Here is a 55,429-nt window from a genome sequence, read left to right as displayed (position 1 = left end):
GGCGATGTTCGGCTGGCGCGATCACAAAATGCCGGCGCTCTACATCGCCAAAGCGAACCGGGACAAGCTTGCGATCAGCGGGATGGAGAAGATCGAGGCCTATGATCAAATGGAGAACATCGCCGATCTGGCGATGCCGACCAACCAGAACAGAATAGTAACTTTTGAGAGTAACCGGCGAAAAAAACCCTGAGATTTCAACGCCAAGTGTGGGGTGGTGCGCTCGGAGGGACTCGAACCCCCACGATGTTACTCACTGCCACCTCAAGGCAGCGCGTCTACCAATTCCGCCACGAGCGCTTGGGATACCGGCTGGAAGGATTGCAGCCCGCCGGATCAACGGCTGCGATGTAACAAATCAGGGATGCAGGGACAAGGCAGTTTTGCGCTCCGATCACTACCTGACATCAGGGGATTTCGGCAGCATTTGCTTGACTTCGACCGCGATGCGGTTGCGATCGACCAGCACCACGCCGGAAGCAATGGGCAAGTTATTGGCGAGGATCTTGACCTCGTCCGCCTCGGTGGCGTCCAGTTCGATAATGGCGCCGCGGGAAAGCCGCATCACCTGGTGGATGGGCATGGTGGTGGTGCCGAGCACCACCATGAGGTCGACGCTGACTTTATCGAGGGTGGCCACTTCTGAACCGCCAAACGGGGACTAAATGGGTGTGGTTCCCACCTGACCACGTTATGGTTAGCCAATGGTTAATGACCGCCAAAGCCTTGATTTGACGACCTTCGCGCAAGCCCAAGGCGGCGGAGGGGCCGAATGGCGGATTTCGGCGGAACCGGTACCCTATCCAGAGGCCGTGGCGGCAATGGAGGCCCGCGCGGCCGAGATCGCCGAGCGGAAGGCGACCGAACTGGTCTGGCTCCTGGAGCACCCCCCGCTCTACACTTCCGGCACCAGCGGCCGGCAGGACGACCTGCTCGAGCCGCGCTTTCCGCTGTTCACCACCGGCCGCGGCGGACAGCTCACCTATCACGGTCCCGGCCAGCGGGTGGCCTATGTGATGCTCGACCTCAAGCGGCGGCGGCCGGACGTGCGCGCCTATGTGGCGGGCCTTGAAGAATGGATCATCCGCACGTTAGACGCCTTCAACGTCCGCGGCGAGCGCCGCGAGGATCGTGTCGGCGTCTGGGTCAGGCGGCCCGACAAGGGTGTCGGCCACGAAGACAAGATCGCCGCGATCGGCGTGCGATTGCGGCGCTGGGTGTCGTTCCACGGCATCGCCCTCAATGTCGAGCCGGAGCTTTCGCATTTTTCGGCGATCATTCCCTGCGGCGTCGCCGATCCGCGTTACGGCGTCACCTCGTTGGTAGATCTCGGCCTGCCCGTGACGATGGAGGACGTCGATGTCGTGCTCCGGCGGGCGTTCCAGGAAGTGTTCGGAACGACGATGGCAGCCTTACCTGCGACAACGGCCTAAACTGTCGATCGGATGCCTGCGGCGATCGCCGCTCTCGCTTAAGGTCTTCTGTCACGGCAAGTGAGGCCACATATCAGAGGCAGGCGGTGAACAGCGGAGGTCGCGATGATGTCGCACAGGCTTCCCTTCGAGAACCGATGGACCAACAGAACGCAGGCTTGGGAATGGAATTGCGTACTTGACCGTCTGGGCGTGGCGAACGTGCGCGCCATGTTCGCAGATCACGAAGCTCATCACGCCGGCCGGCGTACCGTCATATTCGATATCCCGGCTGGATTTGTCGGGGATTGGCTTGCCTTCCACGATCGGCGCGCGGCGCGCCAACAACTTGTTTGGCGCGCTTCCGTGATTGCTCTCACGCTGATCGCGGCCACTGCTGCGGTGCTGGGCGCCCTGAGGGCGTGATACATGCACCCTGAAGTTCACGCCGCCTTCCGCGGCGCGACCTCGAGCTTTCCTGCGATGTAGCGACGCTCCTGGGTGAGGCCGCCGAAGCCGTAGGCATCGCTCTTCACTTCGTCAACATGGGCGTAGCTCTCCTCGTGCAGCGGCCCGAGCAGTTCGCCCATGCGCTGGAATAGCGCGGCGAGATAGGCCGCCCTTTCGTCCTTGGTGTTGGTGCCCTCGCTGACGTGAACGTCGAGCCAGAAGCTGGCGAGGCCCTGCTCGGCGAGCGATTGGCCGCCGGCGAACCAGTCGGCGGCATCGACCGACTTCACGATGACAGCGGTGACCTTCGGATCCTTGCGCAGGATTCGCGCGGTGAGATCGCTGACGGCGGACGCAATCTCGGCGTTCAGCGACGGCGCCGTGCGGACGCTGGAATAGGTGACGGTGATGAGCGGCATGGTCGTTCTCCTTGATGGGCGCGCTGGCATTGCGCTCCCTTCATCTAGACCCGCTGTCGTCATTTTGCTATCTTATCGTTCTTCATAACAATGATAATGGTTTCTGATGGCGCCATGAGCACGCTGGATATCGATACGGTGCAGGCGTTCCTGCTGGTCGCCGAACTGCAAGGTTTTACCCGCGCCGCCGAAGCGCTTGGCACGACGCAGGCCGCCGTCAGCATGAAGCTGCAGCGGCTGGAGAGCGTGGTGGGCCGGCGGCTGGTCGAGCGCTCGCCCCGGGCAGTCGCGCTGACCGCCGAGGGCGCGGCATTCCTGCCCTACGCCCGCGCGTTGATCGAGGCGCATGACCGTGCGCTGTCGGGCGACAAGCCCGCGCGTCCGCAACTGTCGCTCGGGATCTCCGATCACGCCGCAGGGCCCGAACTGGTGCCGCTGCTCGAACGGCTGCATGCCGTGTCATCGCAACTGGCGCTTTCCGTAACCATCGGCTTTTCGCGCCAGATGCTCGACGCCTACGATGCCGGCGAATTCGATGCCGTGGTGGTCCGTCAGGAAGGCAGCCGCCGCGGCGGCGAGAAGCTGACTGAAGACGGTTTTGGCTGGTTCGCCGCCAAAGGCCTGGCCTGGCGGCGCGGCGAGACGCTGCCGCTGGCGATGCTGGCGCCGCCCTGCGGCGTACGCGCGCTCGCGGTCCGTGCCCTCGACAAGGCCGGCATCGCATGGAGCGAGAGCTTTGTCGGCGGCGGTGTCACCGCCGTGGCCGCCGCGGCATTAGCCGGCGTCGCGGTAGCGCCACTGGCCCGGCGGATTGCGCCGGCCGGTCTGGTCGATATCGGGCCGGCCAAAGGGCTGCCGCGGCTCGCTTCCTCGAAGGTGATGCTGCACTCGAAGGTCAGCGATCCAACCAAGCTCGCGGCGCTACGGACATTGGCGGCGACGTTCAGAAGCGTGGCCGCAGTGCGGTAACCCACCATTTCGTTGAAAAAGCCGGACGGCCCTGGAACCAATCGGCAAGGCAAGCGTTTGCGCCAGTTAAATGGGCAGGTCGGATGTCGAAAAAAGATCAGCAGCAGCAAAGGGATCTATCCGAAAGCGAACGCAATTTCCGGCTCCTGGTTGAAGGCGTTTCCGACTACGCGCTTTACATGCTGGATCCAGCTGGAATCATTACGAGTTGGAACATCGGCGGCCAGCGGATCAAGGGTTACGCGCCCGCCGAAATCATCGGACAGCATTTCTCCCGGTTTTACACCGCCGTTGATCGTGCGAACGGCAAGCCGTTGCGCGCCTTGCGCATTGCCCGGGAACACGGCCGCTACGAGGAAGAAGGCTGGCGCGTTCGCAAGGACGGCACGTTCTTCTGGGCCAGCGTCGTCATCGACCCGATTTACGAGGACGGCAAGCTCGTCGGCTTCGCCAAGATCACCCGCGACATTACCGAGCGCCGCGAAGCCCAGCTCAAGCTCGAACAGATGCACCAGCAACTCGCGGAATCGCAAAAGTTCGATGCGCTCGGCCAACTGACCGGCGGCGTAGCTCATGACTTCAACAATCTCCTCATGATCGTCAGCGGCAGTCTTCACACATTGAAGAAAGCGGTGGGCAATGATCCCAAGTGCCTGCGGGCGCTATCGGCGATCGAAGGGGCGACCAAACGCGGCGCTTCCCTCACCAGCCAGTTGCTGACGTTCGCGCGGCGGCAGAGCGTCAATCCGCGAGCGATCAATGTCGCCGAGCGGATCGATGCGATGCGCGAGGTGCTCGATAGCGGCGTCGGCAGCGCGGTGACCTTGCAGTTCGAGGTCGACCCGGGCGTCTGGCCGGTGATGGTCGACGTCACCGAGTTCGAGACGGCGCTGGTCAACCTCGTCATCAACGCGCGCGACGCCATGACCGGCGGCGGCATCATCACGATATCGGCGCACAACGATGCGTCCGGCGAGGCGGATATCGGATATGTCGCGATCTCAGTGGAAGATAACGGCACCGGCATCGCGCCCGATGTGCTCGGCAAGATCTTCGATCCCTTCTTCACCACCAAGCCGATCGGCAAGGGCACGGGTCTCGGACTATCGCAGGTTCACGGCTTCGCCCATCAGGCCGGCGGAACAGTCAAGGTGGCGAGCGAGCTCGGCAAAGGCACGAAGATCACGATCCTGCTGCCTCGAAAGGAGGCTGCCGACGCGGCCGAGGACGTCGACGCGGGCGAAACCGGCGGAAGCGGCACCGTGCTGCTGGTGGAGGACAATCCTGATGTCGCAGCCGTCAGCACCGGCCTGCTCGAACAACTCGGCTACACCGTGCGCAGGGTAGCGAGCGCTGAAGCCGCGTTGCGCGAAATCGAGCTCGACGGAATAGATCTTGTCTTCTCCGACATCGTGATGCCCGGCAAAATGGACGGCCTCGGTCTGGCGCGCCATTTGAAGGCCGTCAGACCCGGACTGCCGATCCTCCTGACCAGCGGCTACAGCGATTCCGCGCGGAACGTGCGCGGCGACTTTCCGATTCTGCGCAAGCCCTACGAAATCCACGAACTCAGCCGAGCGATCGCGAAATTGCCGCGGTGACCGCGAGCTAGCGGGGCACTCACCCTCCTCACAAAATCGCCTCGAAGGCGCTGCGCAGCGTTTCGTGCCGGAACACAAAACCGTTGCTGAGCGCCTTGTTCGGCAAGACGCGCTGGCCGCCCAGCAGCAATTCATTGGCGAAATCGCCGCCGACACAGCGCAACAGCCCGCCGGGGATGCGGAACACCGCAGGCCGGCGCAGGCGGCGGCCAAGCTCTTCGGTAAATTTCAAATTGGTGACCGGGATCGGGGCCGTCGCATTGACCGGTCCTGAGATTTCCGGACGCGCGATGACATGGGCGATCAGGCGGACCAGGTCGTCGCGCTCGATCCACGACATCCACTGCCGGCCCGAGCCCAGCGGCCCGCCGAGGCCGAACTCGAACGGCGTCAGCATCCGCGTGATGAAGCCGCCGTCGGTGCCGATCACGAGGCCGATCCGCAAGTGGACCACCCGCACGCCGTGCTCTTCCGCCGGACGCGCTGCCTTCTCCCAGGCGTCGCAGAGTTCATGGCTGAAGCAGGCATGCGATTTGGCTGATTCCGTCAGCACCTGGTCCTGCCAGAGCCCGTACCAGCCGATCGCGGAGCCCGAGACCAGCACCGCCGGCTTGCGCTCAAGCCGCGCGATCAGGCGGACGACGTCGCCGGTCATGTTGATACGGGAATCCAGGATTTTGCGACGTTTGGCTTCGGTCCACAGCCCGTTGCCGATCGGCTCGCCCGCGAGATTAACAATCGCATCGATACGGGTATCGGCCGGAAGCTGATCGAGGCTCGTGATCAGCGTGATCGGCGGCGGCAGCCTGTCGGCTTTCGCAGGATTGCGCACCAGCGCAATCACCTGATGCCCCGCGCCGCTCAGGCCTGCCACCAGGCGGCTGCCGATGAAGCCGGTAGCGCCGGTGACCAGCACCGTCTGCCGGTCGGGCAGTTTCTCGACCAGGCTTGCCGCCGGCGCACTCGTCATTCGCGAAAGACGCTTTGACGCCGTGAAATCGCGCAGCCCGCACAGGGCAGCGCCGACGGCCGCAGCCGCCGCGATCAAGCTGAGCCATCCTGTGTAAGCCAATTTGACGCCGGTCGGCTGCCCCGCCCAGCCGACCAGGACCGGCAGCAGCAGCACCAGAATGGCGCCGTAATTGATCGCGAGCAGCGTATGATTGATGCGTTCGCTGGCCGGCAATTTCCGGCTCATGTCCTCCTCGACGAAATCCATCAGCGTGATGACGATTTCCGCAACCAGCACCACGATGATGAGCATGGCGAAGACGCCTTGCACTTCCAGCCAGCCCAGCACCAGGAACAAGAGCGCGTAGAGCATGTTGCGCAACGCATGAAGCTGCAGCTCATAGCGCTGCGATGGTCGCCATGCGAGCCGCTCCGTCAGCTCATGGTGGTAGAACGTGTCGAACACGCCCATCACTACCTGAATGGCGATCAGGATCCAAAGCAGCGACGTCACGATGCGGCCTCCATGAACACGGCGGACTGACGAATGAGCCTGCCAAGGCGGGGGTGAACGACCTCGAGCGTGAAGCGGAACGTGCCGCCGCCGAGGTCGGAATGGGTCACGGTGAGATCGCCGGGCGTGAGCCAGGGCGGCAGCGGCAACCGCAACGGCCCGATCTGCACGGAATAGCCGACGCTGCGAAACACCAGCGCTTCGTGCTCAACGGAAATGCGCAGCGCCATGCTGACGCCGTAGCCGACATATTCTTCGAGCCCGGTCGGCCCGGCGAACCGTTTCGCGGAATGGATGACCTGCGGAAAGCCGTTGCTGCGCGTGCAGATGCGGGTCCAGATCTGGCCGCCGCTCGCTGCATCTTCGGTCACCATTACGGCCATCGCGACGCCAGTCTCAGAGCACAGCGGAAACGGCCCGCCGATCACGCGCGCGAGCTGCGCCAGCCACCAGCCGGCGCGGCTAAAACTCGCCTCCTCCACCGTGCCGACATAGACGACCGTCTCGCCATCGGCAAAACGCTTGGAAAAACGCCGCCAGATCGCCAGCGGCAGACGGCCCCACTCCTCGTCGGGCAACAGATCGTGGAAGCGGTGGTCGTCGAGCAGGATGGCGTTCGAGGCAGGCGTTGCGGAAGACCTTTGTACTCTTGTGGATGCCATCACACGCTCCTGCCCTGCCCTCTGCCCTATTTGGACTTGCCCGCCGGCAGGAAGCTGACGATCTTCTCGCCAAGCTTGATCAGCGCGACCAACCTCGGCCGCGGCACGTTGAGCATCTGCGTGTACCAACGGTCGACCAGTTCGGTGAAAGCCAGCATTTCCTTCAGCCGTTTGGCGGCGACCGGGCTGATGGTTGGATCGTCAGCCGCGTCGGAAACGCAGGCGCGCAGCGCATCGATGGCCGGATCGATCTCGCGCTCCTTGCGGCGGGCGGCGATCCGCGCCGCCACTTCCCAGATGTCGGTCTCCGCCTCGAAATGATCGCGCCGGTCACCGAGGATTGGCACCCGCCGGATCAAATTCCAGGCCAGCAATTCCTTGATGGAGTTCGAGACATTTGATCGCGCCATGCCGAGCGTCTCGGCGATGTCCTCGGCGGTCATCGGCGCCTCGGCGAGATACAGCAGGCCATGGATCTGGCTGACCGAGCGGTTGACGCCCCACTCGTCCCCCATGTCGCCCCAGTGCAGGATGAACCGCTCGACGACGGCAGGGAGTTTCTTTTTGTCGGGTATTTCTGTCATGACAGAAATATCTGACGAAACTGAGTGGATGTCAACCGCCGCAAGGCGGCCATTGCATTTCGCCGCTGCGCCCGCTGCAGTCATCCTCCCGACGTGGCGCCGTCCCGTGGTTCCCGCAATGGAACCGTTCTCGCACCTGGGTTCCGTTGTTTCCCGATCGATCTGTTAACCCCTCAGTACCGGTCGCGGCTTAGATTCGCTCGCGCGCCACTGGCAATCTGCGCGGTCATCAAGGCACGGAATGCCCCATCGAAATCCTCCAGACCCCGGCGGACCGCTGCGGCGGGTAACATCGACGTCCCTGGTCAATCACCTTCGCGCTCGTCATGACCGCCTGCGTGCTCGGCGTCATGGCCTGGAAGGCGCTCGACGCCAAGAAAGCGGCGTTGGCGAACGGCAGCGCCGAGATCCAGAACCTCGCCCATTCGCTTTCCGAGCATGCCTCGCACACCATCCAGGCGGTCGATATCGCGATGGCCGGAATGGTGGACTTGCTGAAATACAGGGATCCCGATCCGGACCGGTTCAACAGGTACTTGGCCGAAACGGCGAAAACGCTGCCCCAATTGCGTGGCATCGGCGTCGCGGATGCCAATGGCAACTGGACCTATTCGTCACTGGCGGAGACACCGCGCCATACCATCGCGGATCGCAGCTATTTCGCCTACCATCGTGACAAACCGGACAACGCGCTTCGGATCAGCGAACTGATGCAGTCCCGTGTGGACGAGCGATCCTCCATGATCGTTCTTTCGAAACGCATTACCAAGCTCGACGGCAGTTTTGGCGGGGTCGTCGCCGCGGCGATCGACAAGGATTACTTCAATAATTTTTACCGGACATTCCAGCTCGGCCCCGACGGCGGCATCAGCCTGATACGGAATGATGGTGCGCTCCTGATGCGCTGGCCGCAGTCGGACAAGAGCACGGATCTCTCCAAGACCGACCTGTTCAGGAAGCATCTCAAGCAAAGCTCGGTCGGATACTACAAGATCATCTCGCCGTTCGACGGCCTCGTGAAGCACCTCGGCTATGAGGTGACGCCGCACTACCCGATGGTGGTCACCGTAGCTATGTCGGAAGACTGGCTGCTTTCCGAATGGTGGAAGGGCTTGCGGACCGACGCCATCGTCGCCGGCGTCCTGCTGTGCATGATCCTGATGTTGGCGGCACTGCTTGCCCTGCAGTTCCACTTCCGTAGCATGACCGAGCGCACGCTGCGCGAACGCGAGGCGCACTATCGGTTGCTGGCCGACAACATCGCCGACATTATCATCATGATCGATGCCCGCAGCATGCTCCGTTATGTTTCCCGTTCCGTCGAGCCGGTGCTCGGGCTGCAGGCGAAGGACCTGATCGGAAAATCATGCTTCGACCTGGTTCACCCCGAGGATCGGGAAAGCGTCATGCAGGCAACCACGCGACTTAACGGTGTCGGTGGCGTCAGCACGGTCGTGTTCCGGCACTATCGCGGCGACGGAACGCTGGCGTGGGTCGAGAGCAAATTCAAGCTGGCGTCGGAGACCAGCGATCCCACGCGAGCGGAATTCCTCTGCGTCATTCGCGATGTCACCGAACGCAAGCGGATGGAGGATGAGCTGACCCAGCTCAACCGTCGCCTCACCCAGCTCGCCGCGACCGATGGACTCACCAGTCTGACCAACCGCCGCACCTTCGATGGTTTCCTGCGGCGCGAATACGAAGTCTGCCAAGAGATTTCGGTGCTGCTGTTCGATATCGACAATTTGAAGGGCTACAACGACACCTACGGACATCAGGCCGGCGACCGCTGCTTGCAGGCCGTGGCCAAGGTGATCGGCGACGCTACTGCCAATACCTCGGGTCTGTCCGCGCGCTATGGCGGCGAAGAATTCGCCGTGGTGTTGCCCAACAGTTCCGAGGACGACGCATTGAAGGTTGCCGAGGCCATCCGATTAACCGTTCGGGCGCTCGGCATTCCGAACACAGCCTCGAGCCGCGGCTACATCACCATCAGCGCAGGCGTTGCCGCCAGAACCCATTCGACGCTGGATGAAGCTGCTTTGGTCGGAGAGAGCTGACACCGCGCTCTACGAGGCCAAGCGCCTCGGCCGCAATCGCAGCATCGTGTATTCCTCGCTCGACCTGCAATACGTCGATAGCGCCTCCATCCAGCACGATGGCGAATTCGCGCCGGGCGAACGGACGCACTAGGGCGCGTGGCTGCTATTTGGTTGTGCAAGAGCGGCTCGCTCGATATCCGCTTTGCTACACGCGATGGGCCGATACCGGACTTATTCCACGATTTTCCAATAGGAGTCCTTGCGGATCACCTTTCCGTTGCGAAACGTGTAGAAGTCACAACCTCGGACCTCCTTCCTTGTGCCCTCGCGGGTGGTACCTGTGAGGGTCCATTTTGAGATGCCGGTCTCGGCAGTCGGATCCACAAAATGCTCATCGTTGCCGTAGTGGACGTCAGGCAGGCCTTCGAAGCGTGTTGCCAGCGCTTCTCGTACGTTCCGTTTGCCCTCGAAACGAGCCCCCCAAGGCTTGCTTCCCCGCGGCATCTCCAGGACGCAGTCGTCCGAAAAGAACGTCATGATGCGATCAAGATCGTGCGCGTTGAAGGCATCACATAGATCCGTCAGCGTCGATCGAATGTCCATCGCCCGTCTCCGCCCAGTCGGATAGTTGATATTTGCTCTGCGCGTTCGGTCTCCGAATAGGCCATCGGCGACTGGGTCGGTGGTCGGAGGCTTGCGAGAGCGGACCTGGTTCAAACAGGCATTGACGTTATATCGTCGGCAGCACCGAGAACCGCTCTCCTGCCCGCCGCAGCTTCAGCATCTCGGGATTGCCGGCGTTGTCCTGTATCGCCTCAACGCGCGCCGATGACGGTCCTCGCCGGCAAGCCGAGATCATCGCGGTCACCGGCTCCGCGGGACCCGCGAACACCGCCTCGACACGGCCGTCTCTGCGGTTGCGCACCCAGCCTTCAAGATCGCGCGCCCGTGCCGTGTCGTCGACCCAGGCGCGATAGCCGACGCCCTGCACCCGGCCGCTTATCGTGACATGACGAATGGCATCGCTCATTTATTCTTCAACCCGAGAAATGCGCCAGCGCGCGCCCTTACTTCGGCATCGCGCATGGCCCGGCTGGTCAACTCGGCAGACGCAAGGCCGTTCAAATTTTTCGGCGAGGTTCCCTCACGCAACGCCTTCAGCGTCTGGTAGACGGCCTGCGTGGCGGCGGCGAATGGCGCGTGGCCCTGCAGCGCGATCCGCACGCGCTGACCGGCGAGATAATCCAGCGCCGTCATGTCGTCGGGCGCACCACCGAGCACGATCGGCAGGCTCGTTGCGACGGAAATGGCTTCCAGCTCGCCCCGGCTCTTGACGCCCGTGAAGAACAGCGCATCGACGCCGGTGGCCTCATACGCCCTCGCACGTTCAATGGCGTCATCAAGGCCGGTGACGGACACGGCGCCGGTGCGTCCCATGATGACCAGCGAGGGATCGCTGCGGCCATCAAGCGCAGCCTTCATCTTGCCGACGCCCTCCTCCAGCGGGATCAATTGCGTTCCGGCCTGCCCGAACGCCGGAGGCAGCAGCGTGTCCTCAATCGTCAATCCGGCTGCGCCAGCCGCCTCGAGTTCCTGAACGGTGCGGCGGACGTTGAGCGCGTTGCCATAGCCGTGATCGGCATCGACGAGCACCGGCAGTGTCGAGGCGCGCGACATCCGCCGCATCTGCTCGGCGAGTTCGGTCAACGTGATCAGGGCAATGTCGGGATCGCCGAGAACGGCCAGCGAGGCCACCGAGCCGCCGAACATGCCGAGTTCGAAGCCGAGGTCTTCGGCAATGCGGATCGAAGTCGCGTCATAAACCGATCCTGGCCGGATGCAGGTGGAGCCGGCGAGGATGGAACGTAGTTTCTCTCGGCGCTGACGGAATGCCATAGTGTCCTCAGTGCTATCCGCCGTCATTGCGAGCGAAGCGACTTGGTCCGCCGTAGCTCGAAGAGCGAAGGCGGAAGCAATCCATCGTGCCGCGAAGGAAGTCTGGATTGCTTCGTCGCTGACGCTCCCTTGCGCAAACGCTTCGCGTTTGTCGCAGGCAATGACGGGGCTGCGTCTACGCAAACTCCAATATCAGCGCGTCCACCGCCAGTGTCGCGCCGGCCGCGGCATGGATCTTCTTCACGGTGCCGTCGCGTTCGGCGCGCAGCACGTTCTGCATCTTCATCGCCTCGACCACCGCCAATGTCTCGCCGGACTTGACCTCCTGCCCTTCGGCGACCGCAATCGACACCACGAGGCCGGGCATCGGGCACAGCAGCTTCTTGCCGGTGTCAGCCGCTGATGTCACCGGCATCAGCCGCGCAGCGGCGGCCTCGCTTTCGGTGAAGACGTTGACCGCAACTTCAACGCCCTGATGCGCGAGGCGGAAACCGTTCGGGATTGCGCGTACCTGCATCGCGACCAAGTGGCCGTCGATGGTGCCATGCCAGACCGGCTCGCCGGGCGTCCAGGCCGAGACCAGGTTGTGCGGGTTGCCGGGCAGGCCATCGGCGCCGATGAAGCGCACCGCGATGCCCTCGGCCTCGCGCGCTACGTCCAGCGCGATTTCTTCGCGACCGAGCCACACCGCACGGCGGCGTTCGCGCTGCACCAGACGGCCAGTCAACTGGCCGGAAATCTGGCGCTTGCGCTCGCCGAGCACGTGATCGATCGCGGCGCCCACGGCCGCCAGTCGCCGCGCAATCTCGCCTTCCGGCGGACGCGCCGCAAATCCCTTCGAGAATTCTTCCGCGATGAAGCCGGTCGAAAGCTTGCCCTCGCGCCAGCGCGGATGGTTCATCAGCGCCGACAGAAACGGAATGTTGTGCCTGATGCCATCGACGTAGAACGCGTCAAGCGCCGTGGCCTGCGCCTCGATGGCGGCGGCCCGTGATGGCGCATGCGTCACGAGCTTGGCAATCATCGGATCGTAATGGATCGAGATCTCGCCGCCCTCCTGCACGCCGGTGTCGTTGCGGATGGTAACGCCGTCCTGGCTCGCTTCTGCCGGCGGCCGGTATTTCACCAGCCGCCCGATGGAGGGCAGAAAGTTGCGGAACGGGTCCTCGGCATAGACGCGGGACTCCACGGCCCAGCCGGTTAGCGTGACGTCCTTCTGCGCGATCGAAAGCTTCTCGCCGGCCGCAACCCGGATCATATGCTCGACCAGATCGATGCCGGTCACCAGTTCGGTGACGGGATGCTCGACCTGCAGGCGGGTGTTCATCTCGAGGAAGTAAAAGCTCTTGTCCTGGCCGGCGACGAATTCGACGGTGCCGGCGGAATCGTAGTTCACAGCTTTTGCCAAGGCCACCGCCTGCTCGCCCATCTTGCGCCGGGTGGTCTCGTCGAGCAGCGGCGACGGCGCTTCCTCGATGACCTTCTGGTTACGGCGCTGGATCGAACATTCGCGCTCGCCGAGATGGATCACGTTGCCATGCTTGTCGCCGAGCACCTGTATCTCGATATGGCGGGGATCGACAATGAACTTTTCGATGAAGACGCGATCGTCGCCGAACGAGGATTTCGCTTCGGCCTTGGCGAGGTTGAAGCCCTCGGCGACTTCCTTCTTCGAATGCGCGATCCGCATGCCCTTGCCGCCGCCGCCGGCAGAGGCCTTGATCATCACGGGATAGCCGATCTCGTCGGCGATCTTCACCGCGTGCTTTTCGTCCTCGATCACGCCGAGATGGCCCGGCACGGTCGATACCTTGGCCTTCGCGGCGGCCTTCTTGGATTCGATCTTGTCGCCCATCGCGGCAATGGCGCCGGGATTGGGGCCGATGAAGACGATGCCGACCTTGGCGAGCTCGCGCGGAAATGCTTCTCGCTCGGACAGGAAGCCGTAGCCCGGATGTACCGCTTCTGCGCCGGTCTTGCGGCAGGCATCGATAATCCGGTCGATCAACAGATAGCTCTCGGCCGCTGCAGGCGGGCCGATTAGCACGGCCTTATCCGCCATTTCGACGTGAAGCGCGTCGCGGTCGGCTTCGGAATACACCGCGACCGTCTCTATCCCCATACGGCGCGCAGTCTTGATGACCCGGCAGGCGATCTCGCCGCGATTTGCGATCAGAATTCTCTTGAACATGTTCTTCTTGCTTGAGCTTTGGGCGGGATCCTCCCCCGCAATGAGGCATGCGGGACGCGGGTAACACACCCGTCGTACAGCAAAAATCGATGGAGGCAACGGTCTCGTACCGGCTTCGCGGTGCCGCCCGGCGGTATTCAGCCGGAATAGGAGCTGAACCGGCCCCGCGCATAGGCGTGGGATACCGCTTTCATCAGCTCGCCGACCTCGGATTCCAGATATTCGTTGGCCACGATCAACGCGCGGATCGTCGCCCGCATATCGCCCCCGCAGGCGGAAATGGCCTGATCTACAGCGGTTTCCAGCTCGTCGTTCTCTTCGGACTTCGGCTGTGAAGAGGACGACATGGCAGTATTCCGTGTTGAGCGAGACGGCCCATGTTCTTATTTTGTTCTTACGAAGTCAATGGGCCGTTCGTCGGCTGGTCGCAACTGCGCCCACGGTTTTCCCCAACCTGCTTCGCTTGCGCCATTAGCGCCGGCATCTTGGTTCAATCACATCACCTTATGCTAGAAGGCAGCGGCGGGTGTGGAATTGATTTGAAATGAAACAGATGCAGTCACGAATTTTTCTGGTTGCGGCGTTGCTGTCGATCGTCCTTCCGGCCAGCCAGAGTTCGGGCGCAACGGCCACCATTCGAGATGGCAGCACGCTTCAGCTCGGCAACGTCACCTACCGGCTCGACGGCATCGATGCGCCCACCGTTGATCAACTCTGCATCGATCAGAATGCCGATAGCTGGACCTGCGGTATCGAGGCGCGCGATCAATTGACCAAGCTGATCGGCGGCAAACAGGTTCGCTGCGATGATTTGGGTCCCGATCCCTCGTTCAAGAAACGGCGCATCGGCGTGTGCAAGATCGAGGGTGACACGACCAGTTTGAGCCAGCTCCTTGTCCGCAACGGCTTTGCCTTGAATGTCGAAGTCTCCGCCAGCGGTCGCTTCCAGGTGGACGAGGCCCGCGCCAAGGACGACCGCCAGGGACTCTGGAAAGGCTGCTTTGTCGCGCCGCGCGAGTTCCGCGCCGGAAAGAAGGACGGCCCCCTGCTCGGCGCCGCATGCCGCGCCGACCGCGACCGTGAAATCCGCGAGGCGCTGTTCCCCGAGGATCTCGTGATGCCGGCGAATTGCAACATCAAGGGCAAGTACGCCGTGCGCGCGCGCGTCACCGGGAACCTCGGCATCTACCATCTGCAGGCATGCCGCTCCTATCCGGGACTGACCAAGCCGGATCGATGGTTCTGTTCCGAGGAAGATGCGCAAGCCGCCGGGTTCCGCCGAGCCTATAACTGCCGGTCAACCACCAAGAGCAAATGAGGCTGGCAAACGCGCCGGCTGTTGTGTGAAAGTGCCGGCAGAGGTTGCCGGCACGCATGACCCCTTCCGACACTACGAACATCCTGCCTGAAGCCGCCGCCGCCGAACGCTTGCGGCAACATCTGCAGGAAATCGCTGATGAGCGCGACAGAGCTCATCGTGCTTTGCAGGAGCGCGAAGCGGAGCTGGCGCGGATCCAGCGCATCGCCGGTGTCGGCGGTCTCGAAATCGATTTCCGTGACGGCGTCAAGAATCGCCGCTCCCCTGAATATCTTCTGGTTCACGGGCTGCCGCCCGAGGCGGCCAACGAGACCTACGAGGAATGGGTCAGTCGAATTCATCCCGAGGATCGCGAGCGAACGGTCCAGGACCTGTTCGGCGTATTAAAAAGCCAGAGCGAGGACTATTCGGCCGAATACCGCATCGTGCGGCCGAACGACGGCGCGGTCCGCTGGATCCGCGTCGTCGCCAAGATCGAGCGCGACGCCGACGGCCGCGCGCTGCGCCTCGTCGGCGCCGATTGCGACGTCACCGATCAGATGCTGGCGCAGGCGACCTTACGCGAAAGCGAGGAGCGCTTCCGCCTGATCGCCAACAGCGCGCCGGTGCCGATCTGGGTCACCAAGCTCGACCGCACGCGTTCCTTCGCCAACCAGGCCTATCTCGACTTCCTCGGGCTGCCGTTCGAGGAAGCCATCGTGTTCGACTGGCGCAAAAGGCTGCATCCGGACGACGCAGCGCGTGTCGTACAGGAATCCGTCGCAGGCGAAGCATCGCTCAAGCCGTTCGTGCTGGAGGCCCGCTATCAGCGCGCCGACGGCGAATGGCGGTGGCTGCGCTCGGAATCCCAGCCGCGCTGGGATCCGACCGGCAAGCACATTGGGTTCATCGGCGTCGCCCACGACATTACGTCAGCCAAGCAGGCCGAGCATGATCTGCGCCGGCTGAACGAGATCCTCGAAATGCGGATCGCCGAGCGAACCGCGCAGCTCGAAGCCAGCGAAGCCCAGATGCGCGCGATCTTCGAGACCAGCCATCAATATCAGGCTCTGCTCAACCAGCACGGCGACGTGCTCTATGCCAACCGGACGGCGCTGGCCGGCATCTGTGCCGAGGCCAGTGCGGTCGTCGGCCGCCCGTTCTGGGAAACGCCATGGTTTGCCGCGACCTCCGGCATGCGCGATGCCCTCCGCGACGCCTTCATCACCGTGATGCGAGGCGAAGAAGTCAATATTGAAATGCTGCTGCACCTGCCGATCGGCGACCGCTATTTCGATTTCGCGATGCGACCGCTGCATGACCAGCACGGGGCAATCATCGGCGCGGTGCCGGAGGCGATCGACGTCACCGAGCGTCGCCAGGGCGAGGAAGCGCTGCGTCAGTCGCAGAAAATGGAAGCGGTCGGACAGTTGACCGGCGGCGTGGCGCACGATTTCAACAATCTATTGACCATCATCCGCTCCGCGACCGATTTCCTGCGCCGCCGCGAGTTGCCGGAAGAGCGTCGCCGGCGCTACATCGACGCGATCGCCGAAACCGTGGAGCGCGCCTCCAAGCTGACCGGGCAATTGCTGGCGTTCGCTCGCAGGCAGCCGCTCAAGCCGCAGGTGTTCAACGTCGGCACCCAGGTTGAGTCCGTCGCACAATTGATCCGTCCCCTCGTCGGCGCCCGGATCAGGATCGACGTCGACATCGCCGACCTCAATTGCTTCGCAATCGCCGACGTCGCGCAATTCGAAACCGCGCTGATCAATCTCGCCGTCAACAGCCGCGATGCCATGGACAGCGAGGGTCGGCTGACCATACAGGTCCGCAAGGTGAATGCCATACCGCCGCTGCGTGCCCAGCCCGCCCGCCGCGGCGACTTCGTCGCCATCACCGTGACCGACACCGGCTGCGGTATTGCCCCTGCCCTGCTCGAGACGATCTTCGAGCCGTTCTTCACCACCAAGGAAGTCGGCAAGGGCACCGGCCTCGGGCTGAGCCAGGCATTCGGTTTTGCCAAGCAATCCGACGGCGATATCGCAGTTGCAAGTGAGCCCGGCCAGGGCGCGACGTTTACGATCTACCTGCCGCAGGCCGCAGTGCCGGCCGATACGAGCGAAGCCGCCGCAACCGGCAGCGAGCCCGCCGCCCGCGGCCGCGGCTACCGCGTCCTCGTCGTTGAGGACAATGATGACGTCGGCCAGTTCTCCACCGAGCTGTTGGAAGATCTCGGCTACACCGTGCGCCGCGTCGCCAGCGCGGACGCCGCGCTCGCAATCCTGGCCGAGGACGAGTTTTCCGCCGACCTGGTGTTTTCCGACGTCATCATGCCCGGGATGAACGGCGTCGAGCTCGCCGGCATCGTGCGCGAGCGCTATCCCGGCCTGCCCGTGGTCCTGACCAGCGGCTATAGCAACGTGCTGGCGGAGAGCGCCCACCGCGGTTTCGAGCTGATCCAGAAACCCTATTCGGTGGAATTGCTGTCGCGGATTCTCAGGAAGGCGATTTCCGAGGCGCGCCGCTAGGGCAGCTCACGCCGCGGCGTCGACGCCGGCCTCTCCCGATACCAAGAGCGCGCGGATTTCCTGCGCCGGGCGCGCGGCGCTGAACAGATAGCCCTGCATTTGCGTGCATCCGAGACTCTGCACGGTCTCGCGCTGCTGCAACGTCTCGACGCCTCCGGCAGTCGTGATCATGTTGCGGTCGGCGGCGATGCTGACCACCGCGCGGATGATCGAGGCCGATGAGGAATTGCGCGTCACTTCCTTGACGAAGGAGCGGTCGATCTTGATCTTGTCGAACGGGAAGCGCTGCAGATATTGCAGCGAGGAATAGCCGGTGCCGAAATCGTCGAGCGCGATGTGGATGCCGAGCGCACGGAGCTGGTTCAGTGTCGCCAGCGCGGCGTCGTCGTCCGCGATCAGGACGGCCTCCGTGATCTCCAGCTCCAGCCGGCGCGGATCGAGCCCGGTTTCGGCAAGAACAGCGGCGACTTTCATCGACAGCGTTTCCGACCGGAACTGGATCGGCGAGACGTTGACGGCGATTCGGACATGAGCCGGCCAAGCTGCAGCTTCGGCACAGGCGGTGCGCAACACCCACTGCCCGATCTCCTCGATCAGGCCGGTCTCCTCGGCGACCGGCACGAATTCGGCGGGCGAAATCATGCCGCGCACCGGATGCCGCCAGCGCAATAGCGCCTCGCAGCCGGTGACGTCGTCGCCGCGCAGATCGACCTGCGGCTGATAGTGCAGTTCGAACCAGCCCTGCACCAGCGCCTCACGCAAATCCGCCTCCAGCTCGCGGCGATGGTTGGCCTGCTGCTCCATCTCCGGATCGAAGAAGCGATAGGTCCTGCGGCCAGCGGCCTTCGCCGCATACATCGCGAGATCGGCGTTCTTCAGGAGATCGAACAGGTCCGAGCCGTCGCGCGGAGCGATCGCGATGCCGATGCTGGCATCGCTGGAAAGCTGATGGCCATGGCAGTCGAACGGGGTACGCAGCGCCTGATAGATCCGCGCGACCAGCGCGTGAACGTCCTCGGCGCTCTCGATGCCGTGCTGAAGGATAGCGAATTCGTCCCCGCCGAGGCGGGCGATGAAATCCTCAGGGCCGACCGACTGGCGCAACCGCTCCGCCACGCCCTTCAGGAACTCGTCCCCGATCAGATGTCCCAGCGTGTCATTGATGCGCTTGAACTCGTCGATGTCGATATAGAGGATCGCGAACTCGCGTCCCTCGGTTTCCAGCAGCAGTCCCTCCGCGTGGCGCTGGAACAGGCTGCGGTTCGGCAGATTGGTCAGCGCGTCATAATGGGCGAGATGTTCGATCCTGGCCTGGTCGCGCCGCCCTTCGGTGACGTCTTCCAGCGTCGTGGCCCAGCCGCCGTCCGACGAGCGTTTGTAGATCAGCCGGATCGTCCTGCCGTCGGGCGTTGAGGTCATGGCATCTTGAACCGGGCTACCATTGGGATCGAGGAAGCGTGCGCAATAAGCGTCGGCGTCACCGAGAAAGGAGCCGCGTTCCTGACGGTGGCGGATCAGGTCGCGCAGATGACAGCCGGGTTTGACGACCTCCGGCGAGAGCCCGAACATCTCGATATATCGCCGGTTGCAGATCACGAGACGGGCCGAGGAGTCGAACAGCAGCAGCCCCTGCGTCATGTTGTTGATCGCGGTGTCGAGGTGCTGGCTCTTCTCCGAAAGCTTGCGCTGCGCGGCGGCATGCTGGCGGCGGAGCTGGCGCACGATCAGGAAGACCATGCCGATCACAACGACGATTGCCAGCGCCGCCGCGAAAAATTGCAGTCTGGTCTGCGCCCGCCAATCGGCCAGCGCAGCCTCCGTTCGGGTGGTCGCCACGATCAGGATCGGGAAGTGCATGAGCGACTTGACCGCACCGACCTTGTCTTCCGCCAGCCTCGCGCTGGTGAAGCGCCCGGACATGTTGCCATCTACGGCCAGCGCGCGTCGAAACGCTTCGCTTCCGGCGACATTGAAGCCGATCAGGCTGTCGTCCTTTGGATAGCGGGCAATGATGGTGCCGTTGCGGTGAATCATCGAGATCGCGGTATCGCTGTTGAGCTCCAGCGATCCGACAAAGGCCTCGAAATGCGAAGGTTCGACGCCGCGGCTGGCAAATCCGATGATCTCGCCATTGCGGCCGACGATCTTGCGCGCAAATAGCGTGGTCCAGTTCCTCGTCACCTTGCTGACGACCGGCTCGACGATGACGTCGGGGGTCGGTCTTCCCGACGTGAATTCCTTGAAGTACTGACGGTCCGCGATGTTGAGATCGGGGACCGGCCACATCTCGGAGGAATTGATCAGCCATCCCTTGGCATTCCACAGGTTCAGCGCGCCGACATGGGGCAGCGCCGAAAGCTTGCTGCGCAGCATCTCGTGCGCGCTTAAGGTCGACATTCTCTGTTCGAATTCTTCCGACGTATCGACCCCGTCGGCCCGCATGCCGGATACAACGTCCTCATGCACATGCTGGAGATCGTTCAGTTGCTGGTCGAAATGCCGTGACAGCAACAGCGCGCTGTTGTTGAGTTCGCGCTCGGCGACTTCCAGCGCCCGCTCGCGGTATTGCATGGCGAAATAGCCGGTGCCGAGCATGATCGCGATCACGATCCCCGCGGCGCTCAGGATCAGGCACTGGATCGCGCCCAGCCTGATCCGCCACGGCATGGCGCGACCGAACAGCGGCTGGCTCTCCGCGATGACGTTTTCCGTTGGATTATTCAGCATTCTCGCTGCCCCCACAGGCGCGTGTTGTAGGGACCACAAGCCAAGGGGGCGTTAGCAAAATGAGTTATCGGGAGGTTAAAGCGGCCGCGGAATCAGGCGGATTCCGCCATCTCGTCCTCCTTGAGACTGCACTCGATCAGCGCCCCGTCGATCGTGAACTTCGAAAACAGCGAGCCGGGCGTCGAAGCCTGCAGCGCCGCGAAGAACTGCGAGTCTCCCGGACTGCGCAGGAAAAACCGGATGTGGCTCGCCGACATCGTGTCCCTTGACAGCCATACGATGCCCGAGAACAGCGCCACCATCGTTTGAGCGTACTGGCCGGCATCGGCGATGCCGAGTTCGTAAGCCGGCGACACGACGATAAAGCGCGCGCGGAGGATGGGATCCGGAAATTTGCTCATCATCAGGCGGCTGACCTGGCAGGCCGCATGGATGCGCTCGCCGTCGGACAGGCAGTACAGGCTGGGGTGATCGCCTTCCCTGGTCAACCCGTCATAGGCCGCATAGCTTCCCGTTGAAAAGGTCGAAAAGTCTTCGCCGACGCTTTCGGCGTCCTTCTTCCACAGGCCCTTGATCGACCGCCAGGACCTGTCCGGCTCTTTCATCGGCAGAAGGCGCATGACTAACCAGAGGTTAATGCAGAAGTTGATGCCGGCATTTTACGGGCGGCGGCTAAACGTTTGCTTACGCTGGCGCCCGGCGCGCAAATAATTTGTTCGGCCTGCGAAACGACTACCTCGGGATCGTTTTGCTGCCGTGTCTCCTTACGGTCTCGAACTCCGGCGGGAGATATGAGACGCTCCTGCGAAGCAAATGCAGCAACGATCGAGCGCGCTCCGGGTGTTCCTTCCCGCAGCGCCGAACGCGAGCCCCGCAAGCCCATGACCGGGGTTGGCGGGGCTTCTTTATTTGAGCAGCTATGACGCAGCAGAATGAGTGGCTCTAGGCCGCGGCCTCATAATTGACTGCGGTCTCCGCGATCTTGGTCAAGGTTTCGTCGGTCTTTTTCTCTTCGGCGAGCGTCTGGTCGATCAGCTTCACAGCTTGCGGATTGTTGAGCTTGGCGGCCCAGGCTTTCAGGGTGCCGTAGCGTGAAATCTCGTAATGCTCGACCGCCTGGGCGGCGGCCAACAGGCCGGCATCGAGCGCGGGCGTGTCGGCATACTGCTCCATGATGTCCTTGCCTTCGTCGATGATCCCCTCGATCGCCTCGCACTTCTTGCCACGCGCGGCCTTGCCGAGAAGCTCGAATATCTCTTCCAGCCGTTCGACCTGCGCTTCGGTCTCTTCGTGGTGCTTTTCGAAGGCGGCCCGCAGCTTGTCTGAGTTGGCGGCCTTGGCCATTTTCGGCAGCGCCTTCAGGATCTGCTTCTCGGCGTAGTAGATGTCCTTGAGAGTATCCAGGAATAATTCATTCAGGTCCTTGTCAGGCATGGCTTCCTCCATTGATGGTGCGCTGACAACATGGGACCGAATGAATTGGTTCCTAAGGGCGTTCCTCGGAGGCGCTACCCGCTCCCGGCGGCAAGGTCGATCAGGGCAATTCCGAGGTCGGGCCTCTTCTTGCGTCGAAGCGCTGCCGGCGCTTCGGTCAAGATCACTTCGAGCGTCGGCCTGACGGTTGCTGCCAGCAGGTGACCGCCGCGCGTCGAGCCATCGGCAAGGCCGAGTACGACGTGAACGTGCAGGCTGGGCTTGCCGTCATCGCCGGCGGCCACGTCGCCGATCGCGCTGAGGACTTCACACTGCTCATCGACCTCGATCTTCCGGTAGCTCTTCGCGGCGACGTCGAACCAGCCGACCGTCGCCCGTTCGAAGGCGCCGATCGCGGTCAGCGAGGCCGCGAAAATCCCGGATTCAGCTGCGAACCGGGTGAGCGCGGCAAACGCCTCCTCGCCCGTGTCCAGAATGACGACATGAACCTGCGCCTCGTCGTCGGCGCCGATACGTTTGCTCTTCATGGCGACCTCGCAATGGCGGTCAGGCTGCGCTGCGCCTGATGTGGCGACCTTCCCTCACCTCCTCGATGATCTTCGCAGTGAACGCTTCGAGATCGCCGGGGTTGCGGGACGTAATCACGCCCTGGTCGACAACGACCTCCGAGTCCTCCCATTTGGCACCGGCGTTGGCGACGTCGGTCTTGATCGACTTGTAGGACGTCATCTTCCGGCCCCTGGCGATGCCGGTTTCGATCAGAAGCCACGGCGCATGGCACACGGCTGCGACGATTTTGCCGGCGTCGAAAATGTCCCTGATGAACTTGAGCGCTTTCTGTTCCACCCGAAGCAGGTCGGGATTGATCTGCCCGCCAGGCAGCACAACGGCGTCATAGTCCGCAGGTGATGCCTGATCGAGCGTCTTGTCGACCGTGACCGGCCGTCCCCAATCCTTCTTGTCCCATCCCCTGATTTCGCCTGAGGCCGGCGAGACCACGTCAACGACAGCCCCGGCCTTTTTCAGCCGATCGCGCGGCACTTCGAGTTCCGACTGTTCAAAGCCGTGCGTTGCCAGAATAGCAATTTTCTTTCCGTCGAGATCCATCGGGTGCTCCCTGAGAGTGAGCTGTCCCCGGTCAATCGGCACTACAGGGCATCGTTCCCGACAAGCCGAATCCGGCGCCTTTTGGCCGAAGGCGGGCCGGCGCGGGAACTCGCTGTTCCCCGAAAGTACACTAGACGGAGACTACGCGGTCGTAGGCATATCGTTTGCCGCAATCGGGCGCGCATCTCTCCATGACCTCTGCTCGCATTGAAACGGACTCGGACGAAACAGATGCGAGAAACTTCCAAAGACTTCGCTGAAGTCCAAAATCGAGCAGATGCGCCCAGGCGACTGAAGCCTCTCGTAAGATATCGAGCCGACTATGTCAGCAACTGGACAGACCTGAGATTGGCTCAAGTGCAAATTTTTTCCATGCCCAGACCTGATCCGGAGTTGCTTCCTCTTCCGTCTCCGCGCTGTCCAAACTGCGCAACGAGAATGATCGCGGTTGCTATCTCGATTGGTTCGGACGGGCTGGAGCATCGCACGTTCGAATGCAGAACATGCCATCATTCTGAGATGAAAACGTTTGGCGCTGATCCGATCAAGCCAGACGGCGAGGCTTTGACCAGAAGCGCGTCGCGATCGCCTGACTAGATTGTGGATTGGCAACGAACGATCTGGCAAACGGATGTAATTTCAATGCTTCGGAGACTCGTGATCAGGGCCGCTATTAAGGCTGCGCCCCAGCAACCGATCGTAATTGCTACGAACCGTCTCGTAGCATTCGCAGGCGCTTTCCCGCAGCGCTTCGACGTCGGTGATCTCGATTTTACCCCGCCGGTATCGGATCATTCCCGCCGTTTGCAGCGTATGCGCCACCGGCGAAACGGTGGTTCGCCGAACACCCAGCATCTCCGCGAGAAACTCCTGCGTAAAAGGAAGCGTATCGCTTCCCGACAGGTCGCGCGCGCGCAGTAGCCAGCGGCACAATCGCGCCGTCGAATCGTGGAGAATGTTGCAGGCGGCGGATTGCTGCGCCTGGCCATAAACCGTCTGCTCGTGACTGATAATCATCGAAAGCATGGCAGGACGTTCGAGCGCCACGCGCTTGAATGCGTCGGGCTCACACACCACCCCATGTCCGCCGATTTGAACGATCGCGCGATTCAGGGCCAGCTTGCCGTCCAAAGCCGCCGAAGCGCCGATGACACCATCGCGGCCGACCATAGCGGCTTCGACGGTTTCTCCGCCCTCAAGCAGCACCACGAGCGAAATCACCGCGTCAGATGGAAAGTAAACCCCGCTGATCGCCTCCCCGGCCTCATGCAGGATCTTGGTGTGCTCCAGCACGACAGGCCTGAGGTGAGGCCGCAGTGCCTCGACATCCGGCGGGGCGAAAGACGACAGCAGCAGATTGCTCGAAAATGATCGCATGGGAGCTCCCGGATTGGCGGGAGCACTTTGTGTCTCTCAGTCACGCGGCTGCCGGAGGGTTACCGTTGATATGAAACGCTATCCTTTTCTCGGGAACCGCGTCTGTCCGCCACCCGACATTGCAAAGCTGCTCCATACTGAACCGCAAGGAGCTAGTCTCGATTAGCTGCAGGGTGGAAAAAAGCCCCGACGCAATCGGCGCCGGGGCCATCGAGAATTGTCGTCGCCGGGGGAAAAACGACGGATAAGGTGATACCGTTCCGATTTTTCTCTCCGGAGTCGCGCTCTCGTCATGCCCGGCCCTTGCACTGCGCATCCACGTCCTTGGTTGCAGATCGCAAAGTGCCTGCTGCTGGATCGCGCATGCCATCGCGCAGCTCATGACCGCGAGCATTGATGGATTTCAGTGCGCGAAAATGCCCAACTACCCGCTGTGAAACCATCGCGCATTTTGCTGATGAGCGCCTTGGCGGAACAGAAGCTGGAGCTGAAACCTCACATCCGTTTGAAGCGAACCGATCACGATATCGGAACGGTCGCAGGCGCCCCCGGTTGGCCCCCTGTTAGTGCAACGGAGGCAACTCATGAACTTGAAGCTCGTAACCGCAGCGGCGGTTCTTTCGACTGCGGTCGCAGCGCCGGCACTGGCGCAGGATCCTCACGGACGGTCGGATGCCATCCGTAAACCACCGCAAACCCAGGACCGCGTTTATCATCGTCACAGCGGATTCTGGCCGGGTGAGATAGCCGCCGGCGTGGTTGGCGGCGCGATCGGCACGGCCGGCGCGATTGCGACGGCGCCGTTCCGACATGACGTCTACGCCTACAATTACGGCTACGGGCCGCGCTACTACAATAACGGCTTCGTCTGTCAACCCGGAACGACGTTCATCGGTGGGGACGGCCGGCGCCATATCTGTCAGTAGCTAACCACGGGCATTGAAGAAGAGGCGGTCCAACACCGCCTCTTCTCTTCTTGTTTAGCGACTGCTTTGTTTAGCGATTGCCTGAGAGCTTCTTTCCAGGCGGATCGCCGCCGCGGTCCACCCGGCTCACGCGCTGGGCGCGCTCCTTGTCCTTGGGTTGCTCCTGTCCCCGTTGATCACGGACGATGCCCTGGTCGTCGCTGCCGTTGGACGAGCCGGGATCCGTCGGTTCGGGTTCTGTCGCTTGCCGATGTTGCTCCTTGCCTTCCCGGACCAGCAGCTCGTCGCCGAGCATTTGCCCGATGATCTGTTTGGTCTGAGCCTCGGCCTTCTCATGGAACTTGCTCATGGTGGGCCTCCTGGCAATGAGAACGGCGCCAGAGCTCCAATGTTTCCTCCGGGAGGTCCAAACCTTTGCCGATCTTGGCGAATTAACCCATCAGTTCCTAGCTCATGGCACGAGACCGCTTTGCGCCGCCAATAGCCGACATTCCCAAGAAGTCCGTTTTTGACCGATTCCGTTGAAGAAGTCGGCCCGCGAGCGAGGCGAGCCGCAAATGCGGCACAGCCGACCGCTTCTCAGGCCGGATTTGGCTGCGGCATTGGGACCAGCTTGGCTAGTTTCCGGAGGTTCTGGGCGGTTGCTGCAAGGAGGAACTCGTCGCGAGCCCCGTTTGGTCCACGTAATCGCAGTCGGTCGAGCTTGAGAATGCGCTTGAGGTGAGCGAACAACATTTCGACCTTCTTACGTAGCCGTCGCGATGCTCGACCTTCCCAGGATTTAGCAATCGCCCGCGCCATGTCGCGGGCTCTCTCATGGATCGAGCGAGGCACCTTTCGAGCAGGCGTGTTCGGGCAGCAGTGTGGCCTCAAGGCGCAGGCGTCACAGTCAGCCTTGCTCGCTCGATAAAGCAACGTCTCGCCATCATTCACACGCGTCCCTGTTGTGGTCAGCGTCTTGCCGCCAGGACAGATATAGACGTCGCTGACTGGATCGTAGTTGAAGTCCTCCCGTGTGAAGGTCCCATCCTTGCGCGCTGATTTGTCGAACACGGTCACATGCGGCTCGATGCCGTGCTCATCGACCAGCCAGCCCAGCATGTCGGCTGAACCATAGGCGCTGTCACCGAGAAGCCTGGACGGGTGAAGACCGAAGTTCTTTGCGGTCCGCTCGATCATGCGCTTGGCAGCGAGAACTTCTGCCTGCCGGATCGCTGTGGTCGGCTCAACGTCGACAATGATCGCATTTTCCACATCGATCAGATAGTTCGTGGAGTAGGCAAAGAAAGCCTGTCCGCCATGGGCACCGGTCCAGCGCGCGGCAGGATCAGCCGGTGAGATGAACTTGGGGACGATCTCGGTCGCGGCCCCAAACGCCGCATCGTCCAGGACAGCTAGATACTCGTCGACGGCACGGCTTGCGGCTTTTGGCGGCAACCCCTTTTCGCCCTCGACGCCGTTCTGCCGGTTAGCATCGGCCTTGATCAGGCTAGCATCGACCGCAAAGCCTTCTCCGCCAACCAGACCCTCGTCGATGCAGCGGCGCAAGACGTCTTCGAACAGCCGTCGCAGCAGATCACTATCGCGGAAGCGGCCATGTCGGTTCTTTGAGAAGGTCGAATGATCGGGCACGTCACCATCGAGCCCAAGGCGGCAGAACCAGCGGTATGCCAGGTTGAGGTGAACCTCTTCGCACAGGCGCCGCTCCGAGCGGATGCCGAAGCAGTAACCGACCAACAGCATCCGGATCATCAGCTCGGGCGCGATCGAGGGCCGCCCGATCGTGCTGTAGAAGGGGGATAGCTCTCGCCTTAACCCATCGAGGTCCACGAACCTGTCGATCGATCGCAACAAATGATCGGCCGGAACGTGCCGCTCGAGCGAAAACTCATAGAACAACGCGACCTGCTCAACTCGCTGATGTCCCATCATGATTCAGTCCTCTCGCAACGACTGAATCAGCGAACATCAACCAGCGCAACCGAAGACTTTTTCAACACAATCGACCCACATGAGACATTTTCTCCGCGCTCGCTCAGCGCTAGACCGTCACCCCCTTTTCGCCCCGCATATCCAGCGAAAATAATTTATCCCGAACATGTCGTCTTGGTGGTCACCCGTTCGACTGGATGTCGGCAATCCGGCAGGAGTAACCAGGAGAAATGCAATGACTCAAAATGCAGCAATGAGGGGCGAGAAGATTTACGACATGGAACTATCACTGGAGTCACCGACTACGGCGTGAGCATGGACGCCATCCTTGCCGGCCAGGAAGCGATTCCACTACACGGAGCTCGATTTGACCTTGCGGTCGATGGGCGGTACGAGGGCCCCCTCGCGGGACACGCACGGTGTCGACTATCTGCGGGTACGCGCCGATGGTCGCATCGAGCTGGACCTGCACGTCATCATCGAGACTGAGGACGGCCACCGGATCGCGTTGTCTGGTGACGGCCAGGCGGCGCCGCGACCCGGCGAGCCGGTGCTCGACATCTTCGCAAACGTCCGCCTCTCCACCGCGTCCAAAAACTATGCCTGGGTCAATGAGCGACAGATCTGGGGTGTGGGGACCGCGAGCCTGGCGACCGGGAAGGTCCGCGCCGAAGGCTTCATGCAGTGAAAGCAAGGGGGACGGCCGGATGACTGTCCGGTCCAGCAGCCTGCGAAGTCGCGTTGGTCCTCAATCTCAAAGCTGCCAAAGCGCTCAGTCTCACTGTGCCGGCATCTCCGCTTGCGCAGATCGACGAGGTGATCGAATGCACTTTTCGGACATGCCGAAACAACCTGACTTTGTCCGCTCATCGGGGTAAGGCAGACATCCCGCCGCAAGGCAGCAACTTCCGTTTTTGGACCTAAAGCCGACATTGGTGGTCGTGCCGCCTGATGCCTGCAAGACTTGAAAATCTGGAAACGTGCTACAAATCCAACTAACGCGCGGTGATGGAGTTATCCATGGGCGTGACCTTTCCCAATGAAAGTCCACAGTATCGAGCTGCTCGCAATAAACTACTGGAGCGCGAGGTAGCGCTCAGGCGCGAAATGGAGGCCGTGGCCGCGGAGATCCGGGCACTGCCGCCGGGAGGGCCCGCTCCCGAGGACTACGAGTTCGATCATATTGATGCCAAAGGGGCGCCAGCGAAGGTGCGCCTCTCGGAACTGTTCCGGCCGGGCACTGATACGCTGCTCATCTACCATTACATGTTCCCTCGGCACCGCGGCGATAAGCGGCCGGGGCCAAGCGTTGGTCCGGTAGCGCAGCTGCCGCTGGAGGAAGGGCCGTGCCCATCCTGCACCGCTTTGCTCGACAACTGGGAGGGAGCGATAGCCCACGTCGAGGGATTGGGAGCGAACATCGCGGCCGTCGCCAAAGCGCCGATCGAGCGGATCGCGGCCTTCGCCGCGCATCGCGGCTGGCGCAATTTGAAACTGCTTTCAGCCGCCAACAACAGCTTCAAACGGGACTATCATGGTGAGGATGAAGAGGGGCAGCAGATGCCCATCCTCACCGTGTTTCACAAAGGCCCGGATGGAGTCATCAGGTTGAGTTGGGCCTCCGAACTATTGTTCATGCCGACCGAGCCGAAACAGGATCCACGGCATCTTGGTACGGTGGAGCCGATGTGGACCCTTCTGGATCTTACTCCCGCAGGGCGGCCGGACGCGAACGAGCAGCTCGAATACGCATGCTGTCGGACTGAGGTGCAGGCCAACAAGCAATCGTAAACAAACCTCAAACTGTATATCCCAGAATCAGCAGCCAAAAAACATAGCCGCGGGTTTTTATCAGCCCGAAGACGCCATCGTGGCCGTCACGCATGCGCTCGCCACCCAAAATCTTCTATCTTGGTGCAGATGCGCATGTTGTCAGTATCAGCCGGTGAAGACAGGTTTGGCTCAAGATCCCGGTCAAGGCGCGTACAAGAGTACTCGTGGCTTCAGAAGGCTTTCTACCGAAACAAAGGTTGTCAGGATCCATACAATAAAATCGAAGACAAAGTTGGTCTTCCCTTCGTCGTCCTCTTGGCAAACGATCGTCGGTGCTACGAGTTCTGAGGGGATCAAGTTTACAGCGATGGATTGCCGGCAACTGGAAAGACGCCTGTCGACCTTGCGGCGATCCTCAAATCTTTCTCATCCAACCCGGCGAACAAAGTGTCTGATGTAAGCCGTAATTCCAAGGATGACCCCGATAATCTGTTATTCTCAGTCGCCAACTCGGCAACAACTGCGCATTTCCGCCATATCAGGATGAAAGGTGCGTTCTACATACTAACGATTGATACCCCAATGCTATCGCGACTGGTGGCGGAAAAGAAAGATAAATTCTTCGGATCCTTTAAATTCAGGGGGAAGTCCTGATCGCGCAGAATAGGGATTATCCGATCAGAGTGTCTCCTCTTGGCAGCACTTAGCCGACATCGGCGCTGAGCCGAATGTCCGCTCGGCGCCAGAAGCGGTCGTTCCGGTAAAGTTTGTTTTTGACCCTGATCGGACATTAATTCGTCTAAGGTTGTCGCAGGCCCGCAAAGTGGCCGGCGGGCTTACCATCTCCGCCCATCAGGAATAAGATGAGCCGACGTCCACGGGCGTTCGTGCCCTTAGGGGACCCGACCCAATATCGTGGCCACTCTCCGTCACGCCCGTTGGCAATAACTGAGGTCTGCCCAGCGATCCACACGACGAATTCCATGACCGAACCCGAGCGTTTGGAAGGTGTTCCCGGCCGCTACTGGCACCGGCTTGAAGACGGACGTATCCAGTGCGATATCTGCCCGCGCTATTGCAGGCTTAACGAAAGCCAGCGCGGCCTGTGCTTCGTGCGTGGCCGGCAGGACGACCGGATCGTGCTCACGACGTACGGCCGCTCCTCGGGGTTCTGTGTCGATCCAATAGAGAAGAAGCCACTGAACCACTATCTGCCCGGAACTCCCGTGTTGTCGTTCGGTACCGCAGGGTGCAACCTGACCTGCAAATTCTGCCAGAACTGGGACATCTCCAAAGCGCGGGAACTCGACCGGCTCCAGGACGCGGCCTCGCCGGAAGATATTGTCGAGGCCGCGATTGCCACGGGCTCGCGTTCCATCGCCTACACCTACAATGACCCCGTCATCTTCCTCGAATATGCCGTGGATGTTGCAAGGGTGGCGCGCCGGCGCGGGATCAAGAACGTGGCGGTCACAGCGGGCTACATTGACGCGGCGGCGCGGGAGGAGCTTTACGCCTTCATGGACGCCGCCAATGTCGACCTCAAGGCGTTCACCGAGGCGTTCTACAAGCGGCTGTGCACCGGCCATCTTGGCGCCGTCCTCGAAACGCTCGAGTATCTGAAGAACAAGACGAAGGTCTGGCTCGAGATCACAACGCTGCTGATCCCGGGTCACAATGACAGCCCGGAGGAGGTGAAAAAGCTGAGCGAATGGATGATGACAAGGCTAGGACCTGACGTGCCGTTACATTTCACCGCCTTCCACCCTGACTACAAGATGCTGGATCTGCGCCGTACGCCGGCCTTCACGCTAACGACGGCTCGTGATATCGCGCGCAAGGTCGGGCTGCATTTCGTCTACACCGGCAATGTCCATGACGAGAGCGGCCAAAGCACGTACTGCCCGGGCTGCGGTGAGCGGATCATCGGTCGAGATTGGTATGACATCACCACTTGGCGGCTCACAGGGGACGGCCGCTGCGATATTTGCTCCACCCCAATCCCCGGCTTGTTCGAGGCGCACCCGGGCAAATGGGGGCAGCGGCGTGTCCCGATCTGGATCGGCAGACTGGACCGCTCTTGAATGAGGACGATGCCGACGTAGCGCCTCACCGCTGCGTATTGGAGCGCGAGCCTGATTAGGAGGTCACGATGAAGATTGACAGCACCATCTTTGGCGCGATTACGATTGACGGAAAGACCTATCAGCACGACGTGGTTGTTCGTCTTTCCGGCGAAGTTGTGAAGCGGAAAAAGAAGCTATCAAAGAAGCTGTATGGCACCTCGCACGTGCTTTCGAAAGACGAGGCAAAGTTTCTCTTCGAGAAGGGGTGCGATCAGGTCGTCATTGGCTCGGGTCAGATGGGCAACGTGCACCTGTCACCAGAAGCTGAAGCCTATTTCGAAAGAAAGGGCTGCGAGGTCGTGTTGAAGCCGACACCCGAGGCAATCCGGATGTTCAACCGGTCGCGAACAAAGAAAATCGGACTCTTTCACGTGACCTGTTGAAACAAATGCCTGGTGAAGCTGTGTATCCAAGTTGGATCCGCCGGATCGGCGCGCCGCTCATTGCTTTTTTTGTTTTGACCGTTGCGCTTTCGGTTTCGACGGTGCACGCCGTTGAGGATACTCGCAAGGTGAGCGTGGTGTCCTTCGGCCTTTTTGGCGATCAAGGCGTGTTTAGAAGGGAGGCGACCGGCGCAGCACAGGTCGTCGCGGACCGTTTCGGGGGCGCCGCGATCAACGTGCAATACAATTCGAAGAAAGGCGGAAGTGCAACGATTGAAGGCCTGGCCAAGTCCTTGCAAGCGGCGGCCAACGGGATGGACGCCGACAACGACATTCTGTTTTTGATTCTCACCTCGCACGGCGCCCGCGCCGGCCTTGCAGTCAAAGCGGGGCGGCTTACGCAAACGCTCACGCCGTCTAATCTCGCCTACATGCTGGCGCGCACCGGCATCCGATACAAGGTTGTGGTCATCTCGGCCTGCTATTCGGGAGTCTTCATCCCTCGTCTCGCGAACCCCGATACGCTGGTAATCACCGCGGCCGATGCCGACCATCCATCGTTCGGCTGCCGGGACAAAGCCAAATGGACCTATTTCGGCAACGCGTTTTTCAATATAGCACTCCGGCAAGCCAAGAGCCTGAAGGACGCCTTTGTTGTTGCGCGTTCGCTCGTCAAAAAGCGAGAAGTGCGCGAGCGCTTCGAGCCTTCGAATCCCCTAATGGCAGGCGGCGAAAACGTGCAGCCGTTGCTCATTTCGCGTCCTTGAGCGACCGGCCACCTTCCGACGCCTGTCTGCCGAAATCCTCGTCCGTATTGATCTAATGACCGAAACGCGCCGCATGTCGGCTCAACCGAAGTTGCTATCGCGCCCGATGTCCGCTTTGGCGCTAGAACCGCCGGGCTGGGCCAGCCTGTCGCGTACAACAGGCTCATCAAGTGCCTGCGCCCCTCTTCTTTGGGCGTCGGGCTGGATGCGGGAAAGGTAAACAGAAGGCCGCGGGGAAATAACCCCGCCGCATGGATCTGACTATCCGATGCGCCAATGCCCTTTGTGGATGTCGAATTTCACGAGGCCTTCGTCGCGCATCTTCAGAAGCAGGGATTGGCAGGCTTCCTCATTGGGGAGATTGGCACGTCGCATGACTTGGTAGGCCTTGAGCGGCTTCTCGCGGAGCGCGTTCAGAATATTCTCGCGATCTTTCAGCATGACTGGTCCTGTAATCCAAAATTGGCGTTGATAATGAACTGCTCAGGCCGCCATGACGAGTTTGATCTCGCCGTCTTCAAGATTTCCGGCCGCGAGCGCGTCGCGCGCCATCTTTTCGATAACAGGCCAATTTGCGAGAAGAAATTTTTGCGCCAGAGCCTTGGTCGGCAGCTCGGTTTGAAGAACGCAGCGCTGCCGCGCAGTTCCGTTCGCGATCTGAAAAGACACCGCTTGCGGCCCCTCGATGATCTCTTGTTCGGTGGGCTTGGCAGCAATCCGCATCCGTTATTCCTTTTTGAGCGTCCGATTAGGTCAGGCTGTCGGGATCGACATTAGCCACCGCGCCTGGTGTGTTTCTTGGCTATTGCGAATGAGCGGCGGCTAGCTAGGACTGATCGTCCTCGGCCTCCGGGGCGCGTTTCGGCTTGTGATCCGCGATTGGCTGCGTATTGCGTACCGCCGCGGTCAGCATCAGGCGCAACTCATCCTTCGTCATCGGTGGTTGCCGCGTGGTTGACGATTTCCATTGTGCCATTGGGTCTATATGGGGTGCCCGAGGGAGAATTAAAGCCCAACGCCTCGCTGAATCCTCCGACAATGAATTTCGGCATACTTGCCGCATCCACACTACCCTGCCCTCATTCTTGAAGTTTAAACGGTCACGCATCGCAGTGAGTGCCCGACGGGCAAATCACTTCTGATTTTCCGAAGTCATGTCAAGCCCCGGAAGCAAAAATATTCCGCTTAACTTGCAGGGCAAATCAGTCGCATAACTCCGCCCGTCTCACGGCAGATGAGGGGCGTTGGCCATCGTCACGAACGCGCGGTGAGATGCGATGGACGTGAATGGCGCGATAGACGTACGCGCCGGACGCGTACGGCGAAGTCGTGTGGTTCGGGCGCCGCGGTGCTGGCGCTAAGTTTCACGGGTTATCTCGTGGAGCGACGGAGGCAAGAAAGCCGTTCTCCGGGAAGAGCACGAAGTAAGCCGTAAAGCCATTGCGCAGGGAAGGCCGGAATGCTCCCGCTGCCCTGTACGCTCGTGTGCGTTTTTGTTTTGCGCAAATTGCACGCGAGACCGCGGGTGCAGCAAGCACCCGGTCTTCCCTGCGCCCTCTGATTTCGAAGAGGGCAAAGAAGATGCATACCTCGGGCGAAACGCGCCGCGAGATCGCGAAATCTATCCACGTCATTGCGAGCGCAGCGAAGCAATCCATTGTCACCTCATGCGGAAGGATGGATTGCTTCGCTTCGCTCGCAATGACGCGGAAGGGCCGCAGCGTACTGGATCCCCGCCTTCGCTGGGATGACAGCGGAGGACGACGCAGGACCTTTCACAACAAAAACGGCGGGAATTACCCCGCCGTCGTGAGATCGATCAATCCCGAATGAACCTACAGCAGCCCCATATCCAGCATGCCCGGCAGCTGCGCGAGCGGCAGCGCGGCGGCGCCGACCAGGGTGGCGACCAGCGCGGCAAGGCGGCGGTTGCTGTGGCGCTTGCCGCGCATCTGGCTGGCGATCCATTCCAGCACCTTGGTGTCGATGTTGGCGGCCTTCACCGGCGCCCAGCTCTCGATCGGCGTATCCGGCGACAGCGCGACCGTGCGCGGCGGCACCGGCAGGCCGGACTCGGAAGCGGCATGATGGGCGACCGCCTTGGCCAGCAAATCGTCGAAACGGCCGTCGTCGGTGCGTTCCGCGGCCGCATCGCTGATCTCGAACAGTGCTTCAATTTCGGCGCGGCTCACCGGCTCATGCTCAACAGCGCTCACGGTGAGGATGCGTGTGCACCACGCGGCGTCCTCGGCATCGAGCGCGCGGGAGAAATGGATACGGCCCTTGGTGGTTGGGCCCTCGCCGGTGATCACGCCGTCGCGCACGATGGTGAGCGCATGAGCGGCGGTCTTGCGGCAGGATGGTTGGAGGGATATTTCAGCGGGTACGGCAGTCGGGGCAGACATAGTTGCACTTCTCAATTTCAATTCCAGTCCAGCATTTCCATACGGGGCATGAACGAGCGGTTAACAATTCGAAACCCGCATTCCCCGATTTTTACATGGTTGCCAATTGGTCGCTGTGAGGTCGGTCACGGTTCAGACCAATGCACTCCCGGGTGCAAAGCGGCCCGGCGTGATGCGGGCGATAAAGGGCAATATCGGGGCAGCGACGGCAAGAAAGTGGAACGGCTATGAAAAGATCGCGATCGAACAAGAGGAGGGCTCGTCAACCTGCCTTCCTCCATCGAATGCAGGAGCCAACGGCTCTTTTCGTCGCAGAGGCGCGGATCAAAAGAAGATGCTAGGAGTTCCGGGCTCGCGGAGAAGGATCTCACCTTTTGCGCTAACCGGTTCACTTAACCGCTTCAGACTCCTATAATCCTTAAGGCAAATTTCCCTGTAACTTGAACAACATGAGGTAAAACCATGGCACTTCCGATAGGCGCTGTCGCCCCCGATTTCGAAGCCGAAACCACTGAGGGCAAAATCAAATTCCACGACTGGATCGGAAATAGCTGGGCGATGCTGTTCTCGCACCCCAAGGATTTCACCCCGGTCTGCACCACCGAGCTCGGCTTGCTCGCCAAGCTGAAACCGGAATTCGACAAGCGCGGCGTCAAGCTGATTGGCCTGAGCGTCGATCCTGTCGACCGCCATGCCAAATGGTCGGAGGACATCAAGGAGACGCAGGGTGCTGCGCCGAACTATCCGATGATCGGCGATACCGACTACAACGTCTCCAAGCTTTACGAGATGCTGCCGGCTTCGACCTCGGGCGATCCCCTCACCCGCACGCCTGCGGACAACCAGACCGTCCGCAACGCGATCGTGATCGGCCCCGACAAGAAGATCAAGCTGACGATCGTCTATCCGATGACCACCGGCCGCAACTTCCAGGAGATCCTGCGCGCGATCGACTCGCTGCAGCTGACCGCAAAGCATCGCGTCGCGACGCCGGCCGACTGGAAACAGGGCGAAGACGTCATCATCGCGGGCTCCGTCAGCGACGACGAGGCGAAGACGATCTATCCGGCCGGCTGGAAGGCGCCGAAGCCCTATATCCGGATCGTGCCGCAACCGAAGTGACGATTGCGATTGCGGAGCAATCGAAACGTCATCCCGGGGCGATGCGTAATCATCGAACCCGGGATCTCGAGATTCTCAGGTGCGCAATTGCGCACCTGAGTTCGGTGCTTCGCACCGCCCCGGAATGACGGGTTAATTTTTAAGCACCATCCAATCCGCCACTAACAGTCCGGCGCTCGCCGCGACGGTTCCGTCAGGCGGCGCGGACGCGGTCGAGGAATTTTTCGACCTCGGCCTTCAAATGCAGGCTCTCGCTCGACAGATTCTGCGCGGAGGCAAACATCCGGCTCGAGGTCTCGCCGGTCTCGTCGGCGCCCTGCGCAGCGTTGCGGATGTTGGCGGCAACGTCGGCCGTGCCGCTGGCCGCCGCGCGCACGCTCTGCGCGATGTTCTGGGTCGCGCCGCGCTGCTGCTCGACCGCCGCCGAGATCGAGGTGGCGATATCGCTGATGCGCTCGATGGTCTGGCCGATCGCCTTGATCGCACTGACCGACTCTTCGGTCGCAAGCTGCATGCTGCCGATCTGGCTGGATATCTCTTCCGTCGCCTTCGCGGTCTGGCCGGCCAGGCTCTTGACCTCCTGCGCCACCACGGCAAAGCCGCGGCCGGCATCGCCCGCCCGCGCCGCCTCGATGGTGGCGTTGAGCGCCAGGAGATTGGTCTGTTCGGCGATCGAGGTGATCAGCTTCACCACGTCGCCGATCCGGGCGCCGGCTTCCGACAATTCGTTGATGCGCTGGTCGGTGGCGGCGGCCTGCTTGACGGCGTCGGCCGCGATGCCGTTCGATTCCTGAACCCGGCGGGTGATTTCGGCGATCGAGCTGGAGAGCTCGTCGGAAGCGGCCGCCGCGGTGCGGACATGCTCGGAGGCTGTTTCGGAAGCGCCGGCCGACTTGCCGGACAGGCTTGCGGTAGTCCGCGCGGTGTCGGTGAGCTGGCGGGCCACGCGCTCGAATTCGCTGGATGAGTTCAGCACCTTGTCGAGGATGCCGCCGACGCTGGTCTGGAACTCGTCGACGAAGCCGCGCAGCTCGGATTTGCGCTGCTCGGCCGCGGCCGCGGCGGCCGCGGTCTGTTCGTCGCGCATGCGCCGACGCTCGACAGAGTTGTTCTTGAAGACCGCGAGGCTACGCGCAATCTCGCCGATCTCGTCCATCCGGTCGTCACAGTCGATTTCGACATCGGTGTTGCCATTGGCGATTGCGGTGAGCGAGGCCGTGACCGACGTCAGGGGCTTGGTCACCCGGCGCACGATCAGCATGGTCAGCATCATCACCAGCAGCGCGGCAATGCCGGCTGCGATCGCCATGTTCTGAATGGCATGTGACAGCATGCTCTCGTAGTGAGCCATGGGAATGCCGACATACAGCAGCCCGATCACCTTGCCGGCCGGATTTAGGATCGGATAGTAGGCCGTCATGAACGTCTTGCCGAACAGCGTCGCCGGGCCGCGGTAGGCCTCGCCGCGGCGCACCACCGCCTGCCCGGGATGATCTGTCGCGAGCTGGGTGCCGACGGCGCGGTCGCCGTTCTCCTTCTTCACATTGGTCGTGCGGCGGACGAACTGGTTACTGGCTTCATCGTAGACGAAAAGCGTCGCATTGCCGCCGGCATAGCCCACCGCGCGGTCGACGATCGCGTGGTCCTTGAACTCGGGCATCTTCGGAATTTCGGCCCGGGCGACGGCCCCATCCTTGATGGTGATCCTGGCGTCGCTGTAGGTCTCGGCAAACGCCAGCCCCAGCGTGCGCAGGTTGACCTCAATGTCCCGCAGCGCCCGGTCGCCAAATTCGGAGGTTAGCGACCAATGGGCCGCCCCGACCACCAGCGCGGTATTCACCGCGATCAGGAAGATCGCGCAGATGACAGCCTTAGTGCCAAGGCGCAGCTTGAGCGCCGGCAGGAACTTTCCAACGGATTGCGTGGTCATGACGAGAAATCCCCCAAATCGCGCCCAATCTGACCCGTTTTGCTTACGATCACCTTAATGGGCACAACCCAGGGAAAATACTGATAAGCTTCATGAAATTTATACGTGCACGAGGGCCGAACGCTCTACTTCAAACTGAGCGGCGGTTGACGACCAGCACGGCCGCCGCGCAGGCGGCCATGCCGGCGAGCGAGACTGCGTCCAGCTGCTCGCCGAACAGCACGTAGGCCATCAGCGACGTCACCGCGGGCACCAGATAGAACAGGCTCGCCACCGACGTCGCGGCCGAGCGCCGGATCAGCCAATAGAGCAGCCCGATCGATCCGATCGACAGGACGACCGCAAGCCAGGCCAGCGCCAGGATAAACTCGGTGGTCCAATGCACCTCGTTGGTCTCAAACAGCCATGCGCCGAGACCGAAGAAGATCGTCACCGCAACGTATTGCACGAGATTGCCGGACCGCCAGTCGATCGCGCTGCAGTAGCGGCGTTGGTACAGCGTGCCGAGCGTGATGCTGATTAGCGAGACGGCCGAGGCGAGCCACCCCCAGCCCGCCTCTCCGCTCATCGGCCTGTCGTGCAGGATCAGCACGACACCGGCGAGTCCGAGCAGTAACCCGCCCCATTGCAGCGGCGTGACGCGCTCGCCGAGCCAGCGGCTTGCAAGCGTCGAGGTCAGGATCGGCTGCAAGCCCGGAATCAAAGCCGAGAGCCCCGCCGGAATTGAATGCGCAATCGCGATCGCCGTGCCGCCCAGATAGAATCCATGCACCAGAATGCCGGCGACGGCGCTGTGCGCGATGCCGATGCGGTCCGGCCAGCGCGGCCGCGCGACTGCGACGATGATCGCCATCAGCCCCACCACGAACGCCATGCGGATCGCGAGGTAGGTCAGCGGCTCGGCACTGTTCAGCACATATTTGGTGCCGATGAAGCCCGTGCTCCAGAGCACGACAAAGATCGCCGGCGCCGCGCGCGCTGCAATTTTTTCGAATTCGCCGGTCATTTGCCGCCCCTGTTGCCCGATCGCACCTTGTGCGGCAAGGATTGGTCACGCGGGACTGCCGGCGCGATTCACATATCGAAAAACGAACTGATAAGACGGCGAACCTATCGCGGCATAGTCACGTTCTAGGAGCTTGCGAGAATGGTAACGGCGCTCACCACTCTTCCGGACAGGGATCGACGATCTTCCAGAGCTCGCGGCCGTTCTTGATCTTCTTCATTTCGGGCGTGAGCCCGCCGTTGCGGCGGATCCAGTCCTTCACCGTTTCCGGGTAATAGGACATTAGGTCCGATGTCCCTTCGGCGCTGGTGACCTTGATGCCGAAAGTGAAGGCCTTGTCGTAATAGGCCTGGTGGAAACCAACGCTTGCCTTTGGCGTGACGCAGATCTTGTTCATCGGCACGATGCCGAACACCAGCGTGCAGGCCGAGTTGCAGATGCCGTCGATGATGACACGCTCCTTGCGATCGCGGATGCGCTTGTATTTGGCCTTGTACTCCTCGACATAACCGCCGTGGTCGCGCGTGATATGCAGGTCGGCGCGCGCCGGGCTCGCGACCAGGACCGAGAGGAACAGCAAGGCAAGAGACGTGATGCGCATGGGTCGATCGGGAACCGGATAGCCTTTGTCAGACGGGGTAGGGTCGGCCCTTGAAATCCGGACCGGACAGAACTCTGGCCGGACTGTGTTGGGAATTGGTTAAGCATCGCTTGAGGCCAAAAATGGGCGCGCTAGGATGGTTTTCCGCAACATTTCTGCCCGCTTCTCCTAGAATGGGAAATTGGATCAGCCAAAATGGAAGGGGCACGGGCTTCAGTCGAATTACAACTTAACCTTCTATCTCCTTGTTTTCACGCGCTTTCTTCGCACGAATTTCTGTCCGCTCGGCTCGAATCGCCACCGTTTCAGTGAGACCTCCGGAGAATCGAAATGACCAAAGCAAAGCTTTTCGTTGCCGCCGCCCTCCTCTCCACCGCGGCCCTCGCCCCAAACCTGGCGGACGCCCGCCATAAGCGGCACCACCTGCACAATTGGGGCCTGCCTTACCCGATCAGCTTCCTGCACAATTACGGGCCCGGCCCGCAGCCCGGCACCTTCGCCTATTACGACGGACCCTCGACCATCCTCTGCCGTCAAGGCGCGGCCGCCTATATCGGCCAGGACCGCCGGCGGCATCCCTGCTACTAACCTCCGCTACTGGCTCTATCAGGCCAAGTCTGATACGAGCCACCGCAGGCGCTCGTAGCTCAGCTGGATAGAGCATCGGATTTCGATTCCGAGGGTCGGGAGTTCGAATCTCTCCGAGCGCGCCACGCCGAAGCAGACTGGATCACCACCACGACTGGAGCACCTCTTCGGTCCCGCTGTTTCGCTAGTTGGCTGCCGGGTACGGTCGACGTCTGTCTGATATAAGTCCCGGTCAAGCGTTTCTCCCGCAATCGCGGCTGCCTTGCGAATGCCGTGGTGAGACCGGCACACTTCTATGCGAACCGTCGCTTGCGCGAAAACGTATCAAAGCCGCCATCGACACCTGACGAGAGAGGCGCGCCTCCTCTATAACACGTGAGCACGCGGAACCCAGGCTCGGGATTGCCAATCGATGGACGTTCAGTTTCTCACTCTGATCGCGATCGGCTTTGTCGCGCAAATGGTCGACGGGGCCCTCGGCATGGCGTTCGGAGTGATCGCAAGCTCAAGCCTGATTGCGACAGGGGTTTCCCCCGCCATTGCCAGTGCAGCCATTCATGCCGCGGAAGTCGTCACCACTGCGATTTCGGGCGTTTCGCATGTCTGGAACAAGAATGTTGACTGGAAATTATTCCTCAAGGTGGCGATCGCCGGCGTCTGCGGCGGTGTCTTCGGCGCTTATGTGCTGACCGGTATTCCCGAAACTATCGTCAAGCCTGTTGTCACAGTTTATCTGAGCGCCATGTCAGTGCTGATCCTCGCACGCGTGGCCGGATGGAAGCTGGATCAGTGGCGGCCGCCGATACCACTCGTGGGCGCCGGCGGCGGCTTTCTGGACGCAGTCGGGGGCGGCGGCTGGGGACCGCTGGTCGTCGCGACGCTGGTTGCCGCCGGCGACAATCCACGTCGCACGGTGGGTTCGGCGAATGTGGCTGAATTCTTTGTCACTTTGAGCGTTTCAGCCGCCTTTCTGACGAAGCTGGATTTCGCGCTCTATGGCCAACTCGTGCTCGGACTTATCATCGGCGGCGCGCTGGCTGCACCGCTTGCGGGCTATCTCTTGCGCATCCTGTCACCGCGCGTCGCGTTGACCTTGGTTGGCATAGTCCTTGCGGGACTGAGCCTTGTGAACTTGGCAGGCCTTTTCTTGCAGTGACCAGGATGGCCGCGCCATCTCGATGAGACCGCCGCTATCATGTTGTCGTGCGACTCCGTTTCACTGAGCAGACTTCTCTGATCCCCGAAACAGCATGTACCTCGCGCTCTGATGATGTTCGTCGGTTTGAGTTGGAGCATTTATCGGATATGCATGTTCAGCTAGAGGGGATTCAATGAAGAACGCCGAAGGATGGGCGATTGAGCTCAAAGGAGAAAGGATTGATATCGGCGATGCCCGCGAAGTCCTTCAACCGCCGTTTGACCCTTGGGTCGAAGATTATTTGGCTGGCGACAGCATTGTCATCCCACTGCTGCGAACAAAGGCATGGGCATCGATTATGAAGGCGGCAGATGTTACGCGCGACGCCAAGCGGATAGTTGAGCGTCTAAACGGGGCGGCCCTTCTGATTCACAGTGACGCCAAACCTCTCAGCCTTGGTCTCGTTTTGAAATTCGATGGCGCGGGGAAACGCATACCCATTCTTTCTGCTGCTTCTGTGCGCCTCAATTTAAACCTGGAAAGAATAAGAGGTCGAGTTCCGGCGGTGACGTCCGCAACACCAACGTCATCTGAGTCATCAGTACAGCGCTGGTTAAGGGAAGCCGACACTGACGATAAGCGCGCAGAGTTGTTCTCACATCTATCGCGAGCAGATAATTGGTACGACATTTTCAAGTCTGCGGAACTAGTCCGGAAGTTAGCCGGAGGAGAAAGTACGCTAAAGTCCGATCTAGGGCCAGATTGGACTTATTGGAGGTTGGTGTTTCGTACAGCAAACTGCTACCGACATGCCCCCGATGCCGAAAAGTATCCGCTCCCGGTTCCACCCGCTGAATTGGAAGAAGCCCGCGAGTTTCTGTTTAAGGTGGCTCCCCGCTTTCTTTAGCTACGGTCAAACCTAGGATTTGGAGCCATGTTTCGCGCTCAGTCTGTATTGGCTCAACCGCGCAGCAAGCTGGACGCTCGTCACGTGTGAAAGTGTCACAACCTCTTCGGCTGCCGCGAACGTAACGCTATGCTTTCCAACAATGCCCCCTCCGCGCAAAACCGAGAAGCCTAACTCACCCAGCAAGTGCTCGCCACCAATGCCATCCCGGCCTCGTCGCTCGACGGAGGCGAGGGAAACGCCGCGACCTCGCGCCGCGGCTTCACCCAGCATCAATGCTGTTCCGGAAGGCGCATCGACTTTCCGGGCCATATGCGATGAAGGCCACACCTACTTTGACGCGCGCCGCCGAGGAACGCCTGACGCGGCTTAATGAACTTGGCGAAACTCGCGCAGCTCATCATCCGATCGAAACGCTCCGATGATAGTAAAGATGTCTCGCGCACACTTGCATTGTTCACACGAAGTAGCGCGTCACGCGGCGAATGGTGACTATGGAGGTCGAGAACCTCTGGAAGCAATTTGGCCCCCTATAGTCAGTTCCGGAACGATAGCATCGCAAGGACGGTGCGGTCAGTCGCAAGCACTGCCCAACCAGCTTCGCCCATGCCACACAATGCCAGTGTGACGGCCGCCATCAAAAGACGAGCGACTCGTCCATCACGAGCAAATCCAAATGATCGCAATCGCGATCGGGACACCCAACCCGAGTGCGCCGAAAATCGCCGGAACGAATTCGGACAGTAGGCGTACACCAGATGATGACATGACGTTTCTCCTAGGCGCCCCGCGAGCACTGCTCGCCCCCAAGATGAACGGTCAATCGCGCCTTCGGATTGCGGTCCTTGGCGACACTCTGTGAAGCAGCAATGCTAGGGCGTTATGGTTAACAAGTGGTTAATCGAGCCGAGCAGAAGTTTGCAGACCGCGCCTTGAAGACGCGCCGCTTGATCGTGAATCGTGTACCGGCGCTGCCCGCGTCGTTTTGGCCAATTTCCGAAAGAGCGCCTCGCCGGCTTCGTCGGCCGCTCCCCCGTCTGGTCCCGCCCGCCGTGCAGGAATGGCGCCTATCCGGCGCCATTCCCTTTCAGCGGCGCACGGGCCGATCAGAACGAGCAGCCATAGGCCGTGAGCGATGCCTTCGTCGCGTCCAAGGTCTGCTTGCAGGTCGCTTCCATCGTCGCCTTGGTCGACGGATTCTTAGCCATGTCGACCCACGCCTTGCGCGTCTGGTCGATCTGCGTCTTGTACATCGCGCGCTGTGCCTCGGGGACCTTGGAGCCGATGCAGGCGTCATACTTGGTCAGGAAGTCATCGCAAGAGGCGATGCCCGTGCTCTGCGCATGGGCCGTGGTGACGCCCGCGAGCAGGGCGACGCCCGCCGCGAGTGATAGCACCTGTCGGTAGTTCGCGTTCGACCCTGCCGCGGCCTTGGATGTTCTTTGACGCATGATTTTTATTCCTCTGTATCAACTGAATAATCTGGATCGCCGGCAAACGCCCGCTGTCGCCCATACCTCCCCGATCGACTCGCAAAGCATCGCGCGCCGACAACCGGTCGGCGTTGCGGACATCGAGCAATTCAAGCGTTGAGCAGTTCGAGGCGAGACCGGGCACCACCGTGCCGGCCACCAATAATTGTTCCGTCAATTTGGCGAGATTATGGGTGACAACACGGTGACGTTGTGATGGCCGCTTGCCGGCAATGGACGGGCGCCATCATGTGCCGTGCGATGCCGTTGCGCCGAAGGCGAGCTCAGGCGGCCGAGGTATCGATCGAGCGGCGGATCACCTTCCGTACCTCGGCATTCGATAGAAACAGATCGTGGTTGATGATGCCCCAACCTGAATCGGACGCATCAATAACGCGCACGCCGAGCTGCTCGATAGTTGCTTTCTCGGCGGCGCCGACCCGCGTCATCCCGCCGGCCAATCGTCCCGACAACGCAAGCGCGCGATCATTCGTCGAGGCGACGACGGTAATCTTGCGGGTGAGTGGTCCGATATTCTGGGTCGCCGAAGAGAACACATCCATATCGATGTCCGGTGAGGCGAACACCACGGCACCGATCTTGCCGGCAACGCTGTCGCCATATCGCGCATAGAGCTGACGCAGCCCTTCAAGGGTCAGCATGGTTCCCATGCTGTGCGCGACGATGTGAACGCGGCCGACGCTCGGGGCGGTGGCGAGGGAATGCAGCACGCGCTCGAAGGCGTCACGGGAGTACATCGCGCTGTCTCGGTCATAAGCATAGTCGAACAGTCCGGCCTTGGAGGGCCAGGAGAAGACCATCGTCTGGCCGCGGAATCGAACGCCATCAGCGAGGTGCGCGGCATCGAGCGCCGCCATCTCGAACGTCTGTTTGAAACCGTGCACGTAGATCAGCACGTCCGAGCCGCCGCTGGTCTGCCCGAGAAGATCACCGACCTCTCCCGATACCGGCTCGACCGCATCGAGACGCCAATCGCCAAGTCCGGCTGCGGCGAGAGAGAAACGATTCTCGTCGGGCGGCACCAGCTTCGCCCGCGCCACGGTCATCTTCGATGCCCGCTCCGGCCCGAACCACGGTTTCGCACGCCCGCCGCTCACCGGCTTGCGCGTGGTTGCGACGAGCAGTGTCGGCTCCACCGAGAGCGACGAAGCGTCGTAACGCGCGCCCGTCGCGCCGAGGCTGGCGCATCCGCCGAGCGCAAGCGCGCTGGCCGAAGACACAATTCCGCGCAGGAACGCACGGCGCGACCTCAAAGTCTCGTTTTGCTGCAAATGTTGGATGATCACCTAGGACCTTTGGGAACATTGCCCCGTAGCACCGCCCCGCACGTCTCCTGAATTAGGATGGCGAGAAAAGGGCGGGCCAACCGCTGACAGGGTTTGTTTTGGATCGTTCCGGTTCCGTCGCGATTCTGTGATCGGGAGCAGGCGCGACGAAACCATTCTACTCCGCCGCGAAGCGCTCCGGAAACAAAGAGCCGCTACGGTCCCAGGATCGAACAAGGGGTTAGATCATGTTGGTATCGGTCCTGAACCTCATCTACCGAGAATTTCTGAAGCGCGCCCTTATGGGCATGGCAATACAGGGAGGAAGGCCATGACCGAGGTCGTGACGGCAATCCTCGTCTTCGTCAGCATCGGCATATTCCTGGCTCACGCATTTGACGCCTATCGGCTGCGCTAGATGTGCGCCTGAACCCACTGATGCGATTGCTCGCGGGATCAGGCGACGTTCTCAAGGACGCAACGCGCTCCTCAACGGGCCTGCTCCTTTGCAGCGATGACCACGTCGCGGTCGGGGGAACTTTCCGCATAGTTCCGCCGGCTGGCCGAAAATCGTGGCGAGGACATCCTTGGGATTTTCCTTGGAATTTGCCGCGATCCATTGCGACAGTTCGATGGTCTCGTAGATGCCCTCACTGAATCCGATCAGGATGCGCGCAGGTCCGCTGCCGACATTCTCGATCGAATGGCCGCAACCTTGCGGAATGTAGCCGACGTCGCCTCTGCAATCGCTCGGTCCGGGTAGGGGCCACCTCACCATGGACGCCAATGCAGCGTCCGCAGCGCGCCTGCAGCGGACATCAGGGCCCGGCTGCACGCTCCAAACCGTCGCGGGCTCAATTGAATGGTTATTGAATCAACGGGTTAGACAGACGCTCGGGGATGATGCTAGAGAACGCGGGCGCCCAGCGGGATTTTCGATTCCGATGGTCGGGGAGTCGTGGTCTCCCTAGAGGCGCTGGTTCAGCTTACGGCTATTCGGAAATTTCGATATGAGAAAGATCATCCTGACGCTGGCGACCCTGTATCCGGCGGCGGCGCTGGCTCAGGGAACGAGCACGCCGGCCGCCCCAGACAATCCTCCCACCATCGGCGGCAAACCGCTGGTTGTGGTCGGGTCGAAGAATCCGACGGCGGGCAAGAAAGAAAAACCGTTGTCGGTCGCCCAAAAATTACAGGCTTGCCAGGACATCGACGATGCGACCAAGGAACGCCTCAATTGCTACGATGCCATCTATGCGCCACAGCCTAAAGCGAAGGCGGCGGCAGCGAAAAGCGTCAGTGACTGCCGCTACGTCAAGGAAGAAGACGAGCGGCTGACCTGCTTCAACGGTTTTGCAGACAAGATTCCGAAGCTGCCGCGCTAAATCAGGCGGCGCGGCTTACCAGGTATTCCAGCTCGGGCCACCGAAGAAGCCAAAGTGTGACTGCTGCGCGACCCGCATTTGCGGCGGCTGCGCGAACTGCATCGGCCCCGGACGGCTTTTTGCCACCTTGCGCTTGCGCTGGATCGGCGGTTCCGGCTTCTTCGCCTCCGCCGGGACGTACTGGGCAAACGTGTCCCGCGCCCGGGCCTGAGCGGTGGCATCGGCCGTGGCGGGGGTCACAGCAGGCGCGGGCGGCGCAACGGCTTGGGCGGTCACGGCCAGCGGCGGAACAATGGTCGGAAGGCTGGTGTCAAAGACCACCCGCTCCGGTAGCTTCTGGTCGGAACGAATGCGCACCACCGTCTTGTCGACCGAAGAAGTCTTGTCGACCGAAGAAACAGCTTGGCCGGCGACCACCGCCTGTTGTGGCGCGAACGCATCGATCGCCAACAACAGCGCGAGCAGCACTCCGCCGACAAACAGGAAATAACGCGCCACAGGCATTGATCTTGCTCCCCCGCGCGAACGGCGCGCGGTTCAATCGCCCAACGGGCCATATAGCGTTTAGTTCCTGCTCAACTTGCAAGGTTCAAAGGCGCAGGCACATTTCGGGGATGACAGGTGAGCTCGGCCGCACAGGGTTAAACGCGGCTGGCCGTCACCAGTGAACATTTCGCCTTATTCGCGTGGACGTTGACGAACCCGACCAGCACGCCGGCGTATCGCTTCCGGCTCTTCATGTTCACGGTATCGGGAATGATCCGCCTGCGGTCGGTCAGATGGCTGCCGTCCCGGCGGATGAAACTGCAGGCGATCTCGATGTCCCTCACCGCGTAGTCATTGGTATTGCGAAGCGTGAAGGTCACCAGCGCTTTCGAGCCAAGCCCGCCCCTTCGCCATGACTGCGAGATGATCTTCAGGCCGTCGGGCGGCGACTTGGCAGGGGCGACCGTTTCCGGCGGTGCGATGTCAAGAGGCGCCGCTGCGCCAACCGCCTGGTTGGGATCGGTAGAGACTGCTGACGGCCCCGGACTCGTCAGGGTCGCCTGAGTAGCGGCCGTATGATCCGTGCGGGATACGCTTTGCGTGATAACTTCAGACGGCGTCGCCGCTGAATGGCTTTCGGCATCGCTCGCTTGCGGGAGCATCAACCATATGGCGCATCCGACGATGGCGATGGCGGGCAGCACGGCAAGCCGCGCTTCGGACTTTCCGAACGACCACCCGGCGATTCTCATAGCCTCGCCCTCACCCCGCGGCGTCGGCGTTTGCCGTGCCGCGCATGAAAAAGCCATACGGTGCGTTTTTCCCGTACGGCTTCTGTCACGACCGCCGCTGTACGGATCCCGCCGCCCGTCAACAATCATCCAGCGCAGAAATGGTTTCATGCCACCTCGACAATATTGCGGCGGCGGCGCAAGGCTTGCAGGATAGCGTTGTGGATTGGCTGGCGGCTTCATTGGCCGCTACGCCCTAACCGGCCTTCAGCGCCGCAACAACAATAGGGAGACTGATCGAGATGCCGACCGTTACCTGGGACCATGTGCATTTGCGCAGCCCCGATCCCGAAGCGACTGCAGCCTGGCTTGAGGACATTCTGGGCGGCGAGATCGTCCGTGCCCCCGGGCGGATCGACGTCAAACTCGGCGGTGCCAATGTGTTCATCGCACCCGTTACCGCCGGCGACGGCGTCAACGCGCCGCCGGTGACGCCCTATCAGGGGCTCGATCATTTCGGACTGACGGTGAAAGACATCGACGTGGTCGCCGCCGAGATCAAGGCGAAGGGCGTCGAGTTCACGAAGGAACCGACCACGATACGGCCTGGCGTTCGCATCTGCTTCATCCGCGGGCCGCAGGGCATCTCGATCGAACTGCTCGAACGCGACAAAAAATATACGTGACGCGCGGGTGAGCATGTCTTTCTGAATCGTCGTCACCCGCCACCGGGTCTCGCCTTCAGCGCCCGATGACAGGCCCCAGCGGGTGATCCAGTATCCCCGAGGCACCAAACAAAAACCGAGAGGCCGCAGCGTACTGGATACTCCGCCTTCGCGGAGTATGACGGTCGTGGGTCGGGCCAGCGCTCGCGCGTTACGTCATCGATCCCGGCATGAAGCAGCGGATGCTCAATCCCTGATAGCCGTGGATCGGCCAGACCATGGTTCGCCCTACCCGGTTCGGCTCGGTGATGACGGCATCTTCAGGCACGTCGTACCACTCGCCGTCGATGCGAACGCGGTAGTGTCCGCCTTTCGATTCCCAATCCACGTCGCTGACGGCGCTGCCATCAGCATCGGAACAGCACGGTCCCCTTCCGCTCTTCAGACTGTCGAACCACTGCTTCAGCGGTGAGTTGGCGTAACGCCCGTCGGGATCGCGGGCCGCGCCGGGAACCGCGGCCAGCGGCAACATCAGCAACACGCTGCCGATGATGAGCGGCCCTTTCCAGCGGTCCGCACGATGGCGGCCCGTGGTTTCACGATTGCTACTCTGTGCATGTCGATGCGGCACGTGGCCGCCTGAATTTATCCTGTTGGTCACCTGTTTCTCTTGCTCCAGCACCCGCCGGCCGGTGCCAAGGAAAACTATGCATTTCGCGGGCCAACTCGATTCGGTCCTCCGCACGTCATCCCCGCGTCACGTCGTGGGTGGTACGTTTCAGGTTTGGGAACAGGCGGGCAACCTGACGCGTTGACGATGCCGGCCACGCTTTGGCATAATTCCTTGACCGGCTTCGGTGGGCGCTGCGGCCGGCCACCTGGGACGCCATGAAGAACGGGCTGTATTCGATCCACGTCACCCTGCTGGATGGACGCATCGGCAAGGGGAGCGGGGTTATTCTGTTCCGGGACGGCCAAATTCTCGGCGGCGACGCCTACCTGTTTTATACCGGCAGCTACACGGTGAAGGGCGATACCTTCAAGGGCGAGGTCCTGGTGCAGCGTCACACCACCCCGCGCGACAATGACAATCCACTGTTCGGCGGCCCCGCCCCTGTCGGCATCGGCGTGTCCGGAACCTTTACCGACACCCGCGGCAGCATGAATGGAACCGCGCTTGTCGGCAAAGCAAGCCAGATCTTCGGCGCCACGCTGCACAAATTGGCTGATATCAACTAGCGGCCGAGCGCGCGCCTATTCCGCTGCCTGCTCAAGCGGAGCTGTGCGTGGCAGGATCATCTGAATGCGCGTGCCACCGCCCGGCTGCGAATCGAGGTCGAGCCGTCCGCCGAGGCGGGTCGTGACGATGCTGTAGACGATGTGCAGGCCGAGCCCGGTGCCGCCCTGATCGCGCCGCGTGGTGAAGAACGGATCGAAGGCGCGGCGGCGGACGTCGAGGCTCATGCCGCACCCATTGTCGGAAAAGATGATCTCGACATTGTCCTTGCCGGACTCCCGCACCTGGATGTCGACCGTGCCCGGCTTGCCGTCTGGGAACGCATGCGCCACCGAATTCAGGAAGAGATTGGTCAGCACTTGTCCGTACGGTCCGGGATAGCTGTTCATCATCAGGTTGGGCTGGCACTCGACGTTCAGCGTGAGATTGTGCTTGCGCAGGCCCGGCCGCAAGGACATCACCACCTGCTCGGTGAGATCGCCGAGATCGAAGGTGCGCTGGTCCGAATAGTTGCGGTCGGCGGCAACCTGCTTGAACGACTGGATCAGTTCGGCGGCGCGGTTGAGATTGGCGACGAGTTGGGACGATGCATCCCGGCTGGTCTGGAGAAAATCGTTGAGGCTGGACCGCCGCAGCTCGCCACGGGCGACCTCTGCCGCGAAGTTTGACGTTTTGCGCTCCAGCGCGGACGCCACCGTCAGGCTGATGCCGACGGGATTGTTGACCTCGTGGGCGACGCCGGCCACCAGCCGCCCCAACGCGGCGAGCTTTTCCGCCTCGATCAGCGAATTCTGCGTCTCGCGCAAGTTCCGCAGCGCGCCCTCCGCCGCATCCTTGGCCTTGCGCATCTCGGATTCGACGCGCTTGCGCTCCCCGATGTCGAGCGCGACGGTGACGATATTCTCGATTTCGCCGGCCGCATCCAGGATCGGCAGCTTATTGACCAGCCATTGCCGCATATGGCCGGACGCGTCCTTATATTCTTCCTCATAGAAGCCGAGCTCCTTGCCGGCCGCCAGAACCCGCTTGTCGGGCTCGTCGGTCTTTTCCGCGCCGTAGCGCGACATCAACTCGGCGGTGGTGCGGCCGATCGCATCCCCCGGCTCGACTCCGAAAATGCCGGCCATATAGCGGTTCATCAGGACGTAGCGGAGCTGCTTGTCCTTGACGTTGATGACCGCAGGTACGGTGTCGATCACCATTTGCAGCAAGCGGCGGCCTTCGGCGATTGCATCCTCGGCGCGCTTCTGGTCGGTGATGTCGCGCACCGTTCCTTCGTAGCGGACGATAATGCCGGCCTCGTTGTGCACAGCACTCGCGCTGTCGGACAGCCACAGCACCGAGCCGTTGCGCGTGCGAACCTGGTACTCGTATTCACGCACCATGCCGTGGCGCTGCATCAGCCGCTGATATTCCGTCCGCGCTTCGGGTTGAACGTAAACGGTATCCGCGATGTCGCCGATGCCGTTGATCAGATCCTGCGGCGTGGCATAGCCCATCATCCGCGCCAGCGCCGGGTTGGCGTTCAGCAGCGCGCCGCCGGGCGTCGTGACGTAAATTCCGTCGACCGAGGACTCGAACAGCTTGCGGTAGCTTTCCTCCGCAAGCCGCTGTTCGGCGAGCGCACGCACCGCGGCCTCGCGCGCAGTGTCAGCATCGACCAGCGTCTGCCGGAATACTTCGGCGGCGCGGGCAATGTCGCCGATCTCGTTGTCCACGTCGGTCGCCGGGATCGAGGCGTTCTTCTCGCCGCCGGACACCGCTCGGATCGAACTTGCAATCGCGGCGAGAGGACGCACGGTGCGCCGAACCACCAGCAGCGACGCAAACAATCCGATAAGGACGCCGGCGGTGCCGAGAACGATGCTCTGCCATTTCGCTTCCGTCAGGGTCCTCGCAAAATCGCGTGAGAGGACGCGCCCCCGCCGCTCGCTGACGTCGCGCAACAATTCGGTGACGCGCTGGATCAGGCGGCCCTCCGCCCCGAGCACTTCTCTGTCTATGTCGGATATCTGCCGTTCGCGGATCGATATGTTGACGATCGCCAGCGCATAATCGTCAACGATCGCGCGCAGCTTTGGGTCCGCAATCGTCATCGAGCGCATGCTTTCGGCAGCCTGTTCGGCAGCCGAAGGGTTGTGCGCCAGCAACGCCGAGGCGATCCGGCTCTGGGTCTGAGCCAGGGCCATCGCAAGGTGGGGATCGGACGCCTCGACGATGGCCGCATCGAATTCTTCGCGCAAGGGCGGCAACGCGACGATCATCTCGGCGCGGCGGTTGATCAGCGCGGAAATCCGCTCGATGCCGGTGCGGTAGGTTGCCAGGCGCTCGGTGACGCCGTCGATCATGTCCTGCTGCTCTGGCGCTAGCTCCAGCCGCGTCTTCTTCAAGATTTCGCCGAGCGCGTTGGCGGCCTCGCCCACCTGGAGCGACTGGTTGCCGCGATCAGTGACGAAATCCCGCGCCGCCAGCCGCAATTCGTTCATGCGGCGATCAATATCCTCGGCCAGATCGCCAACGCTCTGCAGCCGCTGCAGCTCGGCAAAGGTCGCATCGATGTGGCGGATGGCAATCACGCTGGCAGTCGAGGTGATGATGATCACCGCCAGCACCAGCATGAAACTGCCGAATGTCAGTTGACCGATCGAAAGCGAGAACGATCGCGGTGGCGAATTCGGCGGCGTTTCAGCGGTCATGTGGGTCGGGGCCGGGCTCCTGTCGGGGCGCAATATACGATGGATTTCGGGCCGTGGGGAACATGCCGGCGAGTGGTTAATAGCGGGATATGAGCTGGATTGTTACGCGGCCGAGCCGTTGGTCGGGGTCAGTCCGCCCCTGCTTGCAGGGCCTTCGCCAAGTCCGACGGCATCATGCCGAACATCTCGCGAAATGCGCTGGAAAAGTGTGACGAGCTTGCGAATCCGGCAGCATGGGCGGCCTCCGTCAAGGATGCGCCCTCGCCACAGGCGCGGACGGCCGCGCCCATGCGATTCCAGATGCGGTAGCGCCGCAGCGGCACCCCCGTCTCCGCCTTGAACAGATGCAGAAATCGGGACGGCGAAAGGCCGGCCCGGGTCGCCAGCGTGGTCAGCCGGTGGGCAAGGTGGGGCTCGTCCCGCATATGCCGCAGCGCTGCGGCAATCCGCGTCGTGGCTCGCTTGTGCGTCCCGACGCCCAGCAACTCACCGAGCGAAGTGCGGCCCTCCTGTCGGCAGATGCGGCCTTCCGCCAGCTTCGTCATCACATCGACCACGGCGGCCTCCTCCCTCAACTCGAAGGCCCCGCGCGGCGTCGGTTCCGTCATCCGGGCGATCAGCGCGCGAAGATCGCGCCCTAGCGGATCGACGTAGAGGAATGCCATCCGGCCCCGTTCGATGCGCAGATGATGAAGGGTGTTGGGCAGGATCAGCACGCTGCGGGCCACGCGATACCGCGTCATGCGATCCCCGGGATCGTCGGCGACCTCCAGCGGTCCATCGAGCCCGATGGCAAGAACGGCAGTCGCATTCCGGTGCGGCGTCAACCCGAAGGCCGGGCCCAGATACAGCACGCGAGCGCCCCACCCGATCAGTTTCGCTGCTGTCATTGCGCCAATAGCCAGTTTCTGAAAGCCCGCCTGGTCCGGCCGGTCTAGTCTCGGAGATGCCGAAGATCAGCGAGTTGAGGACAATGGCAAATAATCGATCCGGAATCGAGGACCAAGCCGCAATCGAGCACACGCGGCAGGCCGTCGGCCGCTATGCCGCGGCATGGCTCGCAGGCGACCGCGCTGCGCTTACCGCCTGCTATCACGACGACTTCACGCTGCATTATTTCGGCCGCAACCCGCTCGCCGGCGACCACTCGGGCAAGGCCGCCGCGCTCGGCGTCCTGGCCGAGGTCACAAGGCGCACCAATCGCAAGCTGCTCGCGATCGTCGACGTCATGGCCGGTCCCGAACGCGGCGCACTGCTGGTTCGAGAACGCTTTGAGCGCGACGGCAGGACGGCCGAAGTGGAGCGCCTGCTGGTGTACGCCGTGCGGGACGGACTGCTGGCGGAATGCTGGGTCTACGACCATGACCAGGCGCTGGTCGATGCCTTCCTCACATGAAGCGGTCGCGGATTGCTTCTTCGATGCGGCGCCGCCGATCCGCTCTCGATTGCTGTAGAAGGGCAATCTACAGCGCGGGCGTGCAAACATACTTCCTTACATGTCGAACTGTGTCAGCCGACGGAGCCGACCTCGAACACCTCGCCGTCATAGCCGGCCTCGAGCGGGATGCGGAGCTGCCGGCCGCCATTGTTCCTGGTCATCACCGGCGTCACGGTGACGACGGATTTGCCCCTGGAGTCATCGAGCGCAGCTTTCACGCTGGCATACTTGCCGAGCTTGATCAGGTTGCGGGTGGTCGGGAACGGCAGCTTGAAGCGCCCGCTCTCGCCGCCCTCCAGCGCCTCGCGCGGCGAGACCCAGATCGAGTCGGTGGATTCCCTGCCGTCATGGGCGCCGACCTGCTCCGGCGGTGCGGCGGCGAGGAAGAACCAGGTGTCGAACCGCTTGGGCATCCCCTCCGGCGTGATCCAGTGCGCGTAGGGAACGAGTTCGTCGAGCGCCAGCACCATGCCGTTGTCGGTCAGTACCTTGAGGAACGTGATCTTGCCGTCGCAGAGGTCGGCGCGATGTGCCGCTTCGATCTCGCTCGCACGCTTGGCATCGACCAGCGCCCGCGAGCCGTTTGGCCGCGCCAGCAGGATGCCGCTTTCTTCAAACGTTTCGCGGACCGCGGCAATCCGAAAGCTCAGCGTTGCTTCGTCGAGCCCCTCGCCTCCCGAATAGAGTTCGGGCCGCGTGATGATCTCCTTGTCGCCCTTGTCGACACTGCCGCCGGGAAACACCAGCGCGCCGGAATTGAAGTCGATTTCATAATGGCGAACCATCATGAACACTTCGATTTCCTTGGCGTCAGCGCTGTCGCGCAGCAGCAGGATCGTGGATGCGGGGCGCGGGGGAACGATTTCGGCCATCCGACTACTCCGCCGCGCTGGATTGCGGTTGCAAATTGGCGCGGCGGTCGACGCGCGCCACCCGCGACAACAGATAATCGACTTCGGCCTTTGCGGTCGCCGTTATCGTTGCACCCGGCTTGCGTTGCGCGCTGGACGAAATGATGCCGCGCTTCTGCAGCACGTATTTGCGCACCGACAAGCCCGCGCCGGGCTGCTGCTCGTAGCGGATCAGCGGCAGATGGGCGTCGAACAAATCGTGCGCGGCATCGCGCTTGCCTGCCTTCGACAGCTTGACGACATCAATCAGCAGTTCGGGGAAGGCGTAGCCGGTCATGGCGCCGTCGGCGCCGCGCTCCATTTCGAAATCGAGAAACAGCCCGCCATTGCCGACCAGGATGGACAGCGGCCGCAGCGAGCCATCCTTCTGGAAGTTGCGCAGCGTCGAGATCTTTTCCAGGCCCGGCCAGTCCTCGTGCTTGAGCATGACGCAGGACGGCGAATCCATCACGATCTTGCGGATCACGGCGGGCGTGAAGATGACGTTGAGCGTCAGCGGATAGTCCTGCAGCACCCACGGAATGTCGTCGCCGATCGCCTCCTGCGCCTGCTTGAAATAGCCCGTGATCTGGTCGTCGGTGCGCAAATGCGGCGGCGGCGCGATCATGACGCCCGCGGCGCCGGCATCCATTGACGCTTTCGCCAGCGAGCGCATCGAAGCGAAGCCCGGCGCGGAGACGCCGACAATGATCTGCATGTTTTTGGCGCGCCTGACGAAGCGGATGGCCACCTGCTCCGCTTCCGTTGCGTCGAGCTTCGGCGCCTCACCCAAAATGCCGAGCACAGTGACGCCGTCGCAGCCGACTTCGGCGTAGAAGTCGGTCAGGCGATCGATGGATTTCTCGTCGATCCGGCCATCGTCGTGGAACGGCGTCGGCGCAATCGCAAAGGTGCCGGCGGCCTGGGCGGTGAGTTTTGTCATTTATGCCTCTTGTCTTGGTCATTCCGGGATGGTCCGAAGGACCAGACCCGGAATCTCGAGATTCCGGGTTCGATGCTTCGCATCGCCCGGAATGACGTTTAGAACTAAAATCTCCGCGCGCCCATTTTGATCTGTTCCTCGGAGAAGAAGATCTCCTTGGCGTGGGTCACGATGTCCTCGGCCTTCCAGCCCGTGAACGGCGGTTTCCAGCCTTCCATTTCCATCATCCGCATCTCCCGCACCCCGCGCGGGCCGGAGACGCCGAGCACCTTGCCGGTCTGGTCGCCTGACAAGTCGCTGACCATGTATAGCACGGCCGGCGCGATGCCATCAGGGCCGAGCGCGGCGCCGGGGTTCTCTTTATAGCGCGGCAGGTCTGCGGTCATGCGGGTCAGCGCGCCCGGTGCCAGCGTCCAGACCCGGATGTTGTAC

58 protein-coding genes, 2 tRNA genes and 1 pseudogene (2 of these 61 only partly in view) are annotated in these 55,429 nt (G+C 61.8%); 24 read left to right on the top strand and 37 right to left on the bottom strand.

Going from position 1 to position 55,429, the window contains the following annotated elements:
- Positions 1-193, top strand: partial view of a hypothetical protein gene (locus RX328_RS21995; protein WP_213253981.1) — the end only. It extends 644 nt beyond the left edge of the window; 193 of the gene's 837 nt are visible here — the last part of the coding sequence; its start codon lies off the left edge, out of view; its stop codon occupies positions 191-193.
- A 22-nt stretch (positions 194-215) separates the two neighbouring features.
- Here the strand turns inward: RX328_RS21995 and RX328_RS21990 are convergent.
- Positions 216-300 (bottom strand) — tRNA-Leu (locus RX328_RS21990).
- Positions 301-397: 97 nt separating this feature from the next.
- Complete coding sequence (locus RX328_RS21985) at positions 398-640, bottom strand: FliM/FliN family flagellar motor switch protein (protein ID WP_027583831.1); 243 nt, start codon at positions 638-640, stop codon at positions 398-400.
- Positions 641-704: 64 nt separating this feature from the next.
- On the opposite strand from RX328_RS21985, the gene lipB reads away from it, so the two are divergent.
- Both lipB and RX328_RS21975 read left to right on the top strand, forming a co-directional pair.
- Entirely contained in the window at positions 705-1,433 is a 729-nt protein-coding gene (gene lipB, locus RX328_RS21980) for a lipoyl(octanoyl) transferase LipB (RefSeq protein ID WP_213253980.1), read from the top strand.
- A 105-nt stretch (positions 1,434-1,538) separates the two neighbouring features.
- Positions 1,539-1,838 (top strand): hypothetical protein, encoded by a 300-nt coding sequence (locus tag RX328_RS21975; RefSeq protein WP_213253979.1) that lies wholly within the window; start codon positions 1,539-1,541, stop codon positions 1,836-1,838.
- A 17-nt stretch (positions 1,839-1,855) separates the two neighbouring features.
- Here the strand turns inward: RX328_RS21975 and RX328_RS21970 are convergent, their stop codons facing one another.
- Complete coding sequence (locus RX328_RS21970; protein WP_213253978.1) at positions 1,856-2,281, bottom strand: tautomerase family protein; 426 nt, start codon at positions 2,279-2,281, stop codon at positions 1,856-1,858.
- Positions 2,282-2,395: 114 nt separating this feature from the next.
- On the opposite strand from RX328_RS21970, the gene RX328_RS21965 reads away from it, so the two are divergent.
- Together RX328_RS21965 and RX328_RS21960 are read left to right on the top strand one after the other, a co-directional pair.
- A complete protein-coding gene (locus RX328_RS21965) occupies positions 2,396-3,250 on the top strand; it encodes a LysR family transcriptional regulator (protein ID WP_213253977.1) in 855 nt (284 codons plus the stop codon).
- A gap of 83 nt (positions 3,251-3,333) precedes the next feature.
- Complete coding sequence (locus RX328_RS21960; protein ID WP_213253976.1) at positions 3,334-4,851, top strand: PAS domain-containing sensor histidine kinase; 1,518 nt, start codon at positions 3,334-3,336, stop codon at positions 4,849-4,851.
- Positions 4,852-4,879: 28 nt separating this feature from the next.
- On the opposite strand, the gene RX328_RS21955 is transcribed toward RX328_RS21960, so the two are convergent.
- The 3 genes from RX328_RS21955 to RX328_RS21945 are packed head-to-tail and all read right to left on the bottom strand — an operon-like array spanning position 4,880 to position 7,562.
- Positions 4,880-6,316, bottom strand: coding sequence for a TIGR01777 family oxidoreductase (locus RX328_RS21955; protein WP_213253975.1), 1,437 nt, complete (start codon positions 6,314-6,316; stop codon positions 4,880-4,882).
- The gene (locus RX328_RS21950) at positions 6,313-6,978 is read right to left on the bottom strand and encodes a DUF4166 domain-containing protein (RefSeq protein WP_213253974.1); all 666 of its coding nucleotides are present in this window, start codon (positions 6,976-6,978) and stop codon (positions 6,313-6,315) included. Before RX328_RS21950 ends, RX328_RS21955 begins: the two co-directional genes overlap by 4 nt.
- A gap of 26 nt (positions 6,979-7,004) precedes the next feature.
- Positions 7,005-7,562: a GbsR/MarR family transcriptional regulator gene (locus RX328_RS21945; RefSeq protein WP_213253973.1), complete on the bottom strand. Its 558-nt coding sequence runs from the start codon at positions 7,560-7,562 to the stop codon at positions 7,005-7,007.
- A 326-nt stretch (positions 7,563-7,888) separates the two neighbouring features.
- On the opposite strand from RX328_RS21945, the gene RX328_RS21940 reads away from it, so the two are divergent.
- Both RX328_RS21940 and RX328_RS21935 read left to right on the top strand, forming a co-directional pair.
- Positions 7,889-9,622, top strand: a complete 1,734-nt coding sequence (locus RX328_RS21940; protein ID WP_213253972.1) for a diguanylate cyclase domain-containing protein — start codon at positions 7,889-7,891, stop codon at positions 9,620-9,622.
- Positions 9,594-9,755, top strand: coding sequence for a hypothetical protein (locus RX328_RS21935; protein WP_213253971.1), 162 nt, complete (start codon positions 9,594-9,596; stop codon positions 9,753-9,755). Before RX328_RS21940 ends, RX328_RS21935 begins: the two co-directional genes overlap by 29 nt.
- Before the next feature lie 80 nt (positions 9,756-9,835).
- Here RX328_RS21935 and RX328_RS21930 read toward each other — a convergent pair whose 3' ends face one another.
- The 5 genes from RX328_RS21930 to RX328_RS21910 form a co-directional block, all read right to left on the bottom strand.
- The gene (locus RX328_RS21930) at positions 9,836-10,207 is read right to left on the bottom strand and encodes a nuclear transport factor 2 family protein (protein ID WP_213253970.1); all 372 of its coding nucleotides are present in this window, start codon (positions 10,205-10,207) and stop codon (positions 9,836-9,838) included.
- Positions 10,208-10,334: 127 nt separating this feature from the next.
- Positions 10,335-10,634 (bottom strand): acylphosphatase, encoded by a 300-nt coding sequence (locus tag RX328_RS21925; protein WP_213253969.1) that lies wholly within the window; start codon positions 10,632-10,634, stop codon positions 10,335-10,337.
- Positions 10,631-11,500 carry an oxaloacetate decarboxylase gene (locus tag RX328_RS21920; RefSeq protein ID WP_213253968.1) on the bottom strand — a complete coding sequence of 290 codons (870 nt, stop codon included), beginning with the start codon at positions 11,498-11,500 and terminating at the stop codon, positions 10,631-10,633. Before RX328_RS21920 ends, RX328_RS21925 begins: the two co-directional genes overlap by 4 nt.
- 175 nt (positions 11,501-11,675) lie before the next feature.
- The gene (locus RX328_RS21915) at positions 11,676-13,691 is read right to left on the bottom strand and encodes an acetyl/propionyl/methylcrotonyl-CoA carboxylase subunit alpha (RefSeq protein ID WP_213253967.1); all 2,016 of its coding nucleotides are present in this window, start codon (positions 13,689-13,691) and stop codon (positions 11,676-11,678) included.
- Between the two features lie 137 nt (positions 13,692-13,828).
- Positions 13,829-14,038, bottom strand: a complete 210-nt coding sequence (locus RX328_RS21910; RefSeq protein WP_213253966.1) for a hypothetical protein — start codon at positions 14,036-14,038, stop codon at positions 13,829-13,831.
- A gap of 197 nt (positions 14,039-14,235) precedes the next feature.
- Between RX328_RS21910 and RX328_RS21905 the strand changes: the two genes are divergently transcribed.
- Positions 14,236-15,009, top strand: coding sequence for a thermonuclease family protein (locus RX328_RS21905; protein WP_213253965.1), 774 nt, complete (start codon positions 14,236-14,238; stop codon positions 15,007-15,009).
- Between the two features lie 56 nt (positions 15,010-15,065).
- The gene (locus RX328_RS21900) at positions 15,066-17,519 is read left to right on the top strand and encodes a PAS domain S-box protein (protein WP_409410874.1); all 2,454 of its coding nucleotides are present in this window, start codon (positions 15,066-15,068) and stop codon (positions 17,517-17,519) included.
- A 6-nt stretch (positions 17,520-17,525) separates the two neighbouring features.
- On the opposite strand, the gene RX328_RS21895 is transcribed toward RX328_RS21900, so the two are convergent.
- The 6 genes from RX328_RS21895 to RX328_RS21870 form a co-directional block, all read right to left on the bottom strand.
- Positions 17,526-20,186 (bottom strand): EAL domain-containing protein, encoded by a 2,661-nt coding sequence (locus tag RX328_RS21895; protein ID WP_213254011.1) that lies wholly within the window; start codon positions 20,184-20,186, stop codon positions 17,526-17,528.
- A gap of 152 nt (positions 20,187-20,338) precedes the next feature.
- Positions 20,339-20,866, bottom strand: coding sequence for a hypothetical protein (locus tag RX328_RS21890; protein WP_213253963.1), 528 nt, complete (start codon positions 20,864-20,866; stop codon positions 20,339-20,341).
- A 322-nt stretch (positions 20,867-21,188) separates the two neighbouring features.
- Positions 21,189-21,680 carry a ferritin-like domain-containing protein gene (locus RX328_RS21885; RefSeq protein ID WP_213253962.1) on the bottom strand — a complete coding sequence of 164 codons (492 nt, stop codon included), beginning with the start codon at positions 21,678-21,680 and terminating at the stop codon, positions 21,189-21,191.
- A gap of 74 nt (positions 21,681-21,754) precedes the next feature.
- On the bottom strand, positions 21,755-22,207 hold the full coding sequence (locus RX328_RS21880; RefSeq protein WP_213253961.1) for a PPC domain-containing DNA-binding protein: 453 nt from the start codon (positions 22,205-22,207) through the stop codon (positions 21,755-21,757).
- Between the two features lie 19 nt (positions 22,208-22,226).
- A complete protein-coding gene (locus RX328_RS21875) occupies positions 22,227-22,787 on the bottom strand; it encodes a type 1 glutamine amidotransferase domain-containing protein (protein ID WP_213253960.1) in 561 nt (186 codons plus the stop codon).
- A gap of 639 nt (positions 22,788-23,426) precedes the next feature.
- Positions 23,427-24,080 carry a Crp/Fnr family transcriptional regulator gene (locus RX328_RS21870; RefSeq protein WP_317258486.1) on the bottom strand — a complete coding sequence of 218 codons (654 nt, stop codon included), beginning with the start codon at positions 24,078-24,080 and terminating at the stop codon, positions 23,427-23,429.
- A 668-nt stretch (positions 24,081-24,748) separates the two neighbouring features.
- Between RX328_RS21870 and RX328_RS21865 the strand changes: the two genes are divergently transcribed.
- Positions 24,749-25,090 carry a hypothetical protein gene (locus RX328_RS21865; RefSeq protein ID WP_213253958.1) on the top strand — a complete coding sequence of 114 codons (342 nt, stop codon included), beginning with the start codon at positions 24,749-24,751 and terminating at the stop codon, positions 25,088-25,090.
- A 70-nt stretch (positions 25,091-25,160) separates the two neighbouring features.
- On the opposite strand, the gene RX328_RS21860 is transcribed toward RX328_RS21865, so the two are convergent.
- Together RX328_RS21860 and RX328_RS21855 are read right to left on the bottom strand one after the other, a co-directional pair.
- Positions 25,161-25,439, bottom strand: a complete 279-nt coding sequence (locus RX328_RS21860) for a hypothetical protein (RefSeq protein WP_213253957.1) — start codon at positions 25,437-25,439, stop codon at positions 25,161-25,163.
- A gap of 230 nt (positions 25,440-25,669) precedes the next feature.
- Positions 25,670-27,022: a transposase gene (locus RX328_RS21855; protein WP_213257637.1), complete on the bottom strand. Its 1,353-nt coding sequence runs from the start codon at positions 27,020-27,022 to the stop codon at positions 25,670-25,672.
- Between the two features lie 328 nt (positions 27,023-27,350).
- Between RX328_RS21855 and RX328_RS21850 the strand changes: the two genes are divergently transcribed.
- The 5 genes from RX328_RS21850 (at position 27,351) to RX328_RS21830 (ending at position 32,071) form a co-directional block, all read left to right on the top strand.
- On the top strand, positions 27,351-27,710 hold the full coding sequence (locus tag RX328_RS21850) for a DUF3237 family protein (RefSeq protein WP_249725962.1): 360 nt from the start codon (positions 27,351-27,353) through the stop codon (positions 27,708-27,710).
- A 332-nt stretch (positions 27,711-28,042) separates the two neighbouring features.
- The gene (locus tag RX328_RS21845) at positions 28,043-28,813 is read left to right on the top strand and encodes a DUF899 family protein (RefSeq protein WP_213245350.1); all 771 of its coding nucleotides are present in this window, start codon (positions 28,043-28,045) and stop codon (positions 28,811-28,813) included.
- A gap of 965 nt (positions 28,814-29,778) precedes the next feature.
- Positions 29,779-30,879: an AmmeMemoRadiSam system radical SAM enzyme gene (gene amrS, locus RX328_RS21840; protein WP_213245351.1), complete on the top strand. Its 1,101-nt coding sequence runs from the start codon at positions 29,779-29,781 to the stop codon at positions 30,877-30,879.
- 68 nt (positions 30,880-30,947) lie between these two features.
- A complete protein-coding gene (locus RX328_RS21835; RefSeq protein ID WP_213245352.1) occupies positions 30,948-31,304 on the top strand; it encodes an Mth938-like domain-containing protein in 357 nt (118 codons plus the stop codon).
- A 5-nt stretch (positions 31,305-31,309) separates the two neighbouring features.
- Positions 31,310-32,071, top strand: a complete 762-nt coding sequence (locus tag RX328_RS21830) for a C13 family peptidase (RefSeq protein ID WP_249725991.1) — start codon at positions 31,310-31,312, stop codon at positions 32,069-32,071.
- A gap of 261 nt (positions 32,072-32,332) precedes the next feature.
- Here RX328_RS21830 and RX328_RS21825 read toward each other — a convergent pair whose 3' ends face one another.
- The 3 genes from RX328_RS21825 to RX328_RS21815 all read right to left on the bottom strand — a co-directional run bounded on the left by RX328_RS21825 (position 32,333) and on the right by RX328_RS21815 (position 34,476).
- Positions 32,333-32,512, bottom strand: a complete 180-nt coding sequence (locus RX328_RS21825; protein ID WP_213246362.1) for a hypothetical protein — start codon at positions 32,510-32,512, stop codon at positions 32,333-32,335.
- Between the two features lie 42 nt (positions 32,513-32,554).
- Entirely contained in the window at positions 32,555-32,794 is a 240-nt protein-coding gene (locus RX328_RS21820; protein WP_213245353.1) for a hypothetical protein, read from the bottom strand.
- A gap of 1,112 nt (positions 32,795-33,906) precedes the next feature.
- On the bottom strand, positions 33,907-34,476 hold the full coding sequence (locus RX328_RS21815) for a hypothetical protein (RefSeq protein ID WP_213245354.1): 570 nt from the start codon (positions 34,474-34,476) through the stop codon (positions 33,907-33,909).
- A gap of 462 nt (positions 34,477-34,938) precedes the next feature.
- On the opposite strand from RX328_RS21815, the gene RX328_RS21810 reads away from it, so the two are divergent.
- On the top strand, positions 34,939-35,598 hold the full coding sequence (locus RX328_RS21810) for a peroxiredoxin (protein WP_213245355.1): 660 nt from the start codon (positions 34,939-34,941) through the stop codon (positions 35,596-35,598).
- Positions 35,599-35,791: 193 nt separating this feature from the next.
- Here RX328_RS21810 and RX328_RS21805 read toward each other — a convergent pair whose 3' ends face one another.
- The 3 genes from RX328_RS21805 to RX328_RS21795 form a co-directional block, all read right to left on the bottom strand.
- Positions 35,792-37,528 carry a methyl-accepting chemotaxis protein gene (locus RX328_RS21805; protein ID WP_213245357.1) on the bottom strand — a complete coding sequence of 579 codons (1,737 nt, stop codon included), beginning with the start codon at positions 37,526-37,528 and terminating at the stop codon, positions 35,792-35,794.
- Between the two features lie 130 nt (positions 37,529-37,658).
- Entirely contained in the window at positions 37,659-38,534 is an 876-nt protein-coding gene (locus RX328_RS21800; RefSeq protein WP_213245359.1) for a DMT family transporter, read from the bottom strand.
- Positions 38,535-38,688: 154 nt separating this feature from the next.
- Positions 38,689-39,135, bottom strand: coding sequence for a hypothetical protein (locus tag RX328_RS21795; protein ID WP_213245361.1), 447 nt, complete (start codon positions 39,133-39,135; stop codon positions 38,689-38,691).
- A 330-nt stretch (positions 39,136-39,465) separates the two neighbouring features.
- On the opposite strand from RX328_RS21795, the gene RX328_RS21790 reads away from it, so the two are divergent.
- The 4 genes from RX328_RS21790 (at position 39,466) to RX328_RS21775 (ending at position 41,768) form a co-directional block, all read left to right on the top strand.
- On the top strand, positions 39,466-39,723 hold the full coding sequence (locus RX328_RS21790; protein WP_213245363.1) for a hypothetical protein: 258 nt from the start codon (positions 39,466-39,468) through the stop codon (positions 39,721-39,723).
- Positions 39,724-39,771: 48 nt separating this feature from the next.
- Positions 39,772-39,848, top strand: a tRNA-Arg gene (locus RX328_RS21785).
- A gap of 287 nt (positions 39,849-40,135) precedes the next feature.
- The gene (locus tag RX328_RS21780) at positions 40,136-40,879 is read left to right on the top strand and encodes a sulfite exporter TauE/SafE family protein (protein WP_213245365.1); all 744 of its coding nucleotides are present in this window, start codon (positions 40,136-40,138) and stop codon (positions 40,877-40,879) included.
- Positions 40,880-41,054: 175 nt separating this feature from the next.
- The gene (locus tag RX328_RS21775) at positions 41,055-41,768 is read left to right on the top strand and encodes a hypothetical protein (RefSeq protein ID WP_213245367.1); all 714 of its coding nucleotides are present in this window, start codon (positions 41,055-41,057) and stop codon (positions 41,766-41,768) included.
- 84 nt (positions 41,769-41,852) lie between these two features.
- Here RX328_RS21775 and RX328_RS21770 read toward each other — a convergent pair.
- The 4 genes and pseudogenes from RX328_RS21770 to RX328_RS21755 all read right to left on the bottom strand — a co-directional run.
- Positions 41,853-42,086, bottom strand: a pseudogene (locus RX328_RS21770) (dihydrodipicolinate reductase C-terminal domain-containing protein); the annotation flags it as partial.
- Between the two features lie 788 nt (positions 42,087-42,874).
- On the bottom strand, positions 42,875-43,219 hold the full coding sequence (locus tag RX328_RS21765; protein ID WP_213245369.1) for a hypothetical protein: 345 nt from the start codon (positions 43,217-43,219) through the stop codon (positions 42,875-42,877).
- Positions 43,220-43,524: 305 nt separating this feature from the next.
- Positions 43,525-44,481, bottom strand: a complete 957-nt coding sequence (locus tag RX328_RS21760) for an alpha/beta hydrolase (RefSeq protein WP_213245371.1) — start codon at positions 44,479-44,481, stop codon at positions 43,525-43,527.
- Positions 44,482-44,995: 514 nt separating this feature from the next.
- On the bottom strand, positions 44,996-45,304 hold the full coding sequence (locus RX328_RS21755; RefSeq protein WP_213245373.1) for a cupin domain-containing protein: 309 nt from the start codon (positions 45,302-45,304) through the stop codon (positions 44,996-44,998).
- A gap of 232 nt (positions 45,305-45,536) precedes the next feature.
- Here RX328_RS21755 and RX328_RS21750 point away from each other — a divergent pair, with 232 nt between their 5' ends.
- Entirely contained in the window at positions 45,537-45,911 is a 375-nt protein-coding gene (locus RX328_RS21750; protein WP_213245375.1) for a hypothetical protein, read from the top strand.
- A gap of 15 nt (positions 45,912-45,926) precedes the next feature.
- On the opposite strand, the gene RX328_RS21745 is transcribed toward RX328_RS21750, so the two are convergent.
- Positions 45,927-46,415, bottom strand: coding sequence for a hypothetical protein (locus RX328_RS21745; protein ID WP_213245376.1), 489 nt, complete (start codon positions 46,413-46,415; stop codon positions 45,927-45,929).
- Positions 46,416-46,552: 137 nt separating this feature from the next.
- Positions 46,553-47,149 carry a hypothetical protein gene (locus RX328_RS21740; RefSeq protein ID WP_213245378.1) on the bottom strand — a complete coding sequence of 199 codons (597 nt, stop codon included), beginning with the start codon at positions 47,147-47,149 and terminating at the stop codon, positions 46,553-46,555.
- 281 nt (positions 47,150-47,430) lie between these two features.
- Here RX328_RS21740 and RX328_RS21735 point away from each other — a divergent pair, with 281 nt between their 5' ends.
- Entirely contained in the window at positions 47,431-47,814 is a 384-nt protein-coding gene (locus tag RX328_RS21735; protein WP_213245380.1) for a VOC family protein, read from the top strand.
- 190 nt (positions 47,815-48,004) lie between these two features.
- Here RX328_RS21735 and RX328_RS21730 read toward each other — a convergent pair whose 3' ends face one another.
- Positions 48,005-48,454: a hypothetical protein gene (locus RX328_RS21730; RefSeq protein ID WP_213246290.1), complete on the bottom strand. Its 450-nt coding sequence runs from the start codon at positions 48,452-48,454 to the stop codon at positions 48,005-48,007.
- A 227-nt stretch (positions 48,455-48,681) separates the two neighbouring features.
- On the opposite strand from RX328_RS21730, the gene RX328_RS21725 reads away from it, so the two are divergent.
- Positions 48,682-49,032: a GrlR family regulatory protein gene (locus RX328_RS21725; RefSeq protein ID WP_213245382.1), complete on the top strand. Its 351-nt coding sequence runs from the start codon at positions 48,682-48,684 to the stop codon at positions 49,030-49,032.
- 15 nt (positions 49,033-49,047) lie between these two features.
- Here RX328_RS21725 and RX328_RS21720 read toward each other — a convergent pair whose 3' ends face one another.
- Complete coding sequence (locus tag RX328_RS21720; protein WP_213245384.1) at positions 49,048-51,726, bottom strand: PAS domain S-box protein; 2,679 nt, start codon at positions 51,724-51,726, stop codon at positions 49,048-49,050.
- Positions 51,727-51,854: 128 nt separating this feature from the next.
- Positions 51,855-52,616, bottom strand: coding sequence for a helix-turn-helix domain-containing protein (locus RX328_RS21715; protein WP_213245386.1), 762 nt, complete (start codon positions 52,614-52,616; stop codon positions 51,855-51,857).
- Between the two features lie 83 nt (positions 52,617-52,699).
- On the opposite strand from RX328_RS21715, the gene RX328_RS21710 reads away from it, so the two are divergent.
- Positions 52,700-53,122: a nuclear transport factor 2 family protein gene (locus RX328_RS21710; protein ID WP_213245388.1), complete on the top strand. Its 423-nt coding sequence runs from the start codon at positions 52,700-52,702 to the stop codon at positions 53,120-53,122.
- 113 nt (positions 53,123-53,235) lie between these two features.
- On the opposite strand, the gene RX328_RS21705 is transcribed toward RX328_RS21710, so the two are convergent.
- From RX328_RS21705 to RX328_RS21695, 3 genes are all read right to left on the bottom strand, one after another.
- Complete coding sequence (locus RX328_RS21705; protein WP_213245390.1) at positions 53,236-54,036, bottom strand: NUDIX hydrolase; 801 nt, start codon at positions 54,034-54,036, stop codon at positions 53,236-53,238.
- Between the two features lie 4 nt (positions 54,037-54,040).
- A complete protein-coding gene (locus RX328_RS21700; RefSeq protein WP_213245392.1) occupies positions 54,041-54,997 on the bottom strand; it encodes a dihydrodipicolinate synthase family protein in 957 nt (318 codons plus the stop codon).
- Positions 54,998-55,101: 104 nt separating this feature from the next.
- Positions 55,102-55,429: the final stretch of an SDR family oxidoreductase gene (locus tag RX328_RS21695; RefSeq protein ID WP_213245393.1), read on the bottom strand. Its footprint extends 551 nt past the window's final position; only the last 328 of its 879 coding nucleotides appear in the window; its start codon lies off the right edge, out of view; the stop codon is at positions 55,102-55,104.

The sequence above is a fragment of the Bradyrhizobium sp. sBnM-33 genome (assembly GCF_032917945.1).
GTDB lineage: Bacteria > Pseudomonadota > Alphaproteobacteria > Rhizobiales > Xanthobacteraceae > Bradyrhizobium.
This window is presented reverse-complemented; position numbering and strand designations above follow the sequence as displayed.

Bases quoted from the DNA above. Each gene is read 5' to 3' on its own strand.
- lipB (WP_213253980.1), top strand. From the start codon at position 705: ATGGTTAATGACCGCCAAAGCCTTGATTTGACGACCTTCGCGCAAGCC.
- RX328_RS21975 (WP_213253979.1), top strand. From the start codon at position 1,539: ATGATGTCGCACAGGCTTCCCTTCGAGAACCGATGGACCAACAGAACG.
- RX328_RS21970 (WP_213253978.1), bottom strand. From the start codon at position 2,281: ATGCCGCTCATCACCGTCACCTATTCCAGCGTCCGCACGGCGCCGTCG.
- RX328_RS21965 (WP_213253977.1), top strand. From the start codon at position 2,396: ATGAGCACGCTGGATATCGATACGGTGCAGGCGTTCCTGCTGGTCGCC.
- RX328_RS21960 (WP_213253976.1), top strand. From the start codon at position 3,334: ATGTCGAAAAAAGATCAGCAGCAGCAAAGGGATCTATCCGAAAGCGAA.
- RX328_RS21950 (WP_213253974.1), bottom strand. From the start codon at position 6,978: ATGGCATCCACAAGAGTACAAAGGTCTTCCGCAACGCCTGCCTCGAAC.
- RX328_RS21945 (WP_213253973.1), bottom strand. From the start codon at position 7,562: ATGACAGAAATACCCGACAAAAAGAAACTCCCTGCCGTCGTCGAGCGG.
- RX328_RS21940 (WP_213253972.1), top strand. From the start codon at position 7,889: ATGACCGCCTGCGTGCTCGGCGTCATGGCCTGGAAGGCGCTCGACGCC.
- RX328_RS21935 (WP_213253971.1), top strand. From the start codon at position 9,594: ATGAAGCTGCTTTGGTCGGAGAGAGCTGACACCGCGCTCTACGAGGCC.
- RX328_RS21930 (WP_213253970.1), bottom strand. From the start codon at position 10,207: ATGGACATTCGATCGACGCTGACGGATCTATGTGATGCCTTCAACGCG.
- RX328_RS21925 (WP_213253969.1), bottom strand. From the start codon at position 10,634: ATGAGCGATGCCATTCGTCATGTCACGATAAGCGGCCGGGTGCAGGGC.
- RX328_RS21920 (WP_213253968.1), bottom strand. From the start codon at position 11,500: ATGGCATTCCGTCAGCGCCGAGAGAAACTACGTTCCATCCTCGCCGGC.
- RX328_RS21915 (WP_213253967.1), bottom strand. From the start codon at position 13,691: ATGTTCAAGAGAATTCTGATCGCAAATCGCGGCGAGATCGCCTGCCGG.
- RX328_RS21910 (WP_213253966.1), bottom strand. From the start codon at position 14,038: ATGTCGTCCTCTTCACAGCCGAAGTCCGAAGAGAACGACGAGCTGGAA.
- RX328_RS21905 (WP_213253965.1), top strand. From the start codon at position 14,236: ATGAAACAGATGCAGTCACGAATTTTTCTGGTTGCGGCGTTGCTGTCG.
- RX328_RS21900 (WP_409410874.1), top strand. From the start codon at position 15,066: ATGACCCCTTCCGACACTACGAACATCCTGCCTGAAGCCGCCGCCGCC.
- RX328_RS21895 (WP_213254011.1), bottom strand. From the start codon at position 20,186: ATGCCGTGGCGGATCAGGCTGGGCGCGATCCAGTGCCTGATCCTGAGC.
- RX328_RS21890 (WP_213253963.1), bottom strand. From the start codon at position 20,866: ATGCGCCTTCTGCCGATGAAAGAGCCGGACAGGTCCTGGCGGTCGATC.
- RX328_RS21885 (WP_213253962.1), bottom strand. From the start codon at position 21,680: ATGCCTGACAAGGACCTGAATGAATTATTCCTGGATACTCTCAAGGAC.
- RX328_RS21880 (WP_213253961.1), bottom strand. From the start codon at position 22,207: ATGAAGAGCAAACGTATCGGCGCCGACGACGAGGCGCAGGTTCATGTC.
- RX328_RS21875 (WP_213253960.1), bottom strand. From the start codon at position 22,787: ATGGATCTCGACGGAAAGAAAATTGCTATTCTGGCAACGCACGGCTTT.
- RX328_RS21865 (WP_213253958.1), top strand. From the start codon at position 24,749: ATGAACTTGAAGCTCGTAACCGCAGCGGCGGTTCTTTCGACTGCGGTC.
- RX328_RS21860 (WP_213253957.1), bottom strand. From the start codon at position 25,439: ATGAGCAAGTTCCATGAGAAGGCCGAGGCTCAGACCAAACAGATCATC.
- RX328_RS21855 (WP_213257637.1), bottom strand. From the start codon at position 27,022: ATGATGGGACATCAGCGAGTTGAGCAGGTCGCGTTGTTCTATGAGTTT.
- RX328_RS21845 (WP_213245350.1), top strand. From the start codon at position 28,043: ATGGGCGTGACCTTTCCCAATGAAAGTCCACAGTATCGAGCTGCTCGC.
- amrS (WP_213245351.1), top strand. From the start codon at position 29,779: ATGACCGAACCCGAGCGTTTGGAAGGTGTTCCCGGCCGCTACTGGCAC.
- RX328_RS21835 (WP_213245352.1), top strand. From the start codon at position 30,948: ATGAAGATTGACAGCACCATCTTTGGCGCGATTACGATTGACGGAAAG.
- RX328_RS21830 (WP_249725991.1), top strand. From the start codon at position 31,310: ATGCCTGGTGAAGCTGTGTATCCAAGTTGGATCCGCCGGATCGGCGCG.
- RX328_RS21825 (WP_213246362.1), bottom strand. From the start codon at position 32,512: ATGCTGAAAGATCGCGAGAATATTCTGAACGCGCTCCGCGAGAAGCCG.
- RX328_RS21820 (WP_213245353.1), bottom strand. From the start codon at position 32,794: ATGCGGATTGCTGCCAAGCCCACCGAACAAGAGATCATCGAGGGGCCG.
- RX328_RS21815 (WP_213245354.1), bottom strand. From the start codon at position 34,476: ATGTCTGCCCCGACTGCCGTACCCGCTGAAATATCCCTCCAACCATCC.
- RX328_RS21810 (WP_213245355.1), top strand. From the start codon at position 34,939: ATGGCACTTCCGATAGGCGCTGTCGCCCCCGATTTCGAAGCCGAAACC.
- RX328_RS21805 (WP_213245357.1), bottom strand. From the start codon at position 37,528: ATGACCACGCAATCCGTTGGAAAGTTCCTGCCGGCGCTCAAGCTGCGC.
- RX328_RS21800 (WP_213245359.1), bottom strand. From the start codon at position 38,534: ATGACCGGCGAATTCGAAAAAATTGCAGCGCGCGCGGCGCCGGCGATC.
- RX328_RS21795 (WP_213245361.1), bottom strand. From the start codon at position 39,135: ATGCGCATCACGTCTCTTGCCTTGCTGTTCCTCTCGGTCCTGGTCGCG.
- RX328_RS21790 (WP_213245363.1), top strand. From the start codon at position 39,466: ATGACCAAAGCAAAGCTTTTCGTTGCCGCCGCCCTCCTCTCCACCGCG.
- RX328_RS21780 (WP_213245365.1), top strand. From the start codon at position 40,136: ATGGACGTTCAGTTTCTCACTCTGATCGCGATCGGCTTTGTCGCGCAA.
- RX328_RS21775 (WP_213245367.1), top strand. From the start codon at position 41,055: ATGAAGAACGCCGAAGGATGGGCGATTGAGCTCAAAGGAGAAAGGATT.
- RX328_RS21765 (WP_213245369.1), bottom strand. From the start codon at position 43,219: ATGCGTCAAAGAACATCCAAGGCCGCGGCAGGGTCGAACGCGAACTAC.
- RX328_RS21755 (WP_213245373.1), bottom strand. From the start codon at position 45,304: ATGGTGAGGTGGCCCCTACCCGGACCGAGCGATTGCAGAGGCGACGTC.
- RX328_RS21750 (WP_213245375.1), top strand. From the start codon at position 45,537: ATGAGAAAGATCATCCTGACGCTGGCGACCCTGTATCCGGCGGCGGCG.
- RX328_RS21745 (WP_213245376.1), bottom strand. From the start codon at position 46,415: ATGCCTGTGGCGCGTTATTTCCTGTTTGTCGGCGGAGTGCTGCTCGCG.
- RX328_RS21740 (WP_213245378.1), bottom strand. From the start codon at position 47,149: ATGAGAATCGCCGGGTGGTCGTTCGGAAAGTCCGAAGCGCGGCTTGCC.
- RX328_RS21735 (WP_213245380.1), top strand. From the start codon at position 47,431: ATGCCGACCGTTACCTGGGACCATGTGCATTTGCGCAGCCCCGATCCC.
- RX328_RS21725 (WP_213245382.1), top strand. From the start codon at position 48,682: ATGAAGAACGGGCTGTATTCGATCCACGTCACCCTGCTGGATGGACGC.
- RX328_RS21720 (WP_213245384.1), bottom strand. From the start codon at position 51,726: ATGACCGCTGAAACGCCGCCGAATTCGCCACCGCGATCGTTCTCGCTT.
- RX328_RS21715 (WP_213245386.1), bottom strand. From the start codon at position 52,616: ATGACAGCAGCGAAACTGATCGGGTGGGGCGCTCGCGTGCTGTATCTG.
- RX328_RS21710 (WP_213245388.1), top strand. From the start codon at position 52,700: ATGGCAAATAATCGATCCGGAATCGAGGACCAAGCCGCAATCGAGCAC.
- RX328_RS21705 (WP_213245390.1), bottom strand. From the start codon at position 54,036: ATGGCCGAAATCGTTCCCCCGCGCCCCGCATCCACGATCCTGCTGCTG.
- RX328_RS21700 (WP_213245392.1), bottom strand. From the start codon at position 54,997: ATGACAAAACTCACCGCCCAGGCCGCCGGCACCTTTGCGATTGCGCCG.